The organism is Escherichia sp. WS1265 (genome assembly GCF_046487585.1).
Taxonomy (GTDB): Bacteria; Pseudomonadota; Gammaproteobacteria; order Enterobacterales; family Enterobacteriaceae; genus Escherichia; species Escherichia coli.
On record NZ_JBJQJE010000017.1, the window covers coordinates 1 to 57,671 of the forward strand.

At 49.7% G+C, this 57,671-nt stretch carries 51 protein-coding genes, 1 rRNA gene and 3 pseudogenes (1 of these 55 running past the window's edge); 35 read left to right on the top strand and 20 right to left on the bottom strand.

The window, feature by feature from the left end:
- A 5S ribosomal RNA gene (gene rrf / locus ACJHX3_RS16770) occupies positions 1–103 on the top strand; the annotation flags it as partial.
- A 100-nt stretch (positions 104–203) separates the two neighbouring features.
- On the opposite strand, the gene mobB is transcribed toward rrf, so the two are convergent.
- On the bottom strand, positions 204–731 hold the full coding sequence (mobB, locus tag ACJHX3_RS16775; protein WP_000907614.1) for a molybdopterin-guanine dinucleotide biosynthesis protein MobB: 528 nt from the start codon (positions 729–731) through the stop codon (positions 204–206).
- Complete coding sequence (gene mobA, locus ACJHX3_RS16780; RefSeq protein ID WP_001052192.1) at positions 713–1,297, bottom strand: molybdenum cofactor guanylyltransferase MobA; 585 nt, start codon at positions 1,295–1,297, stop codon at positions 713–715. The genes mobB and mobA overlap by 19 nt, the downstream gene beginning before the upstream one ends.
- Positions 1,298–1,366: 69 nt before the next feature.
- Between mobA and ACJHX3_RS16785 the strand changes: the two genes are divergently transcribed.
- From ACJHX3_RS16785 to ACJHX3_RS16800, 4 genes are all read left to right on the top strand, one after another.
- Positions 1,367–1,636, top strand: coding sequence for a YihD family protein (locus ACJHX3_RS16785; RefSeq protein WP_001295263.1), 270 nt, complete (start codon positions 1,367–1,369; stop codon positions 1,634–1,636).
- Between the two features lie 76 nt (positions 1,637–1,712).
- The gene (gene srkA, locus ACJHX3_RS16790) at positions 1,713–2,699 is read left to right on the top strand and encodes a stress response kinase SrkA (protein ID WP_001065519.1); all 987 of its coding nucleotides are present in this window, start codon (positions 1,713–1,715) and stop codon (positions 2,697–2,699) included.
- A 16-nt stretch (positions 2,700–2,715) separates the two neighbouring features.
- Positions 2,716–3,342 carry a thiol:disulfide interchange protein DsbA gene (gene dsbA, locus ACJHX3_RS16795; protein ID WP_000725337.1) on the top strand — a complete coding sequence of 209 codons (627 nt, stop codon included), beginning with the start codon at positions 2,716–2,718 and terminating at the stop codon, positions 3,340–3,342.
- 154 nt (positions 3,343–3,496) lie between these two features.
- Complete coding sequence (locus ACJHX3_RS16800; RefSeq protein ID WP_087890787.1) at positions 3,497–4,927, top strand: DUF945 family protein; 1,431 nt, start codon at positions 3,497–3,499, stop codon at positions 4,925–4,927.
- A gap of 40 nt (positions 4,928–4,967) precedes the next feature.
- Here the strand turns inward: ACJHX3_RS16800 and ACJHX3_RS16805 are convergent, their stop codons facing one another.
- Positions 4,968–5,900, bottom strand: coding sequence for an acyltransferase (locus tag ACJHX3_RS16805; RefSeq protein ID WP_001469191.1), 933 nt, complete (start codon positions 5,898–5,900; stop codon positions 4,968–4,970).
- Between the two features lie 363 nt (positions 5,901–6,263).
- Here ACJHX3_RS16805 and polA point away from each other — a divergent pair, with 363 nt between their 5' ends.
- Positions 6,264–9,050 carry a DNA polymerase I gene (polA, locus tag ACJHX3_RS16810; protein ID WP_000250043.1) on the top strand — a complete coding sequence of 929 codons (2,787 nt, stop codon included), beginning with the start codon at positions 6,264–6,266 and terminating at the stop codon, positions 9,048–9,050.
- 381 nt (positions 9,051–9,431) lie between these two features.
- Here the strand turns inward: polA and yihA are convergent, their stop codons facing one another.
- Positions 9,432–10,064, bottom strand: a complete 633-nt coding sequence (gene yihA, locus ACJHX3_RS16815) for a ribosome biogenesis GTP-binding protein YihA/YsxC (RefSeq protein ID WP_000183345.1) — start codon at positions 10,062–10,064, stop codon at positions 9,432–9,434.
- A gap of 296 nt (positions 10,065–10,360) precedes the next feature.
- Between yihA and ACJHX3_RS16820 the strand changes: the two are divergent.
- The 3 genes and pseudogenes from ACJHX3_RS16820 (at position 10,361) to hemN (ending at position 12,717) form a co-directional block, all read left to right on the top strand.
- Positions 10,361–10,527: pseudogene (locus ACJHX3_RS16820) on the top strand (hypothetical protein).
- Positions 10,528–10,645: 118 nt separating this feature from the next.
- Positions 10,646–11,155 (top strand): Der GTPase-activating protein YihI, encoded by a 510-nt coding sequence (gene yihI, locus ACJHX3_RS16825; RefSeq protein ID WP_001295266.1) that lies wholly within the window; start codon positions 10,646–10,648, stop codon positions 11,153–11,155.
- Positions 11,156–11,343: 188 nt separating this feature from the next.
- Positions 11,344–12,717, top strand: coding sequence for an oxygen-independent coproporphyrinogen III oxidase (gene hemN / locus ACJHX3_RS16830; RefSeq protein WP_094321790.1), 1,374 nt, complete (start codon positions 11,344–11,346; stop codon positions 12,715–12,717).
- 189 nt (positions 12,718–12,906) lie between these two features.
- Here hemN and ACJHX3_RS16835 read toward each other — a convergent pair whose 3' ends face one another.
- From ACJHX3_RS16835 to glnA, 4 genes are all read right to left on the bottom strand, one after another.
- Positions 12,907–13,017 carry a YshB family small membrane protein gene (locus ACJHX3_RS16835; protein WP_000893994.1) on the bottom strand — a complete coding sequence of 37 codons (111 nt, stop codon included), beginning with the start codon at positions 13,015–13,017 and terminating at the stop codon, positions 12,907–12,909.
- A gap of 111 nt (positions 13,018–13,128) precedes the next feature.
- Entirely contained in the window at positions 13,129–14,538 is a 1,410-nt protein-coding gene (gene glnG / locus ACJHX3_RS16840) for a nitrogen regulation protein NR(I) (protein WP_001188777.1), read from the bottom strand.
- Between the two features lie 11 nt (positions 14,539–14,549).
- Positions 14,550–15,599, bottom strand: coding sequence for a nitrogen regulation protein NR(II) (gene glnL, locus ACJHX3_RS16845; protein ID WP_000190577.1), 1,050 nt, complete (start codon positions 15,597–15,599; stop codon positions 14,550–14,552).
- A 173-nt stretch (positions 15,600–15,772) separates the two neighbouring features.
- Positions 15,773–17,182 carry a glutamate--ammonia ligase gene (gene glnA / locus ACJHX3_RS16850; protein WP_001271717.1) on the bottom strand — a complete coding sequence of 470 codons (1,410 nt, stop codon included), beginning with the start codon at positions 17,180–17,182 and terminating at the stop codon, positions 15,773–15,775.
- 372 nt (positions 17,183–17,554) lie between these two features.
- On the opposite strand from glnA, the gene typA reads away from it, so the two are divergent.
- The 4 genes from typA to ACJHX3_RS16870 all read left to right on the top strand — a co-directional run bounded on the left by typA (position 17,555) and on the right by ACJHX3_RS16870 (position 22,660).
- A complete protein-coding gene (gene typA / locus ACJHX3_RS16855) occupies positions 17,555–19,378 on the top strand; it encodes a ribosome-dependent GTPase TypA (RefSeq protein ID WP_000570668.1) in 1,824 nt (607 codons plus the stop codon).
- 216 nt (positions 19,379–19,594) lie between these two features.
- Positions 19,595–20,305, top strand: a complete 711-nt coding sequence (locus ACJHX3_RS16860; RefSeq protein WP_000829798.1) for a GntR family transcriptional regulator — start codon at positions 19,595–19,597, stop codon at positions 20,303–20,305.
- Positions 20,306–20,312: 7 nt separating this feature from the next.
- The gene (locus ACJHX3_RS16865) at positions 20,313–21,293 is read left to right on the top strand and encodes a sugar phosphate isomerase/epimerase family protein (protein ID WP_094308651.1); all 981 of its coding nucleotides are present in this window, start codon (positions 20,313–20,315) and stop codon (positions 21,291–21,293) included.
- Positions 21,294–21,394: 101 nt separating this feature from the next.
- Complete coding sequence (locus ACJHX3_RS16870; RefSeq protein ID WP_000956320.1) at positions 21,395–22,660, top strand: MFS transporter; 1,266 nt, start codon at positions 21,395–21,397, stop codon at positions 22,658–22,660.
- 59 nt (positions 22,661–22,719) lie between these two features.
- On the opposite strand, the gene ACJHX3_RS16875 is transcribed toward ACJHX3_RS16870, so the two are convergent.
- On the bottom strand, positions 22,720–23,508 hold the full coding sequence (locus tag ACJHX3_RS16875; protein ID WP_000022286.1) for a DeoR/GlpR family DNA-binding transcription regulator: 789 nt from the start codon (positions 23,506–23,508) through the stop codon (positions 22,720–22,722).
- A gap of 39 nt (positions 23,509–23,547) precedes the next feature.
- On the bottom strand, positions 23,548–24,444 hold the full coding sequence (locus ACJHX3_RS16880; protein ID WP_000196715.1) for a sugar kinase: 897 nt from the start codon (positions 24,442–24,444) through the stop codon (positions 23,548–23,550).
- Between the two features lie 172 nt (positions 24,445–24,616).
- Between ACJHX3_RS16880 and yihU the strand changes: the two genes are divergently transcribed.
- The 14 genes and pseudogenes from yihU to ACJHX3_RS16950 all read left to right on the top strand — a co-directional run bounded on the left by yihU (position 24,617) and on the right by ACJHX3_RS16950 (position 37,896).
- Positions 24,617–25,495 carry a sulfolactaldehyde 3-reductase gene (yihU, locus tag ACJHX3_RS16885; RefSeq protein WP_001306655.1) on the top strand — a complete coding sequence of 293 codons (879 nt, stop codon included), beginning with the start codon at positions 24,617–24,619 and terminating at the stop codon, positions 25,493–25,495.
- A gap of 24 nt (positions 25,496–25,519) precedes the next feature.
- Entirely contained in the window at positions 25,520–26,407 is an 888-nt protein-coding gene (locus ACJHX3_RS16890; protein ID WP_000094538.1) for an aldolase, read from the top strand.
- Between the two features lie 32 nt (positions 26,408–26,439).
- Positions 26,440–27,450, top strand: coding sequence for a zinc-dependent alcohol dehydrogenase (locus tag ACJHX3_RS16895; protein ID WP_000357983.1), 1,011 nt, complete (start codon positions 26,440–26,442; stop codon positions 27,448–27,450).
- Positions 27,451–27,519: 69 nt separating this feature from the next.
- Positions 27,520–28,953 (top strand): MFS transporter, encoded by a 1,434-nt coding sequence (locus ACJHX3_RS16900; protein WP_000078430.1) that lies wholly within the window; start codon positions 27,520–27,522, stop codon positions 28,951–28,953.
- Positions 28,954–29,051: 98 nt separating this feature from the next.
- Positions 29,052–30,401, top strand: coding sequence for an MFS transporter (locus ACJHX3_RS16905; RefSeq protein WP_094321789.1), 1,350 nt, complete (start codon positions 29,052–29,054; stop codon positions 30,399–30,401).
- The gene (locus tag ACJHX3_RS16910) at positions 30,391–31,266 is read left to right on the top strand and encodes an aldose 1-epimerase (RefSeq protein WP_094308650.1); all 876 of its coding nucleotides are present in this window, start codon (positions 30,391–30,393) and stop codon (positions 31,264–31,266) included. The genes ACJHX3_RS16905 and ACJHX3_RS16910 overlap by 11 nt, the downstream gene beginning before the upstream one ends.
- A gap of 139 nt (positions 31,267–31,405) precedes the next feature.
- Entirely contained in the window at positions 31,406–32,005 is a 600-nt protein-coding gene (gene yihX / locus ACJHX3_RS16915) for a glucose-1-phosphatase (protein WP_001315111.1), read from the top strand.
- The gene (locus ACJHX3_RS16920) at positions 31,999–32,871 is read left to right on the top strand and encodes a virulence factor BrkB family protein (protein WP_000920762.1); all 873 of its coding nucleotides are present in this window, start codon (positions 31,999–32,001) and stop codon (positions 32,869–32,871) included. Before yihX ends, ACJHX3_RS16920 begins: the two co-directional genes overlap by 7 nt.
- The gene (gene dtd / locus ACJHX3_RS16925; RefSeq protein ID WP_000560983.1) at positions 32,868–33,305 is read left to right on the top strand and encodes a D-aminoacyl-tRNA deacylase; all 438 of its coding nucleotides are present in this window, start codon (positions 32,868–32,870) and stop codon (positions 33,303–33,305) included. The genes ACJHX3_RS16920 and dtd overlap by 4 nt, the downstream gene beginning before the upstream one ends.
- A 44-nt stretch (positions 33,306–33,349) precedes the next feature.
- Positions 33,350–34,291, top strand: coding sequence for a fatty acid biosynthesis protein FabY (gene fabY / locus ACJHX3_RS16930; RefSeq protein WP_039720258.1), 942 nt, complete (start codon positions 33,350–33,352; stop codon positions 34,289–34,291).
- 415 nt (positions 34,292–34,706) lie between these two features.
- Positions 34,707–35,594: pseudogene (locus ACJHX3_RS16935) on the top strand (hypothetical protein); the annotation flags it as partial.
- Positions 35,595–35,606: 12 nt separating this feature from the next.
- The gene (locus tag ACJHX3_RS16940; RefSeq protein ID WP_140427154.1) at positions 35,607–36,521 is read left to right on the top strand and encodes a transposase; all 915 of its coding nucleotides are present in this window, start codon (positions 35,607–35,609) and stop codon (positions 36,519–36,521) included.
- 695 nt (positions 36,522–37,216) lie between these two features.
- Entirely contained in the window at positions 37,217–37,435 is a 219-nt protein-coding gene (locus ACJHX3_RS16945) for a CopG family transcriptional regulator (protein WP_123058368.1), read from the top strand.
- A 218-nt stretch (positions 37,436–37,653) separates the two neighbouring features.
- Positions 37,654–37,896, top strand: a complete 243-nt coding sequence (locus ACJHX3_RS16950) for a CopG family transcriptional regulator (protein ID WP_001309881.1) — start codon at positions 37,654–37,656, stop codon at positions 37,894–37,896.
- Between the two features lie 181 nt (positions 37,897–38,077).
- On the opposite strand, the gene fdhE is transcribed toward ACJHX3_RS16950, so the two are convergent.
- The 4 genes from fdhE to fdnG are packed head-to-tail and all read right to left on the bottom strand — an operon-like array spanning position 38,078 to position 43,601.
- Positions 38,078–39,007, bottom strand: coding sequence for a formate dehydrogenase accessory protein FdhE (gene fdhE / locus ACJHX3_RS16955; RefSeq protein WP_025210068.1), 930 nt, complete (start codon positions 39,005–39,007; stop codon positions 38,078–38,080).
- A complete protein-coding gene (gene fdoI, locus ACJHX3_RS16960; RefSeq protein WP_000829013.1) occupies positions 39,004–39,639 on the bottom strand; it encodes a formate dehydrogenase cytochrome b556 subunit in 636 nt (211 codons plus the stop codon). Before fdoI ends, fdhE begins: the two co-directional genes overlap by 4 nt.
- Entirely contained in the window at positions 39,636–40,538 is a 903-nt protein-coding gene (fdoH, locus tag ACJHX3_RS16965; RefSeq protein ID WP_000331377.1) for a formate dehydrogenase O subunit beta, read from the bottom strand. The genes fdoI and fdoH overlap by 4 nt, the downstream gene beginning before the upstream one ends.
- Before the next feature lie 12 nt (positions 40,539–40,550).
- The gene (gene fdnG, locus ACJHX3_RS16970) at positions 40,551–43,601 is read right to left on the bottom strand and encodes a formate dehydrogenase-N subunit alpha (RefSeq protein ID WP_109538242.1); all 3,051 of its coding nucleotides are present in this window, start codon (positions 43,599–43,601) and stop codon (positions 40,551–40,553) included.
- A 193-nt stretch (positions 43,602–43,794) separates the two neighbouring features.
- On the opposite strand from fdnG, the gene fdhD reads away from it, so the two are divergent.
- From fdhD to ACJHX3_RS16985, 3 genes and pseudogenes are all read left to right on the top strand, one after another.
- Positions 43,795–44,628, top strand: coding sequence for a formate dehydrogenase accessory sulfurtransferase FdhD (fdhD, locus tag ACJHX3_RS16975; RefSeq protein ID WP_000753597.1), 834 nt, complete (start codon positions 43,795–43,797; stop codon positions 44,626–44,628).
- A gap of 88 nt (positions 44,629–44,716) precedes the next feature.
- Positions 44,717–45,407, top strand: a pseudogene (locus tag ACJHX3_RS16980) (YiiG family protein); the annotation flags it as partial.
- A gap of 353 nt (positions 45,408–45,760) precedes the next feature.
- The gene (locus ACJHX3_RS16985; RefSeq protein ID WP_042063220.1) at positions 45,761–47,155 is read left to right on the top strand and encodes a carbohydrate porin; all 1,395 of its coding nucleotides are present in this window, start codon (positions 45,761–45,763) and stop codon (positions 47,153–47,155) included.
- Positions 47,156–47,195: 40 nt separating this feature from the next.
- Here the strand turns inward: ACJHX3_RS16985 and rhaM are convergent, their stop codons facing one another.
- The 4 genes from rhaM to rhaB form a co-directional block, all read right to left on the bottom strand.
- Positions 47,196–47,510, bottom strand: coding sequence for an L-rhamnose mutarotase (rhaM, locus tag ACJHX3_RS16990; protein WP_000619508.1), 315 nt, complete (start codon positions 47,508–47,510; stop codon positions 47,196–47,198).
- A gap of 9 nt (positions 47,511–47,519) precedes the next feature.
- Positions 47,520–48,344: a rhamnulose-1-phosphate aldolase gene (rhaD, locus tag ACJHX3_RS16995; RefSeq protein WP_001179732.1), complete on the bottom strand. Its 825-nt coding sequence runs from the start codon at positions 48,342–48,344 to the stop codon at positions 47,520–47,522.
- A gap of 82 nt (positions 48,345–48,426) precedes the next feature.
- Positions 48,427–49,686 (bottom strand): L-rhamnose isomerase, encoded by a 1,260-nt coding sequence (rhaA, locus tag ACJHX3_RS17000; RefSeq protein WP_025210074.1) that lies wholly within the window; start codon positions 49,684–49,686, stop codon positions 48,427–48,429.
- Positions 49,683–51,152 (bottom strand): rhamnulokinase, encoded by a 1,470-nt coding sequence (gene rhaB / locus ACJHX3_RS17005; protein WP_024216531.1) that lies wholly within the window; start codon positions 51,150–51,152, stop codon positions 49,683–49,685. The genes rhaA and rhaB overlap by 4 nt, the downstream gene beginning before the upstream one ends.
- Before the next feature lie 288 nt (positions 51,153–51,440).
- Between rhaB and rhaS the strand changes: the two genes are divergently transcribed.
- Positions 51,441–52,277: an HTH-type transcriptional activator RhaS gene (gene rhaS, locus ACJHX3_RS17010; RefSeq protein WP_094308648.1), complete on the top strand. Its 837-nt coding sequence runs from the start codon at positions 51,441–51,443 to the stop codon at positions 52,275–52,277.
- 73 nt (positions 52,278–52,350) lie between these two features.
- Entirely contained in the window at positions 52,351–53,199 is an 849-nt protein-coding gene (rhaR, locus tag ACJHX3_RS17015; protein WP_024211942.1) for an HTH-type transcriptional activator RhaR, read from the top strand.
- Here rhaR and rhaT read toward each other — a convergent pair.
- Entirely contained in the window at positions 53,196–54,230 is a 1,035-nt protein-coding gene (gene rhaT / locus ACJHX3_RS17020; protein WP_410236182.1) for an L-rhamnose/proton symporter RhaT, read from the bottom strand. The genes rhaR and rhaT overlap by 4 nt on opposite strands.
- A gap of 284 nt (positions 54,231–54,514) precedes the next feature.
- On the opposite strand from rhaT, the gene sodA reads away from it, so the two are divergent.
- The 3 genes from sodA to yiiM all read left to right on the top strand — a co-directional run bounded on the left by sodA (position 54,515) and on the right by yiiM (position 57,201).
- Positions 54,515–55,135: a superoxide dismutase [Mn] gene (gene sodA, locus ACJHX3_RS17025; RefSeq protein WP_001297064.1), complete on the top strand. Its 621-nt coding sequence runs from the start codon at positions 54,515–54,517 to the stop codon at positions 55,133–55,135.
- A gap of 259 nt (positions 55,136–55,394) precedes the next feature.
- Positions 55,395–56,378 carry a 2-keto-3-deoxygluconate transporter gene (gene kdgT, locus ACJHX3_RS17030; protein ID WP_094321787.1) on the top strand — a complete coding sequence of 328 codons (984 nt, stop codon included), beginning with the start codon at positions 55,395–55,397 and terminating at the stop codon, positions 56,376–56,378.
- 148 nt (positions 56,379–56,526) lie between these two features.
- The gene (gene yiiM, locus ACJHX3_RS17035) at positions 56,527–57,201 is read left to right on the top strand and encodes a 6-hydroxyaminopurine reductase (RefSeq protein ID WP_042097029.1); all 675 of its coding nucleotides are present in this window, start codon (positions 56,527–56,529) and stop codon (positions 57,199–57,201) included.
- A gap of 104 nt (positions 57,202–57,305) precedes the next feature.
- On the opposite strand, the gene cpxA is transcribed toward yiiM, so the two are convergent.
- On the bottom strand, positions 57,306–57,671 hold the 3' end of the coding sequence (cpxA, locus tag ACJHX3_RS17040; RefSeq protein WP_000580417.1) for an envelope stress sensor histidine kinase CpxA. The gene runs 1,008 nt beyond the window's last position; only the last 366 of its 1,374 coding nucleotides appear in the window; its start codon lies beyond the right edge, outside the window — the gene reads right to left on this strand; it ends in the stop codon at positions 57,306–57,308.

Consider the following 57,671-nt stretch of genomic DNA (forward strand, 5'->3'; position numbering starts at 1 on the left):
GCGCGGTGGTCCCACCTGACCCCATGCCGAACTCAGAAGTGAAACGCCGTAGCGCCGATGGTAGTGTGGGGTCTCCCCATGCGAGAGTAGGGAACTGCCAGGCATCAAATTAAGCGAAAGGCCATCCGTCAGGATGGCCTTTTTGCGTTGGTGAAAAAAATGCCGGATGCGACGCTGGCGCGTCTTATCCAGCCTACTCTTGCTTATCCGTTCTGCTTTTGCATCCACTCCACCACAAAATCAGCCAGCCCCTCAACATCATTAATATCCAGTAACGCGACATCAAGATTAAGCGGCACATCACTGGCTACAGCAATAACATGCCTGTCTATCACTAATTCTTCAGGTCGATGTCCGGCTCCATCGCGAAACAGCACAATCTTTGCGATCTCTTCATGCTTAAACCCTTCGACCAGAATCAAATCCAGCTTTGAGGTATCCATTCGACTTGCGAGAAAATGTAGATCCAGCTCTTCTTCGTCTGGTGTTTCCGTCATCAAGGCCCATCGTTGCTGGCTGGCAACGATGGTTTGTGCCGCGCCAGCCTTGCGCAGCTCATAGCTATCTTTGCCTGGCTTATCAACATCCATATCATGGTGCGTATGCTTAATCAGCCCTGGACGGATCCCTCTGGCGCATAATGCCGGGATCAGTTTTTTCAAAAGCGTAGTTTTTCCGGTACCACTCCACGCGGCAAAGGCGAGTAACGGTATCATCGTTTTTCCTGCCATCGGGCAAGCTCCTCTGGCGTATTCACGTTAACAAATGCATCTTTATGATCGCTGAAATCAACCGCATGCCCGCCAGCCAGACGCATAAATGCCATTACCCGGCGTTCTCCTGCTTGCAGATATTCCAGTAATAAAGGCTCAATTGCGCGGTTTACCAGAGCAATAGTCGGGTGATCGCGTTCACCGTCATGGACCCACACGACAGGCGCATCTTTGCGCTGATGATTAAGCCGGGCTGCTAAATCCTCGGGAATATAAGGAGTATCGCACGGACAAAACAAAAACCACTCGCCTGCTTCCTGCTGCATTACTGAAAGCATTCCTGCCAGAGGGCCTGGGTAATCCGCCAGTGAATCTTCAATCACTTTCAGACCGCTTGCCTGATAGATTTCCTGATGACGATTAGCATTAACCACGACGTGAGAGAGCTGCGTCATAAGCGTGTCAGCGACATGTTGCCATAATGGTTTGCCGTTTAATTCAAGCAATCCTTTATCTACGCCGCCCATTCGTCTGGCTTTACCGCCTGCCAGCACAACGCCTGTTATCGTCGTCATCAGATTCACCGATATCGCCTCTTTTATTGTGGGATTGACCCTGCTAACGTGTCTGTCTCAAGAGTAAGGAGCATTACTATGAAATGTAAACGTTTGAATGAAGTTATTGAACTCCTCCAGCCAGCCTGGCAAAAAGAGCCAGACCTTAACCTGCTGCAATTTTTGCAGAAACTGGCGAAAGAGTCAGGTTTTGACGGCGAACTGGCGGATTTGACGGATGACATTCTGATCTATCACCTGAAAATGCGTGATTCCGCGAAAGATGCGGTGATCCCGGGTTTGCAGAAAGATTATGAAGAAGACTTCAAAACGGCGCTGTTACGCGCTCGCGGCGTAATTAAAGAGTAAAAGCTTGTAAGCGGCGCCACCAAAATCATCGTGAAATGATATCCTTCATCATTCGTAATGTTTTCCGGATGATGGGATGAACAACAGCGCTTTTACTTTCCAGACACTACACCCGGATACCATTATGGATGCTCTATTTGAGCAAGGGATCCGGGTGGATTCCGGTCTTACCCCGCTTAACAGCTATGAAAACCGTGTCTATCAATTTCAGGACGAAGATCGTCGACGTTTTGTCGTCAAATTTTATCGCCCTGAACGTTGGACAGCCGACCAAATCCTCGAAGAACATCAGTTTGCGTTGCAGCTGGTAAATGATGAAGTTCCGGTCGCAGCACCTGTGGCCTTTAACGGTCAGACTTTATTGAACCATCAGGGATTTTATTTCGCTGTTTTTCCAAGCGTCGGTGGTCGCCAGTTCGAAGCTGATAATATCGATCAGATGGAAGCTGTTGGGCGTTATTTAGGGCGTATGCACCAGACGGGGCGCAAACAGCTTTTTATCCATCGCCCGACCATCGGTCTGAATGAATATCTCATTGAGCCACGCAAGCTGTTTGAGGACGCTACACTGATACCTTCCGGGTTGAAAGCAGCATTCCTGAAAGCGACAGATGAGCTGATCGCCGCCGTTACAGCACACTGGCGGGAAGATTTCACCGTTCTGCGGCTACATGGAGACTGCCACGCCGGGAATATTCTCTGGCGCGATGGTCCAATGTTTGTTGATCTGGATGATGCACGTAATGGTCCAGCCGTTCAGGATTTGTGGATGTTGCTCAATGGCGATAAAGCCGAGCAGCGGATGCAACTGGAAACTATTATTGAAGCTTATGAAGAATTTAGCGAGTTCGACACCGCTGAAATCGGACTGATTGAACCTTTACGCGCCATGCGTTTGGTTTATTATCTTGCCTGGCTAATGCGGCGTTGGGCTGATCCCGCGTTCCCGAAAAATTTCCCGTGGTTAACTGGGGAAGATTACTGGCTGCGACAGACGGCGACTTTTATAGAACAGGCAAAAGTTCTACAAGAACCCCCTTTGCAATTAACACCTATGTATTAATCGGAGAGAGTAGATCATGAAAAAGATTTGGCTGGCGCTGGCTGGTTTAGTTTTAGCGTTTAGCGCATCGGCGGCGCAGTATGAAGATGGTAAACAGTACACTACCCTGGAAAAACCAGTTGCTGGCGCGCCGCAAGTGCTGGAGTTTTTCTCTTTCTTCTGCCCGCACTGCTATCAGTTTGAAGAAGTTCTGCATATTTCTGATAACGTGAAGAAAAAACTGCCGGAAGGCGTGAAGATGACTAAATACCACGTCAACTTCATGGGTGGTGACCTGGGCAAAGATCTGACTCAGGCATGGGCAGTGGCGATGGCACTGGGCGTGGAAGACAAAGTCACTGTTCCGCTGTTTGAAGGCGTACAGAAAACCCAGACCATTCGTTCAGCATCTGATATCCGCGATGTATTTATCAACGCAGGTATTAAAGGTGAAGAGTACGACGCGGCGTGGAACAGCTTCGTGGTGAAATCCCTGGTCGCTCAGCAGGAAAAAGCTGCAGCTGACGTGCAATTGCGTGGCGTTCCGGCGATGTTTGTTAACGGTAAATATCAGCTGAATCCGCAGGGTATGGATACCAGCAATATGGATGTTTTTGTTCAGCAGTATGCTGATACTGTGAAATATCTGTCCGAGAAAAAATAATTCAATGTAAATTACATAAAGCCCGTGAATATTCACGGGCTTTTTTTATTATTTAATAAATATAAATACATTCTGATAATGCATCCTGCCGCTGGACATTATTTCAGCATAAGTGGATATTCAAAGTTTTGCTGTTTTATCAGGGAATATTTATATGATACGTAAGTCAGCTACAGGTGTTATTGTTGCGTTAGCCGTAATCTGGGGCGGTGGCACATGGTACACAGGTACGCAAATTCAGCCTGGTGTCGAAAAATTTATTAAAGATTTTAACGATGCTAAAAAGAAAGGTGAACATGCCTACGATATGACGTTAAGTTATAAAAATTTTGACAAAGGCTTTTTTAATTCTCGTTTTCAAATGCAAATGACATTTGATAACGGTACACCCGATCTCAATATCAAGCCAGGCCAGAAAGTTGCATTTGATGTGGATGTTGAGCACGGTCCGTTGCCCATCACAATGTTAATGCATGGTAATGTCATCCCAGTACTGGCAGCGGCAAAAGTGAACTTAGTGAATAATGAACTGACACAACCGCTATTTATCGCCGCGAAAAATAAATCGCCCGTGGAAGCGACATTGAGGTTCGCGTTTGGTAGCTCATTCTCCACGACATTAGATGTTGCCCCTGCAGAGTATGGAAAGTTTTCCTTTGGTAAGGGCCAGTTTACTTTTAATGGTGATGGTAGTTCATTGTCTAACCTGGATATTGAAGGCAAAGTCGAAGATATTGTTCTGCAATTATCACCAATGAACAAAGTAACGGCGAAAAGTTTTACCATTGATTCTCTGGCGCGATTAGAAGAAAAGAAATTTCCGGTTGGTGAAAGCGAGTCGAAATTTAATCAGATTAACATTATCAATCACGGGGAAGACGTTGCCCAAATCGATGCTTTCGTTGCAAAAACCAGGCTGGATCGCGTTAAAGACAAAGATTATATCAATGTCAATCTGACCTACGAACTTGATAAGTTAACAAAAGGGAATCAGCAACTCGGTAGTGGTGAGTGGTCATTGATTGCTGAATCTATTGATCCCTCAGCGGTGCGCCAATTTATCATCCAGTATAACATTGCGATGCAGAAGCAGCTTGCTGCACACCCTGAGTTAGCAAACGATGAAGTTGCTCTGCAAGAAGTGAATGCTGCATTTTTCAAAGAGTATTTACCGTTATTACAAAAAAGTGAGCCGACCATTAAACAACCGGTAAGATGGAAGAACGCACTCGGCGAACTAAATGCCAATCTGGATATCAGTATTGCCGACCCAGCCAAATCTTCATCATCCACAAACAAAGATATTAAATCGCTCAATTTTGATGTGAAATTACCGCTTAATGTCGCCACAGAAATCGCAAAACAGCTTAATTTATCTGAAGGAATGGATGCGGAAAAAGCGCAAAAGCAGGCTGATAAACAAATCAGCGGGATGATGACCTTAGGTCAGATGTTTCAGTTAATCACGATTGACAACAATACCGCCTCGCTGCAACTGCGTTATACACCGGGTAAAGTTGCTTTTAACGGACAGGAGATGAGCGAAGAAGAATTTATGTCTCGTGCCGGACGTTTTGTTCATTAAAATACTCACTCGCCTCTGCTCATTCAGAGGCGAGCAAAATTTACTTGTCCTGCCGCTGTGATGACATCAACGACGTCAGAAGCCGGTCTTTTTCCTGCCACAGTGAGTTCAGCCATTGCTGAAAATGGCGCTTAAAGCTTTTGTCATTGATGTAGTCGCCATGTAACTCATCGGAAATAGACTGCAAATCCACATGTACGACAATTCGCGTCAGTTTACCGCTTAACATATCGAAGAACGGCTGACGGTTATTGTCCGGATAACACAGCGTAACATTAAGCAGTTTATCGAATTGTTTACCCAGTACATTTAGCGCCATCGCAATGCCTGCCGCCTTTGGTGGCAACAAGTTTTGAAAAGTGGAGTGGGTTTGCTGATGTTTTTCTTGCGTGAAACGGGAGCCTTCAACGAAATTGACAATGGTGGTGGGATGCAGGCGAAACTTTTCACAAGAACGCCGAGTGGTTTCGACATCTTTACCACGTCGCTCCGGATGACGTAATAAATAAGCGCGGGAATAACGCTTCATGAACGGCATATCCAGCGCCCAGCACGCCAGGCCAAGAAAAGGCACCCAGGCCAGTTGCTGCTTGAGGAAATATTTATTCATCGGAATGTGCTTACGAAACAGCACGCACAGTACGACAATATCTGCCCAACTACGGTGGTTACAAATAAGCAGATACCAGTTCTTCTTACTTAACCCTTCCAGCCCGTGAACTTCCCATTGCAGGTGTGGGTTCAGATGCAGTAATACCGCCAGACCTTCGCACCAGCAATACATCATAAAATCACAAAAACGCGAAACCTTTCGCCAAATGACTGGCACAGGAAGCAATAGTTTTACAATCCCGGCAATGATGATCGGGACGGAGCAAAAAATAGTGACCAAAATGGTCAATACGATACTCAGCAAAAGGGTTATCGCAGCGAGTATTCTCGTCATAATGAATTTATTCAAAAAGTTAGCCATAGACAGTGCGCTAAAGAAGCGCAAGGCGCAGATTTTAGCAGAAAACGACCCAAATAACGGATGATCCTTAAGGAGAAAAATAATTCATATCTATCCACATTAGAAAAAATCCCATTATCTCAATTATTAGGGATGGTCTTATTTTTAACTTCATGAAAAACAAAGACAAACATCATGCTGTAAAAAGCATGATAATAAATTAAAAGCGATGTAAATAATTTATGCACAAAGTTATCCACATGACGATTTGCGAGCGATCCAGAAGATCTACAAAAGATTTTCACGAAAAGCGGTGAAAAACTCATGTTTTCATCCTGTCTGTGGCATCCTTTACCCATAATCTGATAAACAGGCACGGACATTATGGTTCAGATCCCCCAAAATCCACTTATCCTTGTAGATGGTTCATCTTATCTTTATCGCGCATATCACGCGTTTCCCCCGCTGACTAACAGCGCAGGCGAGCCGACCGGTGCGATGTATGGTGTCCTCAACATGCTGCGCAGTCTGATCATGCAATATAAACCGACGCATGCAGCGGTGGTCTTTGACGCCAAGGGAAAAACCTTTCGTGATGAACTGTTTGAACATTACAAATCACATCGCCCGCCAATGCCGGACGATCTGCGAGCACAAATCGAACCTCTGCACGCGATGGTTAAAGCGATGGGACTGCCGCTGCTGGCGGTTTCTGGCGTAGAAGCGGACGACGTTATCGGTACTCTGGCGCGCGAAGCCGAAAAATCCGGGCGTCCGGTGCTGATCAGCACTGGCGATAAAGATATGGCGCAACTGGTGACGCCAAATATTACGCTTATCAATACCATGACGAATACCATCCTCGGACCGGAAGAGGTGGTGAATAAGTACGGCGTGCCGCCAGAACTGATCATCGATTTCCTGGCGCTGATGGGTGACTCCTCTGATAACATTCCTGGCGTACCGGGCGTCGGTGAAAAAACCGCGCAGGCATTGCTGCAAGGTCTTGGCGGCCTGGATACGCTGTATGCCGAGCCAGAAAAAATTGCTGGGTTGAGCTTCCGTGGCGCGAAAACAATGGCAGCGAAGCTCGAGCAAAACAAAGAAGTTGCTTATCTCTCATACCAGCTGGCGACGATTAAAACCGACGTTGAACTGGAGCTGACCTGTGAACAACTGGAAGTGCAGCAACCGGCAGCGGAAGAGTTGTTGGGGCTGTTCAAAAAGTATGAGTTCAAACGCTGGACTGCTGATGTCGAAGCGGGCAAATGGTTACAGGCCAAAGGGGCAAAACCAGCCGCGAAGCCACAGGAAACCAGTGTTGCAGACGAAGCACCAGAAGTGACGGCAACGGTGATTTCTTATGACAACTACGTCACCATCCTTGATGAAGAAACACTGAAAGCGTGGATTGCGAAGCTGGAAAAAGCGCCGGTATTTGCATTTGATACCGAAACCGACAGCCTTGATAACATCTCTGCTAACCTGGTCGGGCTTTCTTTTGCTATCGAGCCAGGCGTAGCGGCATATATTCCGGTTGCTCATGATTATCTTGATGCGCCCGATCAAATCTCTCGCGAGCGTGCACTCGAGTTGCTAAAACCGCTGCTGGAAGATGAAAAGGCGCTGAAGGTCGGGCAAAACCTGAAATACGATCGCGGTATTCTGGCGAATTACGGCATTGAGCTGCGTGGGATTGCGTTTGATACCATGCTGGAGTCCTACATTCTCAATAGCGTTGCCGGGCGTCACGATATGGACAGCCTCGCGGAACGTTGGTTGAAGCACAAAACCATCACTTTTGAAGAGATTGCGGGTAAAGGCAAAAATCAACTGACCTTTAACCAGATTGCCCTCGAAGAGGCCGGACGTTACGCCGCCGAAGATGCAGATGTCACCTTGCAGCTGCATCTGAAAATGTGGCCGGATCTGCAAAAACACAAAGGGCCGTTGAACGTCTTCGAGAATATCGAAATGCCGCTAGTGCCGGTGCTTTCACGCATTGAACGTAACGGTGTGAAGATCGATCCGAAAGTGCTGCACAATCATTCTGAAGAGCTCACTCTTCGTCTGGCTGAGCTGGAAAAGAAAGCGCATGAAATTGCAGGTGAGGAGTTTAACCTTTCTTCCACCAAGCAGTTACAAACCATTCTGTTTGAAAAACAGGGCATTAAACCGCTGAAGAAAACGCCAGGTGGCGCGCCGTCAACGTCGGAAGAGGTACTGGAAGAACTGGCGCTGGACTATCCGTTGCCAAAAGTGATTCTGGAGTATCGTGGTCTGGCGAAGCTGAAATCGACTTACACCGACAAGCTGCCGCTGATGATCAACCCGAAAACCGGGCGTGTGCATACCTCTTATCACCAGGCAGTAACTGCAACGGGACGTTTATCGTCAACCGATCCTAACCTGCAAAACATTCCGGTGCGTAACGAAGAAGGTCGTCGTATCCGCCAGGCGTTTATTGCGCCAGAGGATTATGTGATTGTCTCGGCGGACTACTCGCAGATTGAACTGCGCATTATGGCGCATCTCTCGCGTGACAAAGGCTTGCTGACCGCATTCGCGGAAGGAAAAGATATCCACCGGGCTACGGCGGCAGAAGTGTTTGGTTTGCCACTGGAAACCGTAACCAGCGAGCAACGCCGTAGCGCGAAAGCGATCAACTTTGGTCTGATTTATGGCATGAGTGCTTTCGGTCTGGCGCGGCAATTGAACATTCCACGTAAAGAAGCGCAGAAGTACATGGACCTTTACTTCGAACGCTACCCTGGCGTGCTGCAGTATATGGAACGCACCCGTGCTCAGGCGAAAGAGCAGGGCTACGTTGAAACGCTGGACGGACGCCGTCTGTATCTGCCGGATATCAAATCCAGCAATGGGGCTCGTCGTGCAGCGGCTGAACGTGCAGCCATTAACGCGCCAATGCAGGGAACCGCCGCCGACATTATCAAACGGGCGATGATTGCCGTTGATGCGTGGTTACAGGCTGAGCAACCGCGTGTGCGTATGATCATGCAGGTACACGATGAACTGGTATTTGAAGTTCATAAAGATGATGTCGATGCCGTCGCGAAGCAGATTCATCAACTGATGGAAAACTGTACCCGTCTGGATGTGCCGTTGCTGGTGGAAGTGGGGAGTGGCGAAAACTGGGATCAGGCGCACTAAGATTCGCCTGAACATGCCCTTTTTTCGTAAGTAAGCAACATAAGCTGTCACGTTTTGTGATGGCTATTAGAAATTCCTATGCAACAACTGAAAAAAAATTACAAAAAATGCTTTCTGAACTGAACAAAAAAGAGTAAAGTTAGTCGCGTAGGGTACAGAGGTAAGATGTTCTATCTTTCAGACCTTTTACTTCACGTAATCGGATTTGGCTGAATATTTTAGCCGCCCCAGTCAGTAATGACTGGGGCGTTTTTTATTGGGCGAAAGAAAAGATCCGTAATGCCTGATGCGCCCTGTTTATCAGGCCAACGGTAGAAGTGTAATCTATTGAATTTACGGGCCGGATACGCCACATCCGGCACAAGCATTAAGGCAAGAAAATTATTCGCTGTCCTGCGTTTCTTCTACAGGCTGCATCTCGTTAAACCAGGTATCCAGTTTCTGCCGCAGCTTGTCCACGCCTTGTTTCTTCAGTGAAGAGAACGTTTCAACCTGCACATCACCGTTAAACGCCAGCACCGCTTCACGCACCATATTCAATTGCGCTTTACGTGCGCCGCTTGCCAGTTTGTCCGCTTTGGTCAGCAGCACCAGCACGGCGATATTGCTGTCTACCGCCCACTCAATCATCTGTTGATCCAAATCTTTCAGCGGATGGCGAATATCCATTAGCACCACCAGACCTTGCAGGCTCTGACGTTTTTCGAGGTACTCGCCGAGCGCGCGCTGCCATTTGCGCTTCATCTCTTCCGGGACTTCCGCATAACCGTACCCAGGCAAGTCAACCAGACGCTTGCCGTCAGCCACTTCAAACAGGTTGATAAGCTGGGTGCGCCCTGGGGTTTTTGAGGTCCGCGCCAGGCTTTTCTGGTTAGTCAGCGTGTTCAGCGCGCTGGATTTACCTGCGTTGGAACGGCCTGCAAAAGCCACTTCAATTCCGGTATCGGAAGGTAGGTGGCGAATATCAGGCGCACTCATCACAAAATGCGTCTGTTGATAATTCAAATTAGTCAAAGCGGTCGTCTCCGTCAGTCAAAGCTTTGCGGCGATTATACCTGAACCATAATAAAAGGCGGATTTTTCGGCGTGAGCGTTGTAAGTAAAAGCCATACGCTTTGTGAGACATTGCCGATAGTCTTTATGCGAAATAGCAGAGAAAATTCTGCGATGCATGTCAAATAAGTTATATAAATCAGTTAATTGCTTTTATATAAAACTCTGAAAATGTGCAAATACTGATGGCGGTTGATTGTTTGTTTAAAGCAAAGGCGTAAAGTAGCACCCATAGAGCGAGGACGCTAACAGGAACAATGACTCAGGATGAGGGTCAGGAGCGCCAGGAGGCGAAGACAGAGGATTGTCAGGAAGACAAACGTCCGGAGACGTAATTAAACGGAAATGGAATCAACACGGATTGTTCCGGCTAATGGAAAAACAGGGTGTGTTGGCGGCCTGCAAGGATTGTAAGACCCGTTAAGGGTTATGAGTCAGGAAAAAAGGCGACAGAGTAATCTGTCGCCTTTTTTCTTTGCTTGCTTTCTGTTAGATTCCGCCGCAAATCTATACTGAATAAAACGGCTAAAAGACGAACCATTATGAAACCATCATCTTCAAACTCACGCAGCAAAGGTCATGCAAAAGCGCGTCGAAAAACACGCGAGGAGCTGGATCAGGAAGCTCGTGACCGTAAGCGTCAGAAAAAACGTCGTGGTCATGCGCCGGGCAGCCGCGCAGCGGGCGGTAACACCACGTCAGGCAGCAAAGGCCAGAACGCACCGAAAGATCCACGTATTGGCAGTAAAACCCCTATTCCATTGGGCGTGACTGAAAAAGTCACCAAACAGCACAAACCGAAGAGTGAGAAACCTATGCTTTCACCGCAGGCGGAGTTGGAGTTACTGGAAACGGATGAGCGTCTGGATGCGCTGCTGGAACGTCTGGAAGCAGGCGAAACCCTGAGCGCCGAAGAGCAATCCTGGGTGGATGCCAAGCTGGATCGTATTGATGAGTTGATGCAGAAGCTCGGCCTCTCTTATGACGATGACGAAGAAGAGGAAGAAGACGAGAAGCAAGAAGACATGATGCGTCTGCTGCGGGGCAACTAACGGATTGCCGCCGTGGGCCTTCCCGTTCTGCTGATAACCCTTCCGGTTATATGTTATCTGGTGTGGTTATTCGTTAAACTACAGCGGTTGTCGCGGCGACAAAAGTGGCTGCGCAACCGGCTGATGACCCGAAACGGGCATCCGCCGGTACGCCGTAGCCGCCAGAGACGCCATCGGAAGGAGTGAGCATGTCTGTACAGCAAATCGACTGGGATCTGGCCCTGATCCAGAAATATAACTATTCCGGGCCACGATACACCTCGTACCCGACCGCGCTGGAGTTTTCAGAAGACTTCGGCGAACAGGCGTTTTTACAAGCCGTGGCGCGCTATCCTGAGCGTCCATTATCTCTCTACGTACATATCCCGTTCTGCCATAAGCTTTGTTACTTCTGCGGTTGCAATAAGATTGTTACTCGCCAGCAGCACAAGGCCGATCAGTATCTGGACGCGCTGGAGCAAGAAATCGTCCATCGTGCACCGCTTTTTGCCGGGCGCAAGGTGAGCCAGCTGCACTGGGGCGGTGGTACGCCGACGTATCTGAACAAAGCGCAAATCAGCCGTCTGATGAAGCTGCTGCGCGAAAACTTCCAGTTCAATGCCGATGCGGAGATTTCGATCGAAGTCGATCCGCGCGAAATCGAACTGGATGTACTCGATCATTTACGCGCCGAGGGCTTTAATCGCCTGAGCATGGGCGTGCAGGACTTCAACAAAGAAGTGCAACGTCAGGTTAACCGCGAGCAGGATGAAGAGTTCATCTTTGCACTGCTTAACCATGCGCGTGAGATTGGTTTTACCTCCACCAACATCGACCTGATTTACGGCCTGCCGAAACAAACGCCGGAGAGTTTCGTTTTTACCCTGAAACGCGTGGCGGAGTTGAACCCCGATCGTCTGAGTGTCTTTAACTACGCGCATCTGCCGACCATTTTTGCTGCTCAGCGCAAAATCAAAGATGCTGACCTGCCGAGTCCGCAGCAAAAACTCGATATCCTGCAGGAAACCATCGCCTTCCTGACGCAATCGGGCTATCAGTTTATCGGTATGGATCACTTTGCCCGTCCGGATGACGAGCTGGCGGTGGCCCAGCGTGAAGGCGTGCTGCACCGTAACTTCCAGGGCTACACCACTCAGGGCGATACCGATCTGCTGGGGATGGGCGTTTCCGCCATCAGTATGATTGGCGACTGCTACGCGCAGAACCAGAAAGAGTTGAAGCACTACTATCAGCAAGTGGATGAACAAGGCAACGCGCTGTGGCGTGGTATTGCGCTAACGCGTGATGACTGTATTCGCCGCGATGTGATTAAGTCGCTCATCTGCAACTTCCGTCTGGATTACGCTCCCATTGAGCAACAGTGGGATTTGCACTTCGCTGATTACTTTGCGGAAGATCTCAAGCTGCTCGCCCCGTTAGCAAAAGATGGGCTGGTGGATGTGGATGACAAGGGGATTCAGGTGACGGCGAAAGGTCGCTTGCTGATCCGCAACATTTGCATGTGCTTTGATACCTATCTGCGCCAGAAAGCGCGGATGCAGCAGTTCTCACGGGTGATTTAAATAGTGAATGGCGCTTCGTTTACAAAGTAGAAAACGAAAGCGCCATCAATGTGCTGAGAACAAGATTGCCTGATGCGCTACGCTTATCAGGCCTACAAAACCTGTTGAAAATATTGCTTTTGTAGGCCGGATAAGGCGTTCACGCCGCATCCGGCATGAACAAAGAGCACATCATCAGCAATCTGAAACTCAACTAAACAGCCCAATCATCGCGGCACACAGCACGGCAGCAACAGCAGTTTGCGGTGTGTGGCTGTCAACTGCGCCACTCGATACCAGATTAATTATTGATTCCAGCATAATGACTCTCCCCGTTTTCCGGGCAAGATCATACTGAACTTATCGGAACAGTAAAGCGCAAAATACCAGCAGTTTGCGCTCAATAATCAATCTTTACACACAAGCCGTGAATCACTCCATCCCCAGCTCTTTTAACTTCCGCGTCAGAGTGTTACGCCCCCAGCCGAGTAGCCGCGCCGCTTCCTGTTTATGTCCTTGCGTATGTCGCAACGCGGTCGTCAGTAACGTCCGCTCCAGCTCAGGCTGCGCTTCGGAAAGCAGATTTTGATGACCGGAACGCAGCGCCCTGTCTGCCCACTGCGCTAACAGCGTCGCCCAACTGTCCGGTTGCATTTGCGAAGTACTCTCCGCAACCGTTGATTCAAACAGTTCGCCAGGCAAATCCTGAATCAACACTTCCTGTCCGGCAGCCATTACCGTTAGCCAGCGGCAGGTGTTTTCCAGCTGGCGCACGTTGCCTGGCCACGCCAGACGCGTCAGCGCGGCTTCGGTTTCCGGATGCAGCAACTTCGCTTCTACGCCCAGTTCGCGCGCGGCAACCTGTAAAAAATGGCGCGCCAGACGGGGAATATCTTCCCGACGTTCGCGCAGCGGCGGCAGATGAACGCGGATAACGTTCAGGCGGTGGAACAGATCCTCACGGAACTTACCTTCCTGCACCCGCTGTTCGAGATTCTGGTGAGTGGCAGCGATAATCCGCACATCCACTTTCACCGGCGCATAGCCGCCAACGCGGTAAAACTGACCGTCTGCTAGCACGCGCAGCAAACGCGTCTGCACATCCAGCGGCATATCGCCAATTTCATCGAGAAATAACGTGCCGCCATCGGCCTGTTCAAAACGCCCCTGACGAATGGTATTCGCGCCGGTAAACGCGCCTTTCTCGTGACCAAACAGTTCTGATTCGATCAAATCCTTCGGGATAGCCGCCATATTCAGCGCGATAAACGGCGCTTTGGCTCGCGGACTGTGGCGATGCAGGGCATGAGCGACCAGTTCTTTACCGGTGCCGGATTCGCCGTTAATCAGCACGCTAATAGAAGAACGCGAAAGCCGACCGATAATACGGAACACGTCCTGCATGGCTGGCGCTTCGCCGATGATATCGGTCGTTGGGCCGTTAAGCTGAACATTACGCGGCTGCTGCTGTTCCTGGTAATGACTGATGGCGCGCTCAACCAGGGCGACGGCTTCGTCGATATCAAACGGTTTGGGCAGATAATCAAACGCCCCTTGTTGATAGGCGCTGACGGCAGCATCCAGATCGGAATGTGCGGTCATAATGATGACCGGAAGCATCGGATGGCGCTGTTTAATCTGCTTGAGCAGCGCCAGCCCGTCCATTCCCGGCATACGGATATCTGAAAGCAGCACATCCGGCGTTTTGCTCGCCAGCGCCTCCAGTACCTCCGCGCCGTTCTCAAATGTCGTACAGGTTAAACCCGCTCCAGCGAGCGCACGTTCAAGCACCCAACGGATGGAACTATCGTCATCGACTACCCAGACTATCCCTCGTTGCATAAACGTCACCTTTATTTCCTGATAGGCAGGTAAACCGAGAACTCGGTATGACCTGGCCAACTGGTAAATTCAATTTTGCCTGAATGCTGATCAATCAAATTACGGGCGATGGATAAGCCAAGCCCGGTACCACCTTCGCGGCCACTGACCATCGGATAAAACAGCGTATCCTGCAAATGAGGCGGAATGCCCGGCCCGTTATCTTCCACATCAATTCGCGCCGCCAGCCGATAGCGCTCGCCGTGTAAGGTCAGTTGAAACGCGGTGCGGGTACGCAGAATGATTTCACCACCCTCTGGCCCCAGCGCCTGTAGCGCATTACGCACAATATTCAGGAGCACTTGCTCAATTTGATCCGGGTCGTGCGCCAGTTCCGGCAGGCTGGGGTCGTAATCACGAATCAACCGCACGTTGTCCGGCAGCTCCATCGACACCAGCGTCACCACGCGTTCAGCCACTTTGTGAATACTTTCGGTAACGCGCGTACCGGGCAGCTGCGGTCCCAACAGACGGTCGACCAGATTTCGCAGCCGGTCCGCCTGTTCGATAATCACTTTGGTATATTCAAGTAGTGACGGGTCAGGTAATGCTTTGCTGAGCAGCTGTGCCGCGCCACGTAAACCGCCAAGCGGATTTTTAATCTCATGTGCCAGGCCGCGCACTAAATCACGGGCAGCAACCTGCTGGGCGTGCTGTAGCTGTTCCTGACTTAAGCGGCGCTGGTTATCCATCGGTGCCATCTCCAGCAGGATCATGCCGTCCGGCATACGCTGGGCCGTCACAGAAAGGATATGCGAGCGCCCGTCGATGACCAGCGTCACTTCGTTATCAGTAAAACCTTGCCCCGCCTCCAGACTTTCTTGCATCAGCTCGATATTTAATGAGAAGTAGCTCAACAGTTCCGGTAACGGTGTACCAAACAATTTGCGGGAGCTTTGGGCGAGCAGTTGTTGCGCGGCGGGGTTGGCGTAATGGATCGCCAGGTTGTCATCGATTAACAAAATACTGTTAATCAGCGAGTTGAGGATCTGCCCAGCATCGGGCTGCGTGCCTGTTGCCATAAAGCAGTCTCCTGAACAGGTTGCACCATTTTAGTGCATTATAGCTTTTTACGGATAAAAAGCGCGTAGCATCAGAGAATTGACGGAGAAAAAAGCCCATGCAGAGATGGGCTGAAAGTTTCCACGGCAACTAAATCCCGGCGTTGTTGCGCCGGGTAGTACAACTTCAACTATTAGACGCTGTAGTACAGCTCAAACTCTACCGGATGCGGAGTCATACGCACGCGGTCATCTTCTTCGCGACGCAGAGCGATGTACGCATCGATCGCTTCATCAGTGAACACACCACCGGCTTTCAGGAACTCGCGGTCCAGATCCAGTTCGTTCAGTGCTTCTTCCAGAGAACCAGCAACCTGTGGGATCTCTTTCGCTTCTTCCGGCGGCAGGTCATACAGGTTTTTGTCCATTGCTTCGCCCGGATGGATCTTGTTCTTGATACCGTCAAGACCGGCCATCAGCAGGGCAGCAAAGCACAGGTACGGGTTAGCCGCCGGGTCCGGGAAACGTACTTCGATACGACGTGCTTTCGGAGAAGAAACCACCGGAATACGGATAGACGCAGAACGGTTACGCGCAGAGTAAGCCAGCATTACCGGTGCTTCGTAGCCCGGGACCAGACGCTTGTAAGAGTTGGTGGTCGGGTTTGCCAGGGCATTAATCGCTTTCGCGTGTTTGATTACGCCGCCAATGTAGTACAGCGCCTGTTCAGACAGACCTGCATATTTGTCACCCGCGAACAGGTTAACGCCGTTTTTAGACAGCGACATGTGGCAGTGCATACCGGAGCCGTTATCACCGAACATCGGTTTTGGCATAAAGGTCGCGGTTTTACCGAAGCGGTGCGCTACGTTGTGCACAACATATTTGTAGATCTGAATTTCGTCAGCTTTTTTGGTCATGGTATTGAAGCGGGTAGCCACTTCGTTCTGACCAGCAGTCGCTACTTCGTGGTGATGGGCTTCAACCACCAGACCCATCTGTTCCATCACCAGACACATTTCAGAACGAATATCCTGAGCAGAGTCTACCGGCGGAACCGGGAAGTAACCGCCTTTCACTGCCGGACGGTGACCTTTGTTACCACCTTCATATTGGGTGGAGGAGTTCCATGCGCCTTCGATATCGTCGATAGCAACGTGGGAACCGGAGATAGAAGATCCGAAACGGATGTCATCGAACAGGAAGAATTCAGGTTCTGGCCCGAACAGTACGGTGTCGGCAATGCCAGTAGAACGCAGGTAATCTTCAGCGCGTTTCGCGATGGAGCGCGGGTCACGGTCATAGCCTTGCAGGGTGCCAGGTTCAAGGATGTCGCAACGGATAATCAGGGTAGAATCGGCAAAGAACGGGTCAATCACTGCGGTGGATGCGTCTGGCATCAGCACCATGTCGGATTCGTTAATGCCTTTCCAGCCGCCAATCGAGGAGCCGTCAAACATTTTGCCTTCTTCGAAGAATTCAGCATTCACCTGATGAGCAGGGATAGTGACGTGCTGTTCTTTACCTTTGGTATCGGTGAAGCGCAAATCAACAAACTTCACTTCGTGCTCGTTCAGCATCGTCAGTACGTGTTCAGCGGACATACTTTAACTCTCCTGGATTGGTCATGGTCGTCGTGGTAACGAAATCTGCAATTATTTTGGCCGTGTCGCCGTAAAAAAGATAAAGCGAAATCTGTGCCAACTTTTAAATTGCCCCTAAAAGGCGTTATCATGCGCACCATCGTGCAAAAGGGCTGCACCACGATGTGAATGTTGCACCAATATAGTGCTTCAATGGAAACATTAAGCACCATATTGGTGCAATGACCTTTGGATAACCCTTTTTATGCTCCGTGAAAGCGATCACAAAGGGACTCTGCAATACTTGTTTGCGGAGGATGTTTGTGATCCTGTTTTGTAGTGCGATTAATCCGTGTACAATAACGCGCTATTTCTAATGCCTGAGGCAAAGTTGTGATCGAAAAATTGCGTAATATCGCCATCATCGCGCACGTAGACCATGGTAAAACCACCCTGGTAGACAAGCTGCTCCAACAATCCGGTACGTTCGACTCTCGTGCCGAAACCCAAGAGCGCGTGATGGACTCCAACGATTTGGAGAAAGAGCGTGGGATTACCATCCTCGCGAAAAACACCGCTATCAAATGGAATGATTACCGTATCAACATCGTTGATACCCCGGGGCACGCCGACTTCGGTGGTGAAGTTGAACGTGTAATGTCCATGGTAGACTCAGTGCTGCTGGTGGTTGACGCATTTGACGGCCCGATGCCGCAAACGCGCTTCGTAACCAAAAAAGCGTTTGCTTACGGCCTGAAGCCGATTGTTGTTATCAACAAAGTTGACCGCCCTGGCGCGCGTCCTGATTGGGTTGTGGATCAGGTATTCGATCTGTTCGTTAACCTCGACGCGACCGACGAGCAGCTGGACTTCCCGATCGTTTACGCTTCTGCGCTGAACGGTATCGCGGGTCTGGACCACGAAGATATGGCGGAAGACATGACCCCGCTGTACCAGGCGATTGTTGACCACGTTCCTGCGCCGGACGTTGACCTTGACGGTCCGTTCCAGATGCAGATTTCTCAGCTCGATTACAACAGCTATGTTGGCGTTATCGGCATTGGCCGCATCAAGCGCGGTAAAGTGAAGCCGAACCAGCAGGTCACTATCATCGATAGCGAAGGCAAAACCCGTAACGCGAAAGTCGGTAAAGTGCTGGGACACCTCGGTCTGGAACGTATTGAAACCGATCTGGCGGAAGCTGGCGATATCGTGGCGATCACGGGCCTGGGCGAACTGAACATTTCTGACACCGTTTGCGACACGCAAAACGTTGAAGCGCTGCCGGCACTCTCCGTTGATGAGCCGACCGTTTCTATGTTCTTCTGCGTTAACACCTCGCCGTTCTGCGGTAAAGAAGGTAAGTTCGTAACGTCTCGTCAGATCCTGGATCGTCTGAACAAAGAACTGGTACACAACGTTGCGCTGCGCGTAGAAGAAACCGAAGACGCCGATGCGTTCCGCGTTTCTGGTCGTGGCGAACTGCACCTGTCTGTTCTTATCGAAAACATGCGTCGTGAAGGTTTCGAACTGGCGGTATCCCGTCCGAAAGTAATCTTCCGTGAAATCGACGGTCGTAAACAAGAGCCGTATGAAAACGTGACGCTGGACGTTGAAGAACAGCATCAGGGTTCTGTGATGCAGGCGCTGGGCGAACGTAAAGGCGACCTGAAAAACATGAATCCAGACGGTAAAGGCCGCGTACGTCTCGACTACGTGATCCCAAGCCGTGGTCTGATTGGCTTCCGTTCTGAGTTCATGACCATGACTTCCGGTACTGGTCTGCTGTACTCCACCTTCAGCCACTACGACGACGTACGTCCGGGCGAAGTGGGTCAGCGTCAGAACGGTGTACTGATCTCTAACGGTCAGGGTAAAGCGGTAGCGTTCGCGCTGTTCGGTCTGCAGGATCGCGGTAAGCTGTTCCTCGGTCACGGTGCAGAAGTTTACGAAGGTCAGATTATCGGTATTCACAGCCGCTCTAACGACCTGACTGTAAACTGCCTGACCGGTAAGAAACTGACCAACATGCGTGCTTCCGGTACTGACGAAGCCGTTGTTCTGGTTCCGCCTATCCGCATGACTCTGGAACAAGCTCTGGAGTTCATCGATGATGACGAACTGGTAGAAGTGACTCCGACCTCTATCCGTATTCGTAAACGTCACCTGACGGAAAACGATCGTCGTCGCGCCAACCGCGCACCGAAAGACGATTAATTTCGTTTTTTAGTCATAAAAAACCTGCCATCGCTGGCAGGTTTTTTTTTACCTGTCGTGAGCGCACACCAATGCGAGTATCTCCCTTATAAGTCTGTGATTACGTCAATAGAGAGCTTTGTCACAATTATCTGCAAAGTCATACACCGTTAATTGCTTTCTTTTTTGGCGTAAGCGTAAGATGCTTCATCTGGTTTAAACCAAAAGGATTAAACAATGGCGGAGAATCAATCCACCGTAGAAAATGCAAAAGAGAAACTGGATCGGTGGTTGAAAGATGGCATCACCACGCCGGGTGGAAAACTCCCTTCAGAAAGAGAGCTGGGAGAACTGCTGGGCATTAAACGTATGACGCTGCGCCAGGCGTTGTTGAACCTCGAGGCAGAATCCAAAATCTTCCGTAAGGATCGTAAGGGGTGGTTCGTGACCCAGCCGCGATTTAATTACAGTCCGGAGCTGTCAGCGAGCTTTCAGCGGGCCGCAATTGAGCAAGGACGAGAGCCTTCCTGGGGGTTTACCGAGAAAAACCGTACCAGCGATATTCCCGAGACGCTCGCGCCACTGATTGCAGTGACACCATCAACTGAACTCTATCGCATCACCGGCTGGGGGGCGCTGGAAGGACATAAAGTTTTCTATCACGAAACATATATTAATCCTGAAGTTGCTCCGGGTTTTATTGAACAACTTGAAAACCACTCATTTTCTGCAGTCTGGGAAAAGTGCTACCAAAAAGAGACGGTAGTAAAAAAATTGATTTTCAAACCCGTCAGAATGCCGGGCGATATCAGCAAGTATCTTGGCGGTTCTGCGGGTATGCCAGCGATCTTAATTGAAAAGCATCGCGCCGACCAGCAAGGCAATATTGTCCAGATAGATATTGAATATTGGCGATTTGAGGCCGTAGACCTCATCATTAATCTGTAGGTGTTTTATGGTGACAATAAATAACGCAAGAAAGATTCTACAACGTGTCGACACTCTTCCTCTTTATTTACATGCTTATGCCTTTCATTTAAATATGCGGCTGGAAAGAGTGTTGCCTGCTGATTTACTTGATATCGCAAGTGAAAATAATCTACGTGGCGTCAAAATCCATGTTCTGGATGGCGAGCGTTTTTCTCTTGGTAATATGGACGATAAAGAACTCTCTGCCTTTGGGGATAAAGCCCGCCGTCTGAACCTTGATATTCATATTGAAACCAGCGCTTCAGATAAGGCATCTATTGACGAAGCCGTCGCCATTGCGTTGAAAACTGGGGCATCATCCGTACGTTTTTATCCACGTTATGAAGGTAATTTGCGCGACGTATTATCGATCATCGCTAACGACATTGCCTATGTACGGGAAACGTATCAGGACAGCGGCCTGACTTTTACGATCGAACAGCATGAAGATTTAAAAAGCCATGAGCTGGTGTCGCTGGTCAAAGAAAGTGAGATGGAGTCTCTTTCCTTACTGTTTGATTTTGCGAACATGATCAATACAAATGAGCATCCCATCGACGCTTTAAAAACGATGGCACCGCATATTACCCAGGTCCATATCAAAGATGCCTTGATCGTTAAAGAAGAGGGTGGCCTGGGTCATAAAGCCTGTATTTCAGGTCAGGGTGATATGCCGTTCAAAGCGTTATTAACGCACCTTATCTGCCTGGGTGATGATGAGCCGCAGGTGACGGCATATGGCCTGGAAGAAGAGGTTGATTACTATGCGCCTGCGTTCCGCTTTGAAGACGAAGATGATAATCCGTGGATCCCTTATCGCCAGATGAGTGAAACACCCCTACCAGAAAATCATTTACTGGATGCGCGGCTACGTAAAGAAAAAGAAGATGCAATTAATCAGATAAATCATGTGCGTAACGTACTACAACAAATCAAACAAGAGGCAAACCATCTTCTGAACCACTAATAAGTTTTAACTCATACGCAGTTAATAAAACCATTCCATATGAATGGTCGGTATCTTATTGCCTTTAAAACAGTGATTTTAAAAATCGCTTAGGGGATGTTATGCTCACGAAAAAGAAATGGGCGTTATTTAGTCTATTAACACTGTGTGGCGGTACAATTTATAAATTACCGTCTCTGAAAGATGCGTTTTATATCCCGATGCAGGAATATTTCCATTTGACCAATGGTCAAATTGGTAATGCTATGTCGGTAAACTCATTTGTCACGACAGTGGGTTTTTTTCTGTCTATTTATTTTGCCGATAAACTACCGCGCAGATACACCATGTCATTCTCACTCATTGCGACAGGATTACTGGGTGTTTATTTGACGACAATGCCGGGGTATTGGGGCATCCTCTTTGTCTGGGCGCTATTTGGCGTTACTTGCGACATGATGAACTGGCCGGTCTTGCTCAAGTCGGTAAGTCGATTGGGCAATAGCGAACAACAAGGTCGGTTGTTTGGCTTCTTCGAAACAGGGCGTGGCATTGTCGATACCGTGGTGGCATTTTCTGCGTTAGCAGTATTTACCTGGTTTGGCAGTGGCTTATTGGGTTTTAAAGCAGGCATCTGGTTCTATTCCCTTATTGTGATTGCCGTAGGCATTATCATTTTCTTTGTCCTGAATGACAAAGAAGAGGCACCGTCCGTTGAGGTGAAAAAAGAAGACGGAGCATCGCAAAACACCAGTATGACCTCGGTGCTGAGAGACAAAACCATCTGGCTTATCGCTTTCAACGTCTTCTTCGTTTACGCGGTTTACTGTGGCCTAACATTCTTCATTCCATTCCTGAAAAACATCTATCTATTGCCCGTTGCGCTGGTGGGGGCTTACGGCATCATTAACCAATACTGTCTGAAAATGATTGGTGGACCGATTGGTGGCATGATTTCAGATAAGATCCTGAAATCGCCGAGTAAATATCTATGCTACACCTTTATCATCAGTACCGCTGCGCTCGTACTGTTGATTATGCTGCCGCACGAAAGTATGCCGGTCTATTTAGGGATGGCATGTACGCTGGGCTTTGGCGCGATAGTCTTTACACAGCGAGCCGTATTTTTTGCACCTATCGGCGAAGCAAAAATTGCTGAAAATAAAACAGGCGCGGCGATGGCGTTGGGTAGCTTTATTGGTTACGCCCCGGCGATGTTCTGCTTCAGTCTGTATGGCTACATTCTGGATTTAAATCCGGGGATTATTGGCTACAAAATCGTGTTTGGCATTATGGCCTGCTTCGCATTCTGTGGTGCGGTGGTTTCCGTAATGCTGGTTAAGCGTATTAGCCAACGTAAGAAAGAGATGCTGGCGGCTGAAGCTTAATTAATGGCCGGATGTGCTTAATCCGGCCAACGGAAACCGTATCAACCGAAGTTTCAATTTCAGGATACTTCTTGCTCGGCAACCACCAGTTCAACATTCTCTTCACTTAACAACTGGCAGAAAGAATTGGGAGGCGGGGCATCAGTAAAAAAAGCCCTGACATTCCGTGCATTGCCAATTGAAACGGCAGCAGACGCGGCAAACTTCGTATGATCGGCCACTAACAATGTATTCCGCGCATGTTTAATCATCGTTCTCGCGACTAACGCTTCATTTACATCAAATTCCAGTAGGGTGCCGTCATGTTCAATGGCACCTATACTGGTGATTAAATAATCTGCGCGGAAGCCTTCAATAAAATCCACGGCTCCTGGGCCGATAATCCCGCCGTTATGAGCGCGTAAAGTGCCTCCCGGCACCATCACTTCAATATCCTGATTCTTATAAAGAATCTGTGCCACACGTAGGCTGTTAGTGATAATGCGTAAATCACGCCGGTTGAGTAATGCTCTGGCAACGGCTTCTACGGTTGTACCGATGGTGATAAAGACGGTACAGCGTTCGGGAAGGTAATCGGCGACTGCCTCAGCGATCGCCCGTTTCTCGGCGGTGAGCGAAAGTTCCCGTTGCTCAAAAGCGGTATTCATGACGCTGGAGACGCGCCCGGCCCCTCCATGATGACGGGTGATCAAGCCCTGCTCACTGAGTTTTCGGATATCCCGGCGCACGGTTTGCGTTGAAACATCCAGCAGTTGTGCCAGTTCTTCAATATTCATATAACCGCGTTCTGCGATTAGATGAACGAGTTGGTCATGGCGTGGATTACCTGTCACTTCGATGATACTCATGAATACTCCCTTGCCCCTCCTCGGTAGATGTTTACCATTTTACGCATAAAGTGACAAAAATGATTCGGTTTGCTCACGATTAGGAATGCCGGCCCGACCGCCAGGCTGGGTACATTTCATCGCGGCAACCGCACTGGCAAAACGAATAGCCTCTTTTGTTGGCATTTTTTCTGCCAACGCTACCGCGAGTGCGCCGTGAAAAACATCGCCTGCTCCAGTGGTATCAACCACATTGACAGAAAATGCCTCCTGTTGACACAAATGACCATCTTCAATCCACAACGATCCTTCAGAACCCAGCGTAACATACACTTTACCTGCTGTTTGTGTCGTTGCCTGGAACAAACCTTCTTCAGGTGACTGCAGGCCAGTCATGCGTTTCAGCCCTGGTGTTGAGAACACGGCGTGATCGGCAAGCGCGACAAGTGGAGAAATATCCTGCGGTGTCATATCGGCGTCTAAAAGCGTTGTCACACCCGCAAGGCGCGCTAGCGAGAATGCTTTTTCAGTACCGCTATGCCAGCGAACATCGGCCAGAATCAGATCATAACGAGAGAAATCGATCGCTTCTAACCATTCGGCATCAGTACCGAGATCAGGACTTGGATAATTAACGATAATCCGTTCGCCATGCTGATCAACGAGGATCGCTGATTGCGACGAACGGGCGTTAGGATATCGGCGGCAAAATGCGGTATTGACGCCCCAACCCTCAAGTTCTGCAAGTAAGGTATTTCCACAACTGTCATCGCCGACGCGACCGATGAAATCAACCTCCACGCCAAGCTTTGCGATTGCAACAGCGGCTGTTGCTGCCGGGCCGCCACCAATCTCAAGATAATGATTTGCTTGATATTTCCCGCCGCCCTCCGGCAGAGTGGGCAAAGAATAAATCCTGTCCTGAACTGTGATACCCACGCATGCAATTCTGGTCATATTTGTCTTGTCCTGTTTAATTTTGTCGTCTTTGGTCAATTTAAATGACACAAATGATCAAATTAGTGATGTGTGTCGTGTTTTTGAACATAAATTACAAATATGCTCAAAAACAGACGAAAACAAATTTTCAATTGTCATTATTTTGTCAATGTCAGACAGGAGAGTATTCATGGCAACCATTGCATTTCTCGGGCTGGGGCAGATGGGTAGCCCAATGGCTAACAATCTATTGCAAAAAGGGCATTCATTGCAGGTATTTGATGTCAATGCACAGGCCGTCGATGTGCTAGTTACGCAGGGGGCCACTGCGGCACAAACCCCAGCGGAAGCAGCAGCAGGCGCTGAATTTATCATCACTATGCTTCCCAATGGTGACATTGTTCGACAGGTTCTGTTGGGGGAAAAAGGCGTCTGTGAGGCTGTTTCATCTGACGCGTTATTGATTGATATGTCGACTATTCATCCCTTACAGACCGATGCATTAATACGGGAGTTACAAGAAAAAGGCATCAGTATGATGGACGCTCCCGTGGGCAGAACGTCCGTGAATGCGATTGATGGCACATTGCTGATTTTAGCGGGTGGCACTGATGAGCAGATTGCACGTGCACGCCCGATTCTCATGTGCATGGGTAATGAGCTGGTCGAGGCTGGCGGCCCAGGAATGGGGATCCGCGTGAAGCTAATTAACAACTATATGAGCATTGCGCTTAATGCGCTGTCCTCCGAGGCCGCTGTGTTATGTGAGTCACTGGGATTAAATCTTGATGTCGCAATTAAGGTGATGAGTGGTACGGCAGCAGGGAAAGGACATTTTACGACCACCTGGCCTGGCAAAGTGCTGAAAGGCGATCTTTCACCCGCCTTCATGGTGGATCTGGCGTTGAAAGATCTGCGTATTGCAGTTGACGTCGCTCGGGAGACGGGGGCACCGCTCAATATGGGGATTGCAGCAGAAAGTTATTACGCCGCAGCAAGTCAAGACGGCAAAGGGCGGCAGGACTGGAGCGCCCTGCTAAATCAGGTTCGCCAGCAGGCTGGTCTTTAATTTTATCTATTAACAGGAGTTTCTATGTCATCCCACTTCACCCCATTTACGCTGAAAGATATCTCCCGCCCAGGTGGTGGATTCGCCATGTTAGCTGTCGATCAGCGTGAGGCCATGCGCCTGATGTTTGCGGCAGCAGGGCAGCCAAAACCCATCGCCGACAGTGTACTCACCGATTTTAAAGTTGCCGCGACCCGAATCCTTTCTCCTTATGCTTCTGCCGTTCTGGCGGATAAACAATTTTGTCTTGAACAAATAGTCGCGCAGGGCGCTGTGGCTAATTCTTGCGGCCTGATTGTCGCTGCCGATCTTTTTATCCCAGGTAATGGCCTCCCGGTTGATAGCGTTGAAATAGATATGTCCGTCGACCCGCATAAAGCCCGTGAAATGGGGGCTAAGGCAATGAAATTACTTGTACTCTGGCGTGAAGATGAACCCGCAGAGGAACGTCTGGCAATGGTTGATAAATTTGTTCGTCGCTGCCGTAGTGCCGGGCTGGTTAGCATTATTGAACCTGTGGTGCGTCCACCTCGTCGCGGTTGGGACTTTGATCGTGAAAGCGCCATTGTTGCCGCCGCCGCAGAGCTTGGTGGAACAGAGGCTGATCTTTACAAAGCCGAGATGCCATTAGGGGGCAAAGGCGATGAAAAAACCTTACTTGCCGCCTGTCAGCAACTTAACGATCAGATGAAGATGCCGTGGGTAATTCTTTCTTCTGGCGTTGATGCCGATATTTTTGGCCGTGCAGTAAGTATTGCCATGAAAGGTGGTGCGTCGGGCTTCCTGGCTGGACGAGCGGTTTGGGCGTCGGTTGTTGGTGCACAAGATCCACAAACTATGCTGCGCGATGTCTCTGTTCCTCGTTTACAACGGCTGGCTGAAATTGTCGATGAAGGTATCGCGCAACGCTAATCCCCTATGGATATCGATTCTGGAGAATAACAATGGATAAAATTACCCAGGTTTTATTTTCAGATATTGGGAAAGTCACCACTCAATATGTTGAAGTACCACACCAGCAACTTAAACCGCACGAAGTACGGATTGCGCCCGTGTTCTACGGGATATGCGGTTCGGATCTGCATGTTCTGAAAGGCGGTCATCCGTTTGCCAAACCGCCTGTCGTCCCCGGTCATGAAATTGCAGCGCGCGTTACGGAAGTGGGCAGCGACGTTAGAAATGTACAGCCGGGCGATCATGTTGTGGTCGATCCCATCATGGCTTGCATGGAATGCCGAGCTTGCAAAGCAGGACGTTTTAATCTTTGTGAACCACCGCAGGTTGCTGGTTTTCGCGCACCGGGCTTTGCTCGCTCACAACACATTGTTCCTGCGCGTAATTGCCATGTCGCACCAGCCTCTTTACCGCTAAAAGTGTTGGCCTTTGCCGAACCGGCGGCTTGTGCTCGTCACTGCGTTAACCGAATGCCGAAAGCTTCTCTGGAAAGCGTACTGGTGATTGGTGCCGGAACGATAGGCTTATCCATCGTGCAGGCACTGCGCATTATGGGGGCAGGTAAGATTACCGTGATTGAACCTGACGCTGCCAAACGCGCGCTGGCGTTAAAGCTGGGCGCAGCAGAAGTTTGGGCACCAGGTGAGCTGGCCGCAGATGTGCGATTTACGGGGGCGATTGATGTCGTTGCAGCGCAGGCCACGCTTAACGATGCATGTACCCGTGTATATGCCGGAGGCACCGTCGTGTGCATGGGCGTACCAAGTGGGCCGCGTGAAATACCATTACCGATGATGCAACGTTTCGAGCGTGACTTGCTCAACTCTGGCATGTACATCCCTGAAGATTTCGATGCTGTTATCGAATGGCTGGCGGATGGGCGGTTTGATACCAGTGAACTAGTTACCGATTTATTTGCCATTGAGGATGCAGCGGCGGCATTCGAACGCGCGCAGCAAAATGACTCCATAAAGGTCATGCTGCAATTTGCGCCGGAATGATTTTCTAAATCTCTGTCTGGCGCTGCGTCACGTCAGCGCCACCCTACAACAATTAAAAAGGACACTGCGATGAGTCAAATCACCAGTCCTGCAACTTATTCAATTAGTCGGCCACAGGACGTAATTGATATTGTTAATAAGAACTCTGCAATCAACACCAGTATCGGCGTTATTTTTATTGCTTTGGGCGGCATATTGATTGATGCCTACCAGGCGGCGATGGTGGGGTTTGGTAATAAATACATTGCCGCTCAATTCGGCATTTCGCCGGGTCTTGCTGCAACCGTCAATGCATCAGTATTAATCGCCGCGTTAATTGGCGGTTTATTAGCGAACCGAGTAATAAACCGCTTTGGGCAAAAGCGGGCATTTATTATTGGCATGGGGCTGTGCACCATCGGTGCTGCAGCGGTAGCTATTGCTCCCAGTATCTGGTGGGTGCTGGTGTGCCGCGTCATCATGGGCTTTGGTTTAGGCATCGACTTCCCTTTGGCAACTAATGCCGTGGCAGAGCTTCGTGGTTCAACGTCGAAGAAAACCGGAACGTCGGTCAACCTCTGGCAAATGGCCTGGTATGTTTCGACAACCGTTGTTTATTTGGTGCTTTTGCCGCTGCTTCTGTCGGGTATCGCTGAAGAACAATTGTGGCGTTACGGAATATTCATCGGAGCTATTTTTGCAGTCATCTTCATGATTTTGCGTTACTTCTTTATTGGTGAATCCGCAATGTGGGCCGCACGCGTCGGGCGTTACCAGGAAGCATGCGACATTCTGGGAAAACGTTATGGAGTTCAGGCTCGCGTTGCAGCACCGGGTACAGCAGAAGCAAGATCCTCGGAAAAAGCAGAGAATAAATACAGTGGTGGATATGGCATCTTATTTAATGATCGTTACCGCAAACGCACCATCCTTGGCTGTGTCGTGGCAACCATGCAGGCGTGGCAATATAACGCCGTAGGCGTTTATCTTCCTCTTACGTTGGCGGGAATAATAAGCGGAGGGCTTACTGGCGCGTTGACAGGTTCTGCTGTCGTAAATGCCCTTTGTGGGGTGACTGGTGGGATGATCGGCTCGTTTATTCTCCAACGACTGGGTACTCGCCGACAGTCGATGTATGGATTTGCTGTTGTGACCTTAGCATTGCTGTCGTTAGGAGCACTGGCAACGACTAATCCCTGGCTGTCTTTAGGGTTATTGGGATCAATTATTTTCTTCCATTCAGCGGGTCCTGGTGGGCTGGGCATGACCATTGCCACACTCTCTTATCCTCCCGCTATTCGCCCTACTGGGGTCGGATTTGCCCGCGCTATTATGCGCACAGGGGCAATTGCAGGACTCATTTTCTGGCCGATGCTGTGGGGTGCGTTGAAAACTGAAGCGTTTTACTGGTTGGCAATCGTGCCATTCCTGGGATTCCTGACCTGTGTATTGATTAATTGGGAACCTTTGGGAGCAAATGTTGACGCTGAGGATGCAGAGGTTCTGGCTGAATTGAAGAAATAAATTAATGCGCATCGGCTTAAACCGATGCGCATTAATTCAAACTGCCCACGTTTAGTGGTTCGTATCCCAGATTTCTCGCCTACCAGGAGAGGAAAATTATGTCTGAAAAGTTACCCGCACCGCGTGAAGGGCTTTCCGGTAAAGCCATGAGACGTGTCGTTATGGGCAGTTTCGCAGGCGCGTTAATGGAATGGTATGACTTCTTTATTTTTGGCACGGCAGCAGGACTGGTATTTGCACCGCTGTTTTATCCAGACAGCGATCCTTTTATAGGTCTTATAGCTTCCTTTGCGACCTTTGGTGTCGGTTTTCTGACTCGTCCTTTAGGTGGCATCGTCTTTGGTCATTTTGGCGATAAAATCGGGCGAAAAATAACGCTTATCTGGACGCTGGCTATTGTCGGTTGCTCCACATTTTTGATTGGTTTTATTCCGACGTATCAGGAAATTGGGATCTGGGCACCGCTCATATTAATGGTGCTACGTTTAATTCAGGGCTTTGGTCTTGGTGGCGAGTACGGCGGAACGGCATTGATGACCATAGAATCAGCGCCCGAATCCCGACGCGGATTTTTAGGTTCACTCCCGCAAACGGCTGCGTCTGTGGGTATTATGCTGGCAACCGGTATTTTTGCTCTCTGTAACCATTTTCTTACTTCGGAGCAGTTTCTCTCCTGGGGATGGCGCATTCCGTTTTGGCTTTCTGCGGTGATGTTGATCGTTGGGCTGTTTATCCGCCTGCATACCGAAGAAACGCTGGATTTTCAAAAGCAAAAAACGACGAATAATAAAGAAAAGTCCGTTCCTCCGTTGATTGAATTATTCAAAAAATATCCACGAAATATTTTATTGGCACTGGGTGCGAGGCTGGCGGAAAGTGTCTCCTCTAATATTATTAACGCCTTTGGTATTGTCTATATTTCCAGCCAATTAGCATTGTCGCGAGATATTCCCCTGACGGGTATGTTGATTGCCTCGGCGATCGGTATTTTCAGTTGTCCATTGGTTGGATGGTTATCAGATCGTATAGGTCAAAAAAGTCTGTATTTGTCGGGAGCAGGATTTTGTGTCCTGTTCGCGTTTCCTTTCTTCTTATTACTGGATAGCAAAAGTACGCTCATCATCTGGTGCAGTATGATCCTCGGCTACAACTTAGGTCCGACGATGATGTTTGCCGTGCAGCCAACACTTTTCACCCGCATGTTCGGTACCAAAGTACGATATACCGGCCTTTCTTTTGCTTATCAATTTTCCGCGATTCTTGGCGGACTAAGCCCCCTTATCGCCTCAAGTTTGCTGGCGCTAGGGGGAGGAAAACCGTGGTATGTCGCTCTGTTTTTATTTGCTGTCTCAGTTCTTTCCTTTGTTTGCGTCTGGCTGATTGAGCCGACCGATGAACAAGAAACCGCTTCTTACCGCTACATCAGGGAACAATCTCATGAAAACTGAACGAAAAAACGAGCATTACCTGGCGCTACAACAGGCGTTTGACGCGCCATGGCCTGGGCCTGTAGGAGAGTTAGTGACGCTGGAAAAAGGCAATATTCACCTGCAGATTTATCCGCATGATGGTGCCAGGATAACCTCGTTAAAGGCATTTGGTTCTGAAGTATTACGCCAATGGCAGCCGCAGCGCAGAGCTTTTCAGTATGGCTGTTTCCCAATGGTGCCGTGGGCAGGGCGACTGGGGAATGCGACGCTGAATGCTGGTGGGCAATGTTATTCTTTACCCGCCAATAAACCACCGCATGCGTTGCATGGTATGGCTTGTTACTCAACGTGGGAAATCATCGACAAAACAGCAGATTCCCTGACTTTACGTATGCCCCTGGCTTCACCGTGGCCCTGGCAAGGGGAAGTGATTCAGACTTTTTTGCTGGAGAACGATGCGCTGGTTTTGCAACTGGAAGTCCATTCATATGCCGATACATTCCCGGCCTCCGCTGGCTGGCATCCGTGGTTTGCGAAAAAGCTGACTCCGCAAAATACAGAATCGTTGCAGGTGCTTTTTGATGCGGACTGGCAAGAAGAAGCGGGTAGTGATGAACTGCCAACTGGAAATCGTATCTCTCCTCAAGTCGGTCCCTGGGATGACTGTTTTGGTTTTTATGACGGGGTGAAGGTTAAGTTACTGTGGCCTGGTGAACTCGCGATGACCATGACCTCTTCTGCAAACAGTCTGGTGGTATTTGATAAACAGCCCGATGCCACCTGTATTAACCCGCTGACTCAGGCACCTAACGCAATAAATCTAACGCCGGAATTTGTGACACCAGATAAGCCGCTGGTCATCGAAACTCGTTGGCAATTTTAACCATTCATCTATTGCGAAAAAGCCAGTGAAATTACTCTGCTTTTTCGCAATCAGCATCACAAGATTACCCTTATTGCCACATAGCCAAACCCATCCTTTCCCGCTACAGTTAATTTCTTGTGGCGCGAAAGGAGGCAAAATGCTCTATATCTTTGATTTAGGTAATGTGATTGTCGATATCGACTTTAACCGTGTGCTGGGAGCCTGGAGCGATTTAACGCGTGTTCCACTGGCTACGCTTAAGAAGAGTTTCCACATGGGCGAGGCGTTTCATCAGCATGAGCGTGGGGAAATTAGCGACGAAGCGTTCGCAGAGGCGCTGTGTCATGAGATGGCCCTGCCGCTAAGCTACGAGCAGTTCTCTCACGGCTGGCAGGCGGTGTTTGTTGCGCTGCGCCCGGAAGTGATCGCCATCATGCATAAACTGCGTGAGCAGGGGCATCGCGTGGTGGTGCTTTCCAATACTAACCGCCTGCATACTACCTTCTGGCCGGAGGAATACCCGGAAATCCGTGATGCTGCTGACCATATCTATCTGTCGCAAGATCTGGGGATGCGCAAACCTGAAGCACGAATTTATCAGCATGTTTTGCAGGCAGAAGGTTTTTCACCCAGCGATACGGTCTTTTTCGACGATAACGCCGATAATATAGAAGGAGCGAATCAGCTAGGCATTACCAGTATTCTGGTGAAAGATAAAACCACCATCCCGGACTATTTCGCGAAGGTGTTATGCTAAAAACCATTCAGGACAAAGCCAGGCACCGTACCCGTCCACTATGGGCCTGGCTAAAACTACTCTGGCAACGCATTGATGAGGACAACATGACAACCCTGGCAGGTAACCTTGCCTATGTGTCGTTGCTCTCATTAGTGCCGCTGGTTGCCGTTGTTTTTGCGCTTTTCGCCGCTTTTCCCATGTTTTCCGACGTCAGCATTCAGTTGCGTCACTTTATTTTTGCCAACTTTCTGCCTGCTACTGGCGATGTTATTCAGCGGTATATCGAACAATTTGTTGCCAATTCCAACAAGATGACCGCCGTTGGGGCGTGCGGGCTGATCGTCACCGCGTTATTGTTGATGTACTCCATCGATAGCGCGTTGAATACCATCTGGCGCAGTAAACGAGCGCGACCAAAAATTTACTCGTTTGCCGTGTACTGGATGATTTTAACGCTGGGGCCGCTGCTGGCAGGGGCCAGTCTGGCGATCAGTTCCTATTTGCTCTCCCTGCGCTGGGCGAGCGATCTCAATACTGTCATTGACAACGTGCTGCGTATTTTTCCGCTGCTGTTGTCGTGGATCTCCTTCTGGTTGCTGTACAGCATTGTTCCTACCATCCGCGTACCTAACCGCGACGCGATTGTCGGCGCGTTTGTCGCTGCACTCCTGTTCGAAGCAGGAAAGAAAGGTTTCGCGCTTTATATCACCATGTTCCCGTCATATCAGCTCATTTACGGCGTGCTGGCGGTGATCCCCATTCTCTTTGTTTGGGTCTACTGGACATGGTGTATCGTCTTGCTTGGCGCGGAAATTACTGTCACTCTCGGGGAATACCGCAAACTAAAACAAGCAGCTGAACAAGAAGAAGACGACGAACCATGATTGCATTAATTCAACGCGTAACCCGTGCCAGCGTCACCGTGGAGGGAGAAGTGACGGGCGAAATTGGCGCGGGACTTTTGGTGTTATTGGGTGTCGAAAAGGATGACGACGAACAGAAAGCAAACCGTCTGTGCGAGCGTGTGCTCGGCTATCGCATCTTTAGCGATGCCGAAGGCAAGATGAACCTCAACGTGCAACAGGCGGGCGGCAGTGTGCTGGTGGTTTCCCAGTTTACCCTCGCCGCAGATACCGAACGGGGGATGCGTCCAAGTTTCTCCAAAGGTGCATCACCGGATCGCGCAGAGGCGTTATATGACTATTTCGTCGAACGCTGCCGTCAGCAAGAGATGAACACGCAAACAGGACGCTTCGCTGCGGATATGCAGGTATCGCTGGTCAATGATGGCCCCGTGACATTCTGGTTGCAGGTATGAGCCAGCTTCCAGGTTTGTCACGGGAAACAAGAGAGAGTATCGCTATGTATCACCTTCGGGTTCCACAAACAGAAGAAGAGTTAGAGCGTTACTATCAGTTTCGCTGGGAAATGTTGCGTAAGCCCCTGCATCAACCAAAAGGTTCGGAACGCGACGCGTGGGATGCGATGGCGCATCACCAGATGGTCGTCGACGAGCAGGGTAATCTGGTGGCGGTAGGCCGATTGTATATTAATGCCGACAATGAAGCGTCCATTCGCTTTATGGCCGTTCACCCGGAGGTGCAGGACAAAGGGTTAGGAACGCTGATGGCGATGACCCTGGAGTCGGTGGCGCGTCAGGAAGGTGTTAAGCGCGTGACCTGTAGCGCCCGCGAAGACGCGGTGGAGTTTTTCGCCAAGCTGGGGTTTGTCAATCAAGGGGAGATCACCACGCCAACCACCACGCCGATTCGCCATTTTTTGATGATAAAACCTGTCGCCACTCTGGATGATATTTTGCATCGCGGCGACTGGTGCGCGCAGCTGCAACAGGCGTGGTACGAACATATCCCGCTGAGTGAAAAAATGGGCGTGCGTATTCAACAATATACCGGGCAAAAATTTATCACCACCATGCCGGAAACCGGTAATCAGAATCCGCACCATACGCTGTTTGCCGGGAGTTTATTCTCACTGGCTACGCTCACCGGTTGGGGGCTTATCTGGCTGATGCTGCGTGAACGGCACCTCGGCGGAACGATTATTCTTGCGGATGCGCATATCCGTTACAGCAAACCAATCAGCGGTAAACCTCATGCGGTAGCCGACCTCGGTGCCTTAAGCGGCGATCTCGACCGTCTGGCGCGCGGGCGCAAAGCGCGGGTACAAATGCAGGTCGAAATCTTTGGCGACGAGACGCCGGGTGCAGTGTTTGAAGGCACGTATATCGTTCTGCCCGCGAAGCCATTTGGCCCGTATGAAGAGGGCGGGAACGAAGAAGAGTAGCTGATGGAGAGGGGCGGTGCTGCCTCTCTCATTCTTTCAGGTCATTTACATCAGTCTCTGACTATTCCGGTTATATTGAATAAGAACTCTATAAATTTTTATTCTTCGTTGGCACCATACGTGTCTTGCTACATCACTTTTCAGGAGCATTTAAACATTATTTGTAGAGCTGAGTGGCTATTATCGCCGATAATGCTTAATTCATAATATTAGTTCAGATTTGAGCGATTTTTGATAGTCAAAACCCTCTCTGGTGCCATACTTTTCTCATAAATATTTTTAAAGTCTATAGCTAACAAACATTATGCAAAGATAATGGGGTGGCGTCATTGTCAGTATCATTCATTTACTGCTTCTGGATGTTGTAAATAATTATGTGGCATGTTTGCTCTTAAACCGTGGGAAGGAGGCTGTAATGGTTGCCAATATTAATCTCATTAAACAAGAAAGTTATTCTATTGTTAATTTAGAAAAACAGCTAATGAGTAATGAATCACTGAAGCAAACGCTATTAAATCAATTTTCACTTTGCCTTAAAATGGAAGGTGAGGAGCAACTGTGCGATTGTGTTAACGAACTTAAACTCGGGTTGTCGAGTAATAATAAATATGACCTGTTTAAAAATAAAGAAACCTCACTGTGGAAACGCAAAGTACCAGAAAGCGCAGCGCTGGCAATGACGGGAACAGTATATAAATTATTTGGTAGTCGCTTACTCAACGCCCGCAATCAGTTAGATAAAAATCTCCTCGAAATGGCTATGCAAATGGTTTATGGCAAAGATATGGTGACAAAGTCCGGGGATATATTGATTGATATACAATTAAATAAGGATGGCAGCCTCCAGAGTAAGCACTACACATTTGATGTAGGTGAAGTTATAAACAGTTATAATATTGACCTCTTTGTGAATGCCTCGAGTATTAATCAAACGTACTTACATGATAAAAATCCTGGTGACGTTATTAGTCTATATGGCACTTTAGATAACGTTCCTCTTGTAGTAAAGGAATGCACCGGTAAAAATCATCAAATTAACGTTAAAGCCAAATTGCCGCAAGAACGAAGTGAAAAAGTTGAGGATATGTGTGAAAGAATGAGAGGTGGCATCTCTATGTTTAATCACAACACAAAAACAGCTGGTAATATAGAGCATAATTTGCGGCTAAGTTTTCTCGTGGATTCACGGCCGTCGATCACCAATAAATACTCAGTCAAAGATGTAGGTCCAGATATACTTGCATTGCCCGTCAACGTATATCGGGCAGATTTTAAAATTAAAATCAATAACGAAGTAGAGAAGGCTTCGTCAATTGTGTTATGTGCTGTGCAAAAAAATCTCCATGCAGCAAGGAAGGTTCTTAGCGGGATAATGGGAAATGTGCCAAAAAATAATAAACCAAAAACAATCATTTTGGATTTACGTTTTCTTAGTGCAATTAAGCAGAAGGTTTTTTTGGGCAGTGAAAAACCGTTGTTTGTAAAGCATACCGCAATGATGAGGGAGGCATGTAAGGAATTACCGCAGTCAGTGGAATATGTTCCTTTAGCCTGTGAAGCGCATAGCCATCGCAGCGTCGCCCTTGCCAAAACCGCAGCTGCGCCCATCATGGCGACAGGCGTGGGATCGGCTTTAATGTATGCAACATCATCAGGACCGTATTATGCGCAAAGTCTTTCTGGTTCGCCGGATATCGAGATGATAAAAAAACGCATGGCTGAATTGTTTAACCAGTCGGATATTTCTGTGCGCAACAAATATAGCCCGGCTTTTGATAAATGGAATGAACTGGTAGATAAATTAAATCACGAAAGAAATACAGTTCCGTTTGCGTGTTTGACCACCATTTTAGCGACGGCGATAAATGAAATTCCTGAGGGAGATACGAATGTTGCCGTTGTGATGGGGTGTAAATCTGCGAAAGATCGCACGATATCCATTGTCCTTGGCAACTCGATGTTGCAAACACTCTTTGAAAAACGCCTCGCCGATGATGGAGAAATAGAAAATCTTTTTGATCAACAGGGATATTTTAACTGCGATTCATTAACAGCCAAAGAATTAATGATGTTAAAAGACCTTTTTGATATTCGAGTTCTTCATCTCTCTAACAAATTTAATGTTGGGTTGCAAGGTAATATCAACACGGATGTTTTACAAGATTCGTTTTTTAAAAATGTCGATTTCATTCATGAATCTAGCTCGTATACCGTAGGGATGGGAGTCTGACGGGTAAAACTCATTAGGATTATCAGAATTCGGACAATGCATTGCAAAAATGACATTCAAAGAGAGATGTGTGCAGGCGCTTAGCCGCGAGGGGCATAGCGAAGCCATACAGAAAGCACTAGCATTCAGAACTCCTGTGAAAGCGGCATAGTGGCCGCCTGTGCAGGAGTTTTGCTATGACCCGTATCGTGCTGACCGTTGCCACCCTATGATGCGATTAAAAAAACTCATCGTCGCGCCGATGATTGACGACAATGCTAGCGGATGATGTCAGGGATATTCCGGAAGGAATTCCTTGTTTCCCGAACTGTTACCCACAAAATTATAACGACGAGCAAGTAAAGACCGGTTGGTGGCAGCATTGAACGGTCTGTGATGGATGTTAAATTTCACCTTAAATCCTGGTGCTGTTAGGATGCTGACGTTTTTCGGGTACACCATTCAGATTATGCAAATGAAGATCCAATCAAAAAATAAACATCCCTGAATATAATATATTCATAGCACCCATATCTCATCCTGGGCGATAACCAAACCATTTTTGATTAATAAATGAAACAACTGCAACGTTCTTATTATTTCTGGAAAACGTCTCGCAAAAACAAAACAGCATGCAAAAATCCGCTTTTTTTAAATGATTTTTCGGCGTAATTTTCGCACATACATTAATGAGTAATATATGTAAGGTATTGGTAATGGCGATGAATACGGTTTTTCTTCATTTATCAGAAGAGGCAATTAAACGGCTGAACAAGCTTAGGGGCTGGCGTAAGGTTTCACGATCTGCAATTTTACGCGAAGCGGTAGAGCAATATCTGGAACGTCAGCAATTCCCGGTGCGTAAAGCAAAGGGAGGCAGGAAAAAGGGGGAGGTAGTTGGTGTTGATGATCAGTGTAAGGAGCATAAGGAATGACAAAAATTTTTCATTCTTGAATATAAAAAAACAGATGCCCTTATTCTGGTATTAATACAAGGCTGTTTTACTTGAACTTATAATAACAGCAACTGTTACATCATATCTGGAAAACGCCTCGCAAAAATAAAAAATGATGCGTAAATGCGCTTTCTTTAAAGATTCGGCAAGGGTACTTTTCTCTCCATAGATTCAAAAATGATATTGGCGAGATATTTATGAACTCTCTGGCAGGTATAGATATGGGCAGAATTTTACTCAATTTATCGAATGAGTTGTTTAAGCAACTTGATGATCTCGAGGTGCAGCGTAATCTTCCTCGTGCGGAGCTATTACGGGAAGCAGTAGATCAATACCTGGTAAATCAATCGCAAACAGCAAGAGCCAGTGCTTTTGGCATCTGGCAAGGGAGTGAGGAAGATGGTGTCGAATACCAGCGTAAGCTGCGCGAGGAATGGTAATGGCAAAAAGATTTGGCTATTTGATATCGATATCCTTATCGATTTTCTCAGTGTGAAAATTGAGGCAAAACAGGCACTGGCGGCATAGCTTGAGGTTGTAACGCGGAATACGAGAGATAGTGTCGTCACACCCTATGAGCTGTAATCCGGGCGACCAGCGCCACCCGGAAAACGTCAGAGATTACTCCCCTTCACCCGGGAACAGGAACGGGTTGATGGAACTGCGGGCGTAGCCTTCTTGCTCCATTCGCGCGTCCAGTACCAGAGAGGCGAGGTCATCTGCCACGGCTTCAACTTTCGGTTCTTTTTCCTGATAAAGAATCTTCAGGTAAGTGCCACAGTCATCGCAGCTTTCGGCTTTAATCGCGGCCTGTTCGTCATCCAGCGACCAGTAATGCAGTTTGCCGCTCTGTTCACAGTTGCTGCATTTTACGCGCACCACGTGCCATTCGGTTTCGCACAGGTTGCAGTGCAGGTAACGCAGACCCTGAGTGGTGCCAATTTGCACCATGCTGGACACCGGCATAGAACCACAAACCGGGCAATATTGACGTTGTTCGCCATATTCCGCACGCGCTTTGCCGGGGATCAGATTGGCCATCTGCGCCCAGTAGAGCGACAGTGCAGCCCAGATAAACGGCGCTTTATCGCTGCTGACGGACGAGAAATCAGAGGCAAACAGTGCGCTGGCCATATCTTCCAGCTCCTGAGTCGATGCCTTCTCCAGATTCTCAATCACTGCCAGCGCCGGGCCGCTCATTTCAGGTTTCAGCTCAGCAATCAGCGCCATCAGCAGCTTTTGCCAGTGCTTATCACGCGGCAGAACGTGAATATCCAGCGGGGGCTTGCCTTGTGCGCTGGCTTCTTTAATGCGCGTGGTCAGATCCATCTCCAGCGGATGGTCGTACAGCACCACTTCCTGGGCGTGGGCGATAAGCGCAGCAAAGCGCAGGTAATCACCCAGCGGATTATTTTCTGCCAGCTCGTGCAGACGCTCGGCGCGGCGGTTGTATAAATTCTTGAGCCGAGGGAACAATAACGGCGGAATCATATCCGCCGTACGTTTCTCGCTCGAACCCAGCTCATCTTGCGGGATTATGCGAATACTCATTCAGCTTTCTTTTCCGTTGTCTTGCGGACCTCACGGTACCAGCGCGGGTGATGTTTCTTCGCCCAGGCGCTGGTAACCCATCCTTCCACCATGGCGGTAATCGTGCCTTTCACCCAAAGGGCGGCGTAGATATGCACCATGATAACCACAATTAACGCCACTGCGGCAAATGAATGCAGCATTAACGCAAATCGGATCACCGGGATTGAGAAAGCAGGCGCAAAATAAGGACGCCAGATAATCACGCCGCTCACCAGCAGCAGAACCAGGAAAATAATCGCCGCCCAGAAAACGCATTTCTGACCGAAGTTATAACGCCCGGTGTCACCTACTTCCTCGTTGACGACGATCTTACGAATATTCTTCGCCCAAAAGATATCATCCCGATTGATTAGGTTGTGATGCCAGTAACGGAAAAACATGATGATGAACGAGGCAAACATAACCACACCGACAAACGGGTGCAGAATTCGCGCCAGCTGCGGTGTGCCCATGATTTGCATCAACCAGTTGAAGGACGGGAACAAAAAGCCAAGCCCGCTCACCGCCGCCAGGATGAAGCAGAAGGCGGTGATCCAGTGGTTGATACGTTCCGGCGCGGTGTAGCGCACGATGGTGTCACGTCGTTTCATTTGCGCTCCTCGTCTTTCTCTTCGTGCAGATTATTCTCTTCCTCATCCGCACGGTTCGGACCGACACCCACGTAGTGGAAGATACTGGCCGCGAAGGTAGCCGCAAAGCCAACAGCTGCGAGCGGTTTCCAGATGCCTTTCCAGAATTTCACGGTTTCGCTGATTTCCGGGTTCTCCGGCAAGCCATGATACAGATTTGGCTTGTCAGCATGGTGCAGCACGTACATGACGTGTGTACCACCAACGCCTGCCGGATCGTACAGACCCGCATTGTCGTAACCGCGAGTTTTCAGCTCCGCCACGCGCTCGCTCGCCAGCGTTTTCATCGACTCTTTCGTACCGAAGTGAATCGCGCCCGTTGGGCAGGTCTTCACGCAGGCCGGTTCTTGCCCAACCACCACGCGGTCAACGCACAGCGTACATTTGTAGACGCGGTTGTCTTCCGGGTTGAGGCGCGGAATGTCGAACGGACAGCCCGCAATGCAATAACCGCAGCCAATGCACTGCTCGGACTGGAAGTCGACGATACCGTTGGCATACTGAATAATTGCACCTTCCGCCGGGCACGCTTTCAGGCAGCCTGGATCGGAACAGTGCATACAGCCGTCTTTGCGGATCAGCCATTCCAGTTTGTCGTTCTGCTCCACTTCCGAGAAGCGCATTACCGTCCACGATTTGGCACTTAAATCATTGGGGTTGTCGTACACCCCAATGTTATTGCCGACGGTATCGCGAATGTCGTTCCACTCTGAACACGCCACCTGACAGGCTTTACAGCCGATACAGGTGGTGACGTCGATGAGTTTCGCCACTTCTTCCTGGAAGTCCCGCGCCTGAGGCGCGGGGGTCAGACCGTTAGTCGCGGAACGACGAATGATATCTTGAGATTGATAAGCCATATGTCGTCTCCGTTACACCTTTTCCACATTCACAAGGAAGGACTTAAACTCTGGCGTCTGCGTGTTCGCATCACCAACGAATGGCGTTAACGTATTGGCAATAAAGCCTTTTTTCGCAACACCTTCATAGCCCCAGTGAATCGGAATACCGATGGTATAGATATCTTTGCCGTTCGCTTTCAGCGTGCGAATACGTTTGGTCACCACCGCTTTGGCTTTGATATAGCCACGGTTGGAGGAGACTTTCACGGTATCGCCCTGGGCAATGCCAAGTTTATTCGCCAGCGACTCACCGATTTCCACAAACTGCTCTGGTTGCAAAATCGCGTTCAACAGCGCGTGTTTGGTCCAGTAGTGGAAGTGCTCGGTCAGACGATAGGTGGTTCCGACATACGGGAACTTATCGGCTTTACCCAATGCTTCGGCGTCGTCTTTAAAGATTCGCGCAGCCGGGTTCGAGATAACGTTTGGATGCAGCGGGTTAGTTCCCAGCGGCGTTTCAAACGGCTCGTAGTGTTCCGGGAACGGACCTTCCGCCATCTTATCGAGGGCAAACAGACGCCCCATGCCTTCCTGCTGCATGATAAACGGCCCGACGCCACTGCCCGGAGGCGCTGCGCTGTAGTCCGGAATATCCCAGCCGGTCCATTTGGTGCCGTCCCATTTCAGCAACTGACGCTTCGGATCCCACGGGTTACCCTGCGGATCTGCGGAGGCGCGGTTATACAGAATGCGGCGGTTAAGCGGCCATGCCCATGCCCAGCCCAGCGTGTTACCGAGGCCAGACGGATCGGCGTTATCACGACGCGCCATCTGGTTGCCTTCCGGCGTCCAGCTACCGGCGAAAATCCAGCAGCCACAGGAGGTTGTACCGTCATCGCGCAGTTGAGCGAACGAGCTAAGTTGTTGGCCTTTCTTGACAATAACCGCACCGGTTGCCGGATCGGTAATATCGGCCAGCGCCTTACCGTTGCTCTCCATCGCCACTTCTTCCGACTTCGGCTCATGCGGAATGGCGTAGTTCCAGGTCATGTTCAGCACCTGGTCCGGGTTCGCGCCACCCTGTTCGGCATACATCTTGCGCAAGCGCAGGAAGATACCGGAGAGGATCTCGCCATCAGTCAGCGCAATCCCCGGGGCGTCCGCACCTTTCCAGTGCCACTGCAACCAGCGACCTGAGTTAACGATTGAACCGTTCTCTTCCGCAAAGCAGGTCGATGGCAGACGGAACACTTCGGTCTGGATCTTCGACGAGTCCACTTCGTTCAGCTCACCGTGGTTCTGCCAGAAGTTAGAGGTTTCAGTGTTCAGCGGGTCGATAGTGACGAGGAACTTCAGTTTCGACAGACAACCGATCACTTTGTTTTTGTTCGGGAATGAGGCAACAGGGTTAAAGCCCTGGCAGATATAGCCATTGACCTTGCCTTCTTTCATCATCTCGAAGTATTGCAGGACGTCGTAGCCTTTATCCCACTTCGGCAACCAGTCAAAGCCCCAGCTATTTTCCGCCGTCGCTTTATCACCAAAGAAGGCCTTCATCATAGAGACGAAGAATTTCGGGTAGTTGCCCCAGTAGTTTACCTGGCCTTCCAGCAGCGGTTTTGGCGTGTTGGCGGTAAGGTAGGTTTGCAGATCGGTCTGCTTCTCGCTTGGCAGCGTCATGTAACCTGGCAGGCTCTGCGACAGCAGCCCCAGGTCCGTCAGCCCCTGAATATTGGAGTGACCGCGCAGGGCGTTAACGCCGCCGCCGGCCATCCCCATATTGCCGAGCAGCAGCTGGATCATCGCCATCGTACGAATGTTTTGCGCACCAACGGAGTGCTGCGTCCAGCCTAGGGCATACAGGAACGAGGCAGTTTTATCGTGAGCACTGGTTTCGGCGATGTATTCGCAGACTTTCAGGAACGCGTCTTTTGGCGTACCACAGATGTTTTCAACCACATCTGGCGTGTAGCGGGAAACGTGCTGTTTCAGCAAGTTCCACACGCAGCGCGGATGTTGCAGCGTGGTATCGCGTTTGGCGAAGCCGTTTTCGTCCAGTTCATAAGTCCAGGAGGATTTATCGTACTTGCGTTTTTCCGCGTCGTAGCCGGTGAACAGGCCATCTTCAAAGCCGTAATCCTCACGCACGATCAGGCTGGCGTTGGTATAGGCTTCGGTGTATTCGCGGTTGAATTTTTCATTGTTCAGCAGGTACAGCAATACGCCTGACAGGAAAGCAATGTCAGTACCGGAACGAATAGGGGCATAGTAGTCAGCCACCGCCGCCGTACGCGTAAAGCGAGGATCGATCACAATCAGCTTCGCGCCATTGTGAATTTTGGCTTCCATCGCCCAGCGGAACCCGACCGGGTGAGCTTCAGCGGCGTTACCGCCCATCACCACGACGAGGTTGGCGTTCTTGATGTCGACCCAGTGGTTGGTCATCGCACCGCGACCAAATGTTGGAGCAAGACTTGCTACCGTTGGTCCGTGTCAGACACGCGCCTGGTTGTCGACCGCGAGCATACCCAGCGCGCGGGAGAATTTTTGCGTTAAATAGCCGGTTTCGTTACTCGACGCGGAAGCACACAGCATCCCGGTGGAGAGCCAGCGGTTAACAGTCACGCCTTCGGCGTTTTGCGCAATGTAGTTAGCATCGCGGTCTTCTTTCATCAGTTTGGCGATGCGATCAAACGCCTCTTCCCAACTGATTTGCTGCCATTTATCAGAACCTGGCGCACGGTATTCCGGAAACTTCAGACGGCTTTCGGAGTGGATGAAATCCACCAGGCCAGCGCCTTTCGGACAAAGTGCACCGCGGTTGACCGGGTGATCCGGATCGCCTTCGATATGGAAGATAGATGCTTTGGCGTTTTTTGCTCCGTCACCGAGGCTGTACATCAACAGCCCACAGCCTACGGAACAATAGGTGCAGGTATTACGGGTTTCGCGGGTGCGCAGCAGTTTATACTGCCGGGTTTCCGCGAGTGCTACGCTGGGTGCAAAACCCAGTGCCGCTGCCGTGGTGCCTGCCATACCGCCAGCGCAGATCTTAAAGAACTGCCTTCTGCTGACCTGCATGGATTGCTCCTTGTTTCGACATTGTCACGTCCCATTTACATTCGCTTGCTGCGTGTGCAGGGAGTGGGAGTTATTTTTCTTTGCGGAAGGGGCCGCAAAGGTCCAGAATTGGCTCAATTTCCCTCCATCCAGGAAGGGTTTGTAACAGAATACCATAATGTTGGTGTGTGTGTTCTTATCTGGTTAAGAGAAAGTGAAAAAAACACAGCAAAAAGAAATCGAAAATGTGACAAATGTCACAGGTGTTCGTCAAATTGAGTTATGGCGGCGTGATGATTTACAACACCCACGGTTAGATGAGGTGGCGGAAGAGGTTCCCGTTGCGCTGGTCTACAACGGCATTTCGCATGTAGTGATGATGGCGTCACCCAAAGACCTTGAGTACTTTGCGCTCGGTTTTTCGCTTTCCGAGGGGATTATCGAAAGTCCACGCGATATCTTCGGTATGGATGTCGTTCCTTCCTGTAATGGTCTGGAAGTGCAAATTGAGCTTTCCAGCCGCCGCTTTATGGGGTTGAAGGAACGTCGCCGGGCGCTGGCCGGGCGTACAGGCTGCGGCGTGTGCGGCGTGGAACAGCTTAACGATATCGGAAAACCGGTGCAGCCGCTGCCGTTCACCCAGACGTTTGATCTCAACAAACTGGATGATGCATTACGTCATCTCAATGATTTCCAGCCAGTGGGGCAACTGACTGGTTGTACTCACGCCGCTGCATGGATGTTGCCATCTGGCGAACTGGTCGGCGGGCATGAAGACGTGGGTCGCCATGTGGCGCTGGACAAACTGTTAGGCCGCCGGTCACAAGAAGGGGAAAGCTGGCAGCAAGGTGCGGTGCTGGTTTCCAGTCGTGCCAGTTATGAAATGGTGCAAAAGTCGGCGATGTGTGGCGTAGAGATTTTGTTTGCGGTGTCTGCCGCGACTACACTTGCTGTAGAAGTGGCTGAACGCTGTAATTTGACGCTGGTGGGCTTTTGTAAACCGGGTCGGGCAACGGTTTATACCCATCCGCAGCGTTTGAGCAATTAATTAAAATAAGTCCTGCGATATATATTAAATTGCAGGACTTATTCATTTCGTGAATTTTATTATTTTATTTATAAACAAAATGCGTGTAGTGGCGTTAACGCCTGCGCTGCAACCTATTGATGGCGTGGCGGTAAGTTATATTGATGCTGCCGTGGCGTTGGGTAATACCATTAACGAAATGGATAAATATTACACCCAGGAAAATTATAAAGACGATGCGTTTGCGAAAGGGAAAACGCTGCACCAGACATTCTTAAAAAATCTTGAAGCCTTTGAACCTGTAGCAGAATCTTATCATGCGGCGATTCAGGAAATTAATGACAAGCGTCAGCTTAGGGAATTGAAAAATATTGAAGAAAGAGAAGGGAAAACATTCCACTACTACTCTCTGGTAGTTATGATTTCAGCGAAACAAATTAATAACCTGATATCGCAAAATAAGTTTGATGCAGAAGCGGCAATGAAGAAAGTGTCTGAACTGGAAACGCTGGTGGCGCAAGCCAAAGAAGCGGATAAAAGCGGCATGAATTTCTCGTTTATTAATTCGGCAGGCCAGTATCAACTCGAGGCTAAAAAATACGTTCGCCGCATCAGAGATAAAGTCCTGTACTCTGACTGGGATAAAGAGCAACTTCAGGACGCAAACTCAAGCTGGATGGCCGAAGACTCATTTCCCGAGAGCATTATGCGAGTACAACGAAATGGTCGATGAAATATTTCAGTCAATTGTAATCGCGGGGCGGGTTTGTGATGAGCGCGGATATGTCACGAAGTCGTGACAATATAAAGCAGAGTGAAGGATAAATTTTGTGAATAAAGTATCATTATTTAATGATTTTGTGAATGTTTAAATTTCTCAGATAATTTGTTTAAGCGTTATTTATATTTGTGGCTTATGAGTCAGCGTGAATTATATCTAATATTTTTTACGATATTTGGTTAAAAACGGCACTATTGTTATATTCCTCACGTTCCAGGAAATCAGCGGATTTACTCATATTATGCAGCGGGATACTATCCATCGGCCTGCTGAGGTTGGATTGAAAATTCGAAAGTGCACACCTTATATTTCTCTATATACGTATTCCTTTTGGAAAGCGTAGGGTCTCTTTTATTTCAGGGAACGTAAATAATGAAAAAATCGACATTATCTTTAGCCATCGGTTTATTATTGGCATGTAGTACCGGAATGGCAAAAACACAGCATTTAACGCTGGAACAACGCATGGCATTGCTGGAAGAACGCCTGGAAGCGGCAGAAATGCGGGCAGCAAAAGCAGAGAGCCAGGTTAAACAGCTGCAGACACAACAAGCCGCTGAGATCCGCGAAATTAAGGCTGCCCAGGGCAATACGCCGGTAAATGGACAGGCAACGGCGGAATCTGCAAAGAAAAATTCCACCTCACCTAATCTTTTGCTCTCAGGTTATGGCGATTTAAAAATCTACGGCGACGTAGAATTTAATATGGATGCAGAAAGTAATCATGGCCTGCTGGCAATGACCAACGCTGATGTGAATAGCGATCCCACTAATGAACAGTGGAATCTCAATGGTCGTATTCTGTTAGGTTTTGATGGTATGCGAAAACTGGATAATGGTTATTTCGCCGGGTTCTCCGCACAACCGCTGGGGGACATGCACGGTTCAGTAAATATCGATGATGCGGTATTCTTCTTTGGCAAAGAAAACGACTGGAAGGTCAAAGTAGGCCGTTTTGAAGCCTACGATATGTTCCCGCTGAATCAGGATACCTTTGTTGAACATTCCGGTAATACTGCGAACGATCTTTATGACGATGGCAGCGGTTATATCTATATGATGAAAGAGGGCCGCGGGCGCTCTAACGCTGGCGGTAATTTCCTCGTCAGCAAACAACTCGATAACTGGTATTTTGAATTAAACACGTTACTTGAAGACGGAACATCTTTATATAATGACGGTAATTATCATGGACGCGATATGGAGCAGCAGAAAAATGTTGCTTATATGCGTCCGGTAATTGCCTGGTCGCCGACAGAAGAATTCACCGTTTCCGCAGCGATGGAAGCGAACGTGGTAAATAATGCTTATGGTTATACCGATAGCAAGGGTAATTTTGTCGATCAGTCCGATCGTACCGGCTATGGTATGAGCATGACCTGGAATGGCCTGAAAACGGATCCGGAAAATGGCGTCGTGGTTAATCTTAATACCGCCTATTTAGATGCTAATAATGAGAAAGATTTCACTGCCGGGATTAACGCGCTGTGGAAACGTTTCGAGCTGGGTTATATCTACGCGCACAATAAGATTGATGAATTCAGCGGTGTAGTTTGTGATAACGACTGCTGGATTGATGATGAAGGGACGTACACCATTCATACCATTCATGCGTCTTATCAGTTCGCTAATGTGATGGATATGGAGAACTTTAATATTTACCTCGGGACGTATTACTCCATTCTGGATAGCGACGGTGATAAAAAACACGGTGATGATACTGATGACCGTTACGGGGCACGCGTTCGCTTTAAATACTTCTTCTGATGAAGGCGCGGTGCTAGATATTTTCCGGCACCGCAACTCATTAAGGCAGGTAAAACACTTCTTGCAGCTCGCTACTGACTGGGCTGTTATCCGGGTTAGCTGGCATAACGTCGGTCATATATTTCCACCAACGTTGGCAGATTTCAGTGCTGGCAACCGCATTCCACCGTTCTTCAGATTCAATCTCTACCGTGGCAAACAGCAGATTACGCGCTTTGTCGAGGTAAATGGCGTAGTTATGCGCACCGTGAGATTTCAACACTGCTTCCAGTTCCGGCCAGATTGGATTATGCCGACGCTGATACTCTTCGTGGGCGTCGGGGTTAACCTGCATGACAAAGGCTTTGCGGATCATGTTTGCTCCTTACAGCGCCAGCGCACTGGCGAGTGGTGTAACGCCGAAACGCTGGCCGAGTGCTATCAACTCTTCACGACTGATGGTCTGTTTCATGCCGCCCATCGAATAAACCTTCACTAATACTTGTGCTGATTTTTCTGCGGTGTCGATTAAACCGAATGTTTCATCCAGTGTCGGACCGCTGCCGAAGACGCCGTGGAAGGGCCACAACACCAGCGAATGTTTTTGCATTTCCTGTGCGGTCGCCTGGCCGATTTCGTCCGTGCCGGGCACCATCCACGGCAAAATGCCGACGCCATCCGGGAACACTACCAGACATTCGGTGCTGCCTTCCCACAGTTGGCGAGTGAAGACCGCGGTGTCGTTTTCCAGTACGTAGGTAAGGGCGATCAGGTTGGTGGCATGGCAGTGCATGATCACCCGATCTTTACCGTTGGTGGCTTTAATGCGTTCGCAATGAGAGAGGAAGTGCGCCGGAAGTTCAGAGGTTGGAACGGCTTCGTGAGTTAGCCCCCAGAGAATGTGGTAGCCCGCGCCGTCGCTGTCGACTTTTACGACGCCTAAGTTAGCCGCAGGATCAAGCTGGACGTTGCGGAAGAATTTGCCGGAGCCGGTGACAATAAACGGTGTATTTGCCAGTAAAGGCATGGGCTGGCTGAGCGGGATATAGCGCGGTTGTGCATGAAAGTTGTCGTGATAAGGCGCGATATCGGCGTCATCCAGGCGTAGCGTCAGGTTGCCGCCGTTGCGCTCGTCCCAGCCTTTCAGCCAGGCGTCGGTGGTGGCTTTAATCATTCCCTGGACAAACCAGGACTGAGTAATGTTTTGCATGTTCGGTGTTCCTGTAAATTCGGTGTTGTCGGATGCACGATCTGTCGGCCGAATAAGGCGCTCGCGCCGCATCCGGCAGTGTTTACCCACGCTGGCTCAAAATTTCTTTTTCATAAGCCCGCACGCTCTCCAGCCATTCGCTACCTGCTGGGGTATCGTGACGCTGACAATACATTTCCCACACCGCCTGCCACGGCAACGATTTCTGCTCTTCCAGCAGTGCCAGACGCGCACTGTAATCGCCCGCCGCTTCCAGCTTACGCAGCTCAGCGGTAGGTTCCAGCAACGCACGCAGCAGGGCTTTTTTCATATTGCGTGTACCAATGACCCACGCAGCAATACGGTTGATAGAGGCATCAAAGAAGTCGAGGCCGATATGCACCCGGTCAAACAGATCGTGACGAACAATCTCACTGGCAATCGCCTGGGTTTCATCATCCAGCAGCACTACGTGATCGCTGTCCCAGCGAACCGGACGGCTGACGTGCAGCAGCAACTGCGGCACATACAGCATGGCGGCGGAAATCTTGTCGGAAATCACTTCAGTCGGGTGGAAATGCCCGGCGTCCAGGCACAGCGCCGTCTGGCGGCTGGTGGCATACCCCATGTAAAACTCATTGGAGCCAACCGTGTAGCTCTCCGCGCCAATACCAAACAATTTGCTCTCAACGGCGTCGATATGGTGCGCCGGATCCAGCTTCTCGCTGATCACTTCATCCAGTGCTGCCAGCAAACGCTGACGTGGGGCGAGACGGTCAACGGTGATATCTTTCATGCCATCCGGGATCCAGATGTTCATCACCGACGGTGTGCCAAGTTGCTCGCCAAAATAGGCAGAAACGCGACGGCTGGCTTTGCAGTGATCAATCCAGAACTGGCGAATACTGTCGTCGGCATGGGAAAGCGTAAAGCCATCGGCGCTTAGCGGATGCGAAAAACAGGAGGGGTTAAAATCCAGACCGAGCTGATTGGCTTTCGCCCATTCAACCCAGTTTTTGAAGTGCTCTGGTTTGATCTGGTCGCGCGCGACGGGTGTGTCTGATTCCAGATAGATGGCATGTAAATTAAGCCGTTTCGGCCCCGGAATCAGCCGCATAGCCTGTTCCAGATCGGCACGCAGCTCACTGGCATTACGCGCTTTGCCCGGATAATTGCCAGTAGCCTGAATCCCCCCGGTCAGCGAACCTTCCGGGTTCTCAAAACCGGAAACATCATCGCCCTGCCAGCAGTGCATTGAAACGGGTAAACGATCAAGTTGGCGCAGCGCCTCCTCGACATCAATCCCCACCGCCGCGAAACGCTGTTTCGCCAGTTCCCAGGCCTGTTCCAGTTGAGTGGTCATGCGCAAAGCTCCTTTGTCTGTCGTGTAGAGTGAATCCGCGCCACATAGTGGGCAATTTCACTGTCAGGATTAGGGGTAAAGGTGGTCAGATTCGCGGTGGTGCTGACGATCTGACGGAAATCATCCACATTGTTGAGTTCATCCAGCGTCATTAACTGGATGCCGATATTGCCGAGCGTCGAGGCTTCAACAGGCCCGGCGATCACCCGAATACCGCAGGCATCAGCACATAACTGGTTGAGCAGCGCGTTCTGGCAGCCGCCGCCGACAATATGCAGTTGCGAGAAATCTTCACCGCGCAGCTGCGCCAGCTCATGCAACACATCGGCATACAGCAGCGCCAGACTGTCGAAAATGCAGCGCGCCAGTTCAGCATCACTTTCCGGGATCGGTTGCGCCATTTCCCGACACGCAGCCTGAATTTCGCTGCACATCGCGTCAGGATTAATAAAGCGATCGTCATTGGGATTGATGATGAAGCGGCAGGCCGGAAGTGCCTGTGTCGCGGCGATAAGCGCCGGGAGATCGTTGATTTGCCGCTCCTGAAGCACCCGCTGAAGCAGCCATAAGCCCATAATATTTTTCAGCACCCGATAGCGACCTTCCGCCCCACCTTCATTGGTGATATTGGCGGCCAGCGCCGTGTCATTGGTAAATGGCGTCTGGCTTTCGAAGCCCATCAATGACCAGGTGCCAGAAGAGAGATAAGCGGCGCGTGAACCGTTTAACGGCGAGGCGATAACCGCGCTGGCGGTATCATGGCTGGTAACGGCGACCACCGGAATCTCATTACCCTGCGGGCAAATCCAGTGCCCAATGACATTACCCGGATGCGTCGGGCGACCAAACCAGGCTTTGTTGGCACCGCTCCACGCCAGTAGCGACTCGTCCCAGTCGTCGCTATTGATATTGACCAGTTGCGTGGTCGTGGCGTTGGTGTACTCCCAGTTCATCTTGCCGGTCAGGCGATAACTAAAGTAATCCGCCATCAGCAGAGCGTGAGCAATGTGTGGAATAAGCTCAGGTTGTTGCTCCGTCAGCGCACGCAACTGATAGATCGTATTGAAGGGCAGAAACTGGATGCCGCTACGCTGATAAATATCGCGTTTGCCGAGTTGCTGTTGTGCCTGCGCCATCAGGCCATTGGTGCGGCTATCGCGATAAGCAACAGGCAGGCCCACGCGCTGACCCTGTTGGTCGAGCAACACAAAGTCCACGCCCCAGGTATCAATCCCAATGCTATCGATACGAATCCCTTCCTCGCACACCTTGTTTAGCCCAAGGCGAATGGCACTTTCCAGGCTATCCACATCCCAGGTGACATAACCGTTCTGGCTATGCAGCCCATTGTTAAAACGATGGATTTCACGCAGCGTCAGGCTGCGGCATTCACGCTCGTAACGCGCCAGCATCACGCGCCCACTGGATGCGCCGAGATCGACGGCGACACAATTGCGAAAGGTCATAAATGTGATCCTGCTGAATTTCATTACGACCAGTCTAAAAAGCGCCTGACTTCGCGACCTTCTCGTTACTGACAGGAAAATGGGCCATTGGCAACCAGGGAAAGATGAACGTGATGATGTTCACAATTCGCTGAATTGTGGTGATGTGATGCTTACCGCATTTCCTGAAAATTCACGCTGTATCTTGAAAAATCGACGTTTTTTACGTGGTTTTCCGTCGAAAATTTAAGGTAAGAACCTGACCTCGTGATTACTATTTCGCCGTGTTGACGACATCAGGAGGCCAGTATGACCGTATTACATAGTGTGGATTTTTTTCCGTCTGGTAACGCGTCCGTGGCGATAGAACCCCGGCTCCCGCAGGCGGATTTTCCTGAACATCATCATGATTTTCATGAAATTGTGATTGTCGAACATGGCACGGGTATTCATGTGTTTAATGGGCAGCCCTATACCATCACCGGTGGCACGGTCTGTTTCGTCCACGATCATGATCGGCATCTGTATGAACATACCGATAATCTGTGTCTGACCAATGTGCTGTATCGCTCGCCGGATCGATTTCAGTTTCTCGCCGGGCTGAATCAGTTGCTGCCACAAGAGCTGGATGGGCAGTATCCGTCTCACTGGCGCGTTAACCACAGCGTATTGCAGCAGGTGCGACAGCTGGTTGCACAGATGGAACAGCAGGAAGAGGAAAATGATTTACCCTCGACCGCCAGTCGCGAGATCTTATTTATGCAATTACTGCTCTTGCTGCGTAAAAGCAGTTTGCAGGAGAACCTGGAAAACAGCGCGTCACGTCTCAACTTGCTTCTGGCCTGGCTGGAGGACCATTTTGCCGATGAGGTGAATTGGGATGCCGTGGCGGATCAATTTTCTCTTTCGCTGCGTACGCTACATCGGCAGCTTAAGCAGAAAACGGGACTGACGCCTCAGCGTTACCTGAACCGCCTGCGACTGATGAAAGCCCGACATCTGCTACGCCACAGCGAGGCCAGCGTTACTGACATCGCCTATCGCTGCGGATTCAGCGACAGTAACCACTTTTCGACGCTTTTTCGCCGAGAGTTTAACTGGTCACCGCGTGATATTCGTCAGGGACGGGATGGTTTTCTGCAATAACGCGAATCTTCTCAACGTATTTGTACGCCATATTGCGAATAATCAACTTCGTTCTCTGGCCGAGGTAGCCACGGTGGCGCATCAGTTAAAACTTCTCAAAGATGATTTTTTTGCCAGCGACCAGCAGGCAGTCGCTGTGGCTGACCGTTATCCGCAAGATGTCTTTGCCGAACATACACATGATTTTTGTGAGCTGGTGATTGTCTGGCGCGGTAATGGTCTGCATGTACTCAACGATCGCCCTTATCGCATTACCCGTGGCGATCTCTTTTACATTCATGCTGACGATAAACACTCCTACGCTTCCGTTAACGATCTGGTTTTGCAGAATATTATTTATTGCCCGGAGCGGCTGAAGCTGAATCTTGACTGGCAGGGGGCGATTCCGGGATTTAGCGCCAGCGCAGGGCAACCACACTGGCGCTTAGGTAGCATGGGGATGGCGCAGGCGCGGCAGATTATCGGTCAGCTTGAGCATGAAAGTAGTCAGCATGTGCCGTTTGCTAACGAAATGGCAGAGTTGCTGTTCGGGCAGTTGGTGATGTTGCTGAATCGCCATCGTTACACCAGTGATTCGTTGCCGCCAACATCCAGCGAAACGTTGCTGGATAAGCTGATTACCCGGCTGGCGGCCAGCCTGAAAAGTCCCTTTGCGCTGGATGAATTTTGTGATGAGGCATCGTGCAGTGAGCGCGTTTTGCGTCAGCAATTTCGCCAGCAGACTGGCATGACCATCAATCAATATCTGCGGCAGGTCAGAGTGTGTCATGCGCAATATCTTCTCCAGCATAGCCGCCTGTTAATCAGTGATATTTCAACCGAATGTGGCTTTGAAGATAGTAACTATTTTTCGGTGGTGTTTACCCGGGAAACCGGGATGACGCCCAGCCAGTGGCGTCATCTCAATTCGCAGAAAGATTAATTCGCCATGCCGATGCCGACGATGTTGGCGGCAACAATAATCACCACACAACCGAGGCTCAACACCGTTACCGGACGGCGACCTGCATTGTTCCACTCTTTCAGCACCAGCCCGACGATACCGCCGCACAATACATAGAAGCTCATATGCAGCATCCAGCTGATGTAGTCATACTGCGCCGGAATACGCGCGTGGCCCCAGGCATAGAAAAAGAATTGCAGATACCACATCAACCCGCCCAGTGCTGAGAGTAACACATTGTGAATGATCAGCGGTTTTGCCAGCGAGAAGTCGGCTTTTAGCGACAAATCCTTCACTTTTGCCAGACGAATGACGCAGAAACCGAGGTTAATGATCGCGCCGCCGCCCATGATGACAACATAGCTTGGCAGAGCGACATACAGTGGATCGACGCCCAGTGCAGCAGCGGCTTCATGCATCGGTTTTGCGGCGTTCATCGCAAAGGACATCCCAGCAGAGAAAATGCCGCACATCACCGCCAGCACCAGCCCTTTTTTCAGATTGAACTCTTCGGCTTTAATGCCCATCTTGCGCTCTTTCAACTGCCCGGCGCGAGTTACAATCCCTACGCCAATCAGCGCCACCAGAACGCCGAGCAACGTCATGCGTCCGCCTTCGGTATTAATCAGCACATCGAAATTGCCGTTTATAATTGGCGTCATCAGCGTACCGACAATCAACGTAATGCCAATGGCGATGCCAATTCCCATCGACATGCCGAGATAACGCATGGTCAGGCCGTAGTTGATATTACCGATCCCCCACATAGCGCCGAACAGAAAAACAGGCAGCAGCGTAGAGAGACTAAACGAGCTGTAATACGCCCAGAAATTCGGCAGTAACAGGGCGCTGATGGCCCACGGCAGAATAATCCACGAAACAATCCCACCGACTGACCACATGGTTTCCCATGACCATTTTTTTACTTTTTTGAACGGAGCGTAAAAACAGGCTGCACTGGCCGCGCCGATCAAATGCCAAAATATCCCCATCGTAATCGCGTTACTCATCTTCTTATCCTCATCATTTTTCGTCGCGTCACATCTCCGACGAGATGAGTGTAAAAATCGTGCTGTCGATTAACCTTTCGCCTGTTGCCGCCGTTGTCGATTTACTGGCAATCACGGCATTAAGTGGGTGATTTGCTTCACATCTCGGGCATTTTCCTGCAAAACCATACCCTTACGAAAAGTACGGCATTGATAATCATTTTCAATATCATTTAATTAACTATAATGAACCAACTGCTTACGCGGCATTAACAATCGGCCGCCCGACAATACTGGAGATGAATATGAGCTATACCCTGCCATCCCTGCCGTATGCTTACGATGCCCTGGAACCGCACTTCGATAAGCAGACCATGGAAATCCACCACACCAAACACCATCAGACCTACGTCAACAACGCCAACGCGGCGCTGGAAAGCCTGCCAGAATTTGCCAACCTGCCGGTTGAAGAGCTGATCACCAAACTGGACCAGCTGCCAGCAGACAAGAAAACCGTACTGCGCAACAACGCTGGCGGTCACGCTAACCACAGCCTGTTCTGGAAAGGTCTGAAAAAAGGCACCACCCTGCAGGGTGACCTGAAAGCGGCTATCGAACGTGACTTCGGCTCCGTTGATAACTTCAAAGCAGAATTTGAGAAAGCGGCAGCTTCCCGCTTTGGTTCCGGCTGGGCATGGCTGGTGCTGAAAGGCGATAAACTGGCGGTGGTTTCTACTGCTAACCAGGACTCCCCGCTGATGGGTGAAGCTATTTCTGGCGCTTCCGGCTTCCCGATTCTGGGCCTGGATGTGTGGGAACATGCTTACTACCTGAAATTCCAGAACCGCCGTCCTGACTACATCAAAGAGTTCTGGAACGTGGTGAACTGGGACGAAGCAGCGGCACGTTTCGCGGCGAAAAAATAATCATTTGCCGCCTGCTGCAATGAGGCGTTTACGCCGCATATCAGCTTAAAAAATGAACCATCGCCAACGGCGGTGGTTTTTTTGTGATCAATTTCAAAATAAAAACAATGATCCGATAAAAATAAAACAGTGTTTCAATTGATGTGGTTTTGATCACTTTTATTGATTAAATGAATGTCTATCTTCGTTTCCATCAACACTGATGCTCCATTGAGGAATGACGCATCAGCCCTTAAAAATATGCCGACAGGTGATGGAAATGCAGATAAAACGCTCGATTGAGAAAATCCCGGGGGGGATGATGCTCGTCCCGCTATTCCTTGGCGCACTGTGCCACACCTTCTCGTCGGAGGCGGGGAAATATTTTGGATCATTCACCAACGGGATGATTACCGGTACGGTGCCCATTCTGGCGGTGTGGTTTTTTTGCATGGGGGCGTCAATAAAATTAAGCGCGACGGGAACGGTATTGCGTAAATCCGGCACGCTGGTGGTAACAAAAATTGCCGTCGCGTGGGTGGTTGCGGCAATTGCCTCGCGCATTATTCCGGAACATGGTGTTGAAGTTGGATTCTTTGCCGGACTTTCAACGCTGGCGCTGGTGGCGGCGATGGATATGACCAACGGCGGACTTTACGCTTCCATCATGCAGCAGTACGGCACAAAAGAAGAAGCTGGGGCATTTGTGTTGATGTCATTGGAGTCCGGGCCGCTCATGACGATGATTATTCTGGGCACTGCCGGGATTGCCTCGTTTGAACCGCATGTTTTCGTCGGCGCAGTATTACCGTTCCTGGTGGGCTTTGCCCTTGGGAACCTTGACCCTGAATTACGAGAATTTTTCAGCAAAGCGGTGCAGACGCTGATTCCATTCTTTGCCTTCGCGCTGGGCAATACCATTGATTTGACTGTAATTGCCCAGACAGGTTTGCTGGGGATCCTGTTGGGTGTGGCAGTAATTATCGTGACCGGTATTCCGTTGATTATCGCCGATAAATTGATTGGCGGTGGCGATGGCACTGCCGGAATTGCCGCTTCCAGTTCCGCAGGGGCTGCGGTAGCGACACCTGTGCTGATTGCTGAAATGGTGCCTGCGTTTAAACCGATGGCTCCGGCAGCAACTTCGCTGGTCGCGACAGCGGTCATTGTGACTTCGATTCTGGTGCCAATTCTTACCTCTATCTGGTCACGTAAAGTCAAAGCCAGAGTGGCGAAAATCGAAATTTTAGGCACGGTAAAATAAACCTGCTTCCTTAATCCCCACAGCCGGATGAACTAACGTTCGTCCGGTTTGCTATTGAGCTCCTGCCTGGATACATACCGCGAAAACAGCACGCCTGACATAAAATAAATATGGTCTAATGGGGAAATTTCTCGTGGAGAGGGAACAGATGCGATATCCGGTTGATGTATACACAGGCAAGATTCAGGCTTATCCCGAAGGCAAACCCAGCGCAATTGCCAAAATCCAGGTTGATGGTGAGTTGATGCTGAGGGAGCTGGGGCTGGAAGGTGACGAGCAGGCGGAGAAAAAGGTTCACGGCGGGCCAGACAGAGCGCTGTGTCATTATCCTCGTGAGCACTATCTCTACTGGGCGCGGGAATTTCCGGAACAGGCGGAGTTGTTTGTTGCGCCTGCGTTTGGCGAAAATCTCTCAACCGACGGTCTGACGGAAAGTAATGTTTATATTGGCGATATTTTCCGCTGGGGAGAGGCATTAATTCAGGTCAGCCAGCCACGCTCACCTTGCTATAAACTCAATTACCATTTTGATATCAGCGATATAGCGCAGTTGATGCAAAACACGGGTAAAGTTGGGTGGTTGTATAGCGTGATTGCGCCAGGGTTGGTATCTGCTGATGCGCCACTGGAGTTGGTTTCCCGTGTCAGTGATGTGACCGTGCAGGAGGCTGCCGCCATCGCATGGCATATGCCGTTTGATGACGAGCAGTATCACCGTTTACTCTCCGCCGCCGGGTTATCGAAAAGCTGGACGCGGACGATGCAAAAGCGCCGACTGAGCGGCAAGATCGAAGATTTTTCCCGCCGGTTGTGGGGAAAATAACCCCCGGAGTGTAGGCCTGATAAGACGCTATCAGCGTCGCATCAGGCATCCTGCTCAAATGCCGGATGCGGCGTAAACGCCTTATCCTGCCTACAATGCGGAGTTTAACTCCGCTTATACAGCGGCAACCAAATCACCAGCCGTAAACCGCCAAGCGGGCTGTCTTCTGCCTTCACCCAGCCACGATGCTGCTGGATGGCGGTTTCAACAATCGCCAGCCCCAAACCTGTACCGCCAGATTCACGATCGCGTGCTTCATCGGTACGATAGAACGGACGGAAAATCTGTTCGCGATCTTCCGGGCTAACGCCAGGACCATCGTCATCCACCGTAATGGTGATACCGTCTTTATCTACCGCAAAGCCCACTTCAATCTTCGTATGGGAATAACGCAGGGCATTACGAACAATGTTTTCCAGCGCACTCTCCAGGGCGTTCGGGTTGCCGTACAGCGGCCACGGCCCAGGCGG

Coding starts and splice junctions, on each gene's coding strand:
- mobB (WP_000907614.1), bottom strand. CDS start 731: ATGGCAGGAAAAACGATGATACCGTTACTCGCCTTTGCCGCGTGGAGT.
- ACJHX3_RS16785 (WP_001295263.1), top strand. CDS start 1,367: ATGAAATGTAAACGTTTGAATGAAGTTATTGAACTCCTCCAGCCAGCC.
- srkA (WP_001065519.1), top strand. CDS start 1,713: ATGAACAACAGCGCTTTTACTTTCCAGACACTACACCCGGATACCATT.
- dsbA (WP_000725337.1), top strand. CDS start 2,716: ATGAAAAAGATTTGGCTGGCGCTGGCTGGTTTAGTTTTAGCGTTTAGC.
- ACJHX3_RS16800 (WP_087890787.1), top strand. CDS start 3,497: ATGATACGTAAGTCAGCTACAGGTGTTATTGTTGCGTTAGCCGTAATC.
- ACJHX3_RS16805 (WP_001469191.1), bottom strand. CDS start 5,900: ATGGCTAACTTTTTGAATAAATTCATTATGACGAGAATACTCGCTGCG.
- polA (WP_000250043.1), top strand. CDS start 6,264: ATGGTTCAGATCCCCCAAAATCCACTTATCCTTGTAGATGGTTCATCT.
- yihI (WP_001295266.1), top strand. CDS start 10,646: ATGAAACCATCATCTTCAAACTCACGCAGCAAAGGTCATGCAAAAGCG.
- hemN (WP_094321790.1), top strand. CDS start 11,344: ATGTCTGTACAGCAAATCGACTGGGATCTGGCCCTGATCCAGAAATAT.
- ACJHX3_RS16835 (WP_000893994.1), bottom strand. CDS start 13,017: ATGCTGGAATCAATAATTAATCTGGTATCGAGTGGCGCAGTTGACAGC.
- glnG (WP_001188777.1), bottom strand. CDS start 14,538: ATGCAACGAGGGATAGTCTGGGTAGTCGATGACGATAGTTCCATCCGT.
- glnL (WP_000190577.1), bottom strand. CDS start 15,599: ATGGCAACAGGCACGCAGCCCGATGCTGGGCAGATCCTCAACTCGCTG.
- glnA (WP_001271717.1), bottom strand. CDS start 17,182: ATGTCCGCTGAACACGTACTGACGATGCTGAACGAGCACGAAGTGAAG.
- ACJHX3_RS16860 (WP_000829798.1), top strand. CDS start 19,595: ATGGCGGAGAATCAATCCACCGTAGAAAATGCAAAAGAGAAACTGGAT.
- ACJHX3_RS16865 (WP_094308651.1), top strand. CDS start 20,313: ATGGTGACAATAAATAACGCAAGAAAGATTCTACAACGTGTCGACACT.
- ACJHX3_RS16870 (WP_000956320.1), top strand. CDS start 21,395: ATGCTCACGAAAAAGAAATGGGCGTTATTTAGTCTATTAACACTGTGT.
- ACJHX3_RS16875 (WP_000022286.1), bottom strand. CDS start 23,508: ATGAGTATCATCGAAGTGACAGGTAATCCACGCCATGACCAACTCGTT.
- ACJHX3_RS16880 (WP_000196715.1), bottom strand. CDS start 24,444: ATGACCAGAATTGCATGCGTGGGTATCACAGTTCAGGACAGGATTTAT.
- yihU (WP_001306655.1), top strand. CDS start 24,617: ATGGCAACCATTGCATTTCTCGGGCTGGGGCAGATGGGTAGCCCAATG.
- ACJHX3_RS16890 (WP_000094538.1), top strand. CDS start 25,520: ATGTCATCCCACTTCACCCCATTTACGCTGAAAGATATCTCCCGCCCA.
- ACJHX3_RS16895 (WP_000357983.1), top strand. CDS start 26,440: ATGGATAAAATTACCCAGGTTTTATTTTCAGATATTGGGAAAGTCACC.
- ACJHX3_RS16900 (WP_000078430.1), top strand. CDS start 27,520: ATGAGTCAAATCACCAGTCCTGCAACTTATTCAATTAGTCGGCCACAG.
- ACJHX3_RS16905 (WP_094321789.1), top strand. CDS start 29,052: ATGTCTGAAAAGTTACCCGCACCGCGTGAAGGGCTTTCCGGTAAAGCC.
- ACJHX3_RS16910 (WP_094308650.1), top strand. CDS start 30,391: ATGAAAACTGAACGAAAAAACGAGCATTACCTGGCGCTACAACAGGCG.
- yihX (WP_001315111.1), top strand. CDS start 31,406: ATGCTCTATATCTTTGATTTAGGTAATGTGATTGTCGATATCGACTTT.
- ACJHX3_RS16920 (WP_000920762.1), top strand. CDS start 31,999: ATGCTAAAAACCATTCAGGACAAAGCCAGGCACCGTACCCGTCCACTA.
- dtd (WP_000560983.1), top strand. CDS start 32,868: ATGATTGCATTAATTCAACGCGTAACCCGTGCCAGCGTCACCGTGGAG.
- fabY (WP_039720258.1), top strand. CDS start 33,350: ATGTATCACCTTCGGGTTCCACAAACAGAAGAAGAGTTAGAGCGTTAC.
- ACJHX3_RS16945 (WP_123058368.1), top strand. CDS start 37,217: ATGGCGATGAATACGGTTTTTCTTCATTTATCAGAAGAGGCAATTAAA.
- ACJHX3_RS16950 (WP_001309881.1), top strand. CDS start 37,654: ATGAACTCTCTGGCAGGTATAGATATGGGCAGAATTTTACTCAATTTA.
- fdhE (WP_025210068.1), bottom strand. CDS start 39,007: ATGAGTATTCGCATAATCCCGCAAGATGAGCTGGGTTCGAGCGAGAAA.
- fdoI (WP_000829013.1), bottom strand. CDS start 39,639: ATGAAACGACGTGACACCATCGTGCGCTACACCGCGCCGGAACGTATC.
- fdoH (WP_000331377.1), bottom strand. CDS start 40,538: ATGGCTTATCAATCTCAAGATATCATTCGTCGTTCCGCGACTAACGGT.
- ACJHX3_RS16985 (WP_042063220.1), top strand. CDS start 45,761: ATGAAAAAATCGACATTATCTTTAGCCATCGGTTTATTATTGGCATGT.
- rhaM (WP_000619508.1), bottom strand. CDS start 47,510: ATGATCCGCAAAGCCTTTGTCATGCAGGTTAACCCCGACGCCCACGAA.
- rhaD (WP_001179732.1), bottom strand. CDS start 48,344: ATGCAAAACATTACTCAGTCCTGGTTTGTCCAGGGAATGATTAAAGCC.
- rhaA (WP_025210074.1), bottom strand. CDS start 49,686: ATGACCACTCAACTGGAACAGGCCTGGGAACTGGCGAAACAGCGTTTC.
- rhaB (WP_024216531.1), bottom strand. CDS start 51,152: ATGACCTTTCGCAATTGTGTCGCCGTCGATCTCGGCGCATCCAGTGGG.
- rhaS (WP_094308648.1), top strand. CDS start 51,441: ATGACCGTATTACATAGTGTGGATTTTTTTCCGTCTGGTAACGCGTCC.
- rhaT (WP_410236182.1), bottom strand. CDS start 54,230: ATGAGTAACGCGATTACGATGGGGATATTTTGGCATTTGATCGGCGCG.
- sodA (WP_001297064.1), top strand. CDS start 54,515: ATGAGCTATACCCTGCCATCCCTGCCGTATGCTTACGATGCCCTGGAA.
- kdgT (WP_094321787.1), top strand. CDS start 55,395: ATGCAGATAAAACGCTCGATTGAGAAAATCCCGGGGGGGATGATGCTC.
- yiiM (WP_042097029.1), top strand. CDS start 56,527: ATGCGATATCCGGTTGATGTATACACAGGCAAGATTCAGGCTTATCCC.